The organism is Calothrix sp. UHCC 0171 (genome assembly GCF_034931845.1).
GTDB lineage: Bacteria > Cyanobacteriota > Cyanobacteriia > Cyanobacteriales > Nostocaceae > Brunnivagina.
Genome location: NZ_JAYGHN010000031.1, coordinates 1 through 57671, shown reverse-complemented (window position 1 = coordinate 57671; position 57671 = coordinate 1). Strand labels below are relative to the sequence as shown.

Here is a 57671-nt window from a genome sequence, read left to right as displayed (position 1 = left end):
TTAACGTTCCGCTTCACCCTCTGCTAGTAACTTGTCGGACTCAACCAGCCAATCCTATACGGTCGGTGTGTAAGCGGATTGTTATGCAGCGTATACTTCTACGACATTGAGCTTACCCTGAAACTACACCTAACTGCTGCATCATTGCAAAGGTATCGCCCTGCCCCCAATGCTCTACAATTTTCCCGTCTACAACCCGATCAATGTGAACGACTGAAAACTTGACCTGTTTGCCTGTGGGTGGAATGCCCATTAACTCTCCTTGATGCGTTCCCGTGAAGATACCACGAGTGACGACTTTATCAGCTTCAGCAATGACTTCTTCCAGAAGATGGCGACCATCTGGAAATGCAGAAAACATCATCGTTCCATACTGCATGAACTCATCATAGCCATTGAGAATGTCCGTTCCCATGCCACGCCCCACAATATTAGTAGACATCAATTCTCGTCCTCGCTCAACATCTTTTGAGTCAAAGACTTCATAGAATTTGAGAACAATTGCTTTGTTTTGCTCTAGCGACATAGTGTTCCTGTGCAACGGAAGTGTATTTCCAGTAACTTTACTGTGCAGAGCAATAACACGCATTGACTTGGGTTAAGTTGCCCTCTTTTCCTGCACCCTCCGTTTCAATCGGCTTAGAGATTCTGGTTCAATTCCTAAATGCGATGCGATGTAGTGCTGTGGAATCCGTTGCAAAAGTTTGGGGTCGCTTTTCAGGAAATTGAGATAACGCTGCTCAGGGGAATCCCGATAAAGAGAAAGTAGGCGATCGCGCAACTGGAAAGCCAAATCTTCCACCACAAGCCTTAGCAATTTCTGACCATCTGGCATGGTTTCCAGAATTTCGATGACCTGCAAATTTAAGATGAGTACCTCTGAGTCTTCGATCGCCTGACAGGAAAAATAAGCAGGGGTTTGCCGTCGAAAACTTTCATAATCTCCTAGAGTAGAATGCTCAGGATGAAAAAATAAGGTCAGTTCTTTGCCGTCTTTAAGAAAAAAGCTCCTCAAGCAACCGCTTACTGTCAACCCAACGAAATGACAGATATCACCTTCTCGAAATAGAAAGTCTCCTTTCAGCACCCGCTTCAACTCAAGCAGAGGTTCAATCAGTGCCGCGTCAACTCGGCTTTGTGGAAAAAGCTGCTGGATGAATGAGTGTAGCAGTTGATACATTTAAAGTTTGACCTGAGTTTTCGTCGCTAGTCTGCTTCTTATTTTCCCACGACTATCTCAGAGTTTACTTGGTACTGATTGTCTCATCGATAACTTTCAAACTGCTGCACTCACTCATAATTTAAGCCGCATAACTACTTATTGTACGGAAAAATTCCGTATAACCTTTTTTTATCCCGATATATCAACCACTACAAGTAGCTTCTTTCGTAATTATACGGACAACTTCTTTTTTAAACCCCTGTTTCGGATGTTATACCGAATTTTGATCTATAATTACCCTTCACGGGAGGAACCAATGAAAAATCCTGATCGAACAGTCGTAAAAATGAAAGCGATCGCCCAGTATGAATATGGTTCTCCCGATGTGTTGAAAATGGACGAGGTAGATCGACCAGTTGTATCTGATAACACCGTACTAGTTAAAGTTCATGGTGCTGCCGTCCATGCTGGAGATTGGCATTTGATGCGGGGTCAACCGTTTTTTATTCACTTTATTTATGGAGGGTTACGCAAGCCTCAAACTAAAATCCTGGGTTGCGACGTTGCGGGGGAAGTGGTAGCTGTGGGGAAGAATGTGACCCAGTTTCAGGCGGGAGATTTGGTGTTTGGTGATGTCTCGGAATCGGGTTTTGGTGCCTTTGCCGAATATGTCTGCGCTCCCGAAACAGCGATCGCGCTCAAGCCAAATAATTTGAGTTTTGAAGAGGCTGCAACAGTTCCCGTTTCTGCGGTGACAGCACTCCAAGGACTGCGAGATGTGGGACAAATTCAGCCAGGACAAAAGGTATTGATAAATGGGGCTTCCGGTGGGGTGGGGTCGTTTGCAGTTCAGATTGCCAAGGCTTTTGGGGCTGAGGTGACAGGTGTATGCAGTGCGAACAAAGTCAAAATGGTGAAGTCGCTTGGAGCGGATCGCGTTTGCACTCGTGCGGAGATGAAATCCCAATTAAAACAGCACTATTACAATTTGATACTCGATAATGCTGCCTACAATTCACCGTTCGATTATTTCCCGTTCTTGAAAACTCCAGGTACTCTGGTTGTAGTCGGTGGTTCGATGACGCGATTATTTCAAGCCATGTTTCTCGATTTGGTTACTTCTAAAATCGGTGATCGCAAAATCAAGTTTCTGGCTTGCAAACCCAACCAACAAGATTTAATTGTCTTAAAAGACGCGATCGAGGCTGGAAAAATCCGTCCCTATGTTGATCGGGTTTATCCTTTGAGCGAAGTTCCAGTAGCAATCCACCATTTGGAACAGCGTCAAGTACGGGGGAAAGTCGCAATTAGTATTTATGGGTAACTTTGCAATTAATGCGTCTCATTTCCCCTCAAAAGTACAGTAAAACTTCACTGTCTCCGATAGGCAAATTTTGCCGTTCGGTAGGCAATATCTAACTACAAGTTATTGATCGATTTGTAAATCTCGGGTGGTTTTTGATATTACAGATAAATTCTGTCGATCAAACCTTGCTGTTTCGGGAATGTAGGTAGCGATTCCTTTTCCCCGACTAGCAACAAATTCAATCACTCCAATTGTTTCTGCTGTTTTAATACCCAGAATAATATCTGACGGTTTCGTCAATAATTTCATCCCTTCTTTCGGTGACTTTGCACCAACAAACTCAACCTCAATATCCTTCCGCTCTCCTCCAATTTGCTGCAATTTTTCCTGTATCTGTGGTGTGGGATTTGGAGAAATATCAACAAACCGTATTTTATCGAAACCATTTTCTACAGCACGAGCGATCGTACGTTCAACCATATGCTGCAAAACTTGCTCTGTTCTGGCTTGATATTTTGCTTCCACAACCCCGGTAATAATTGCCACAGTCGCAACATTCGATGATTCAGACTCGGGAAATTTAACGCTATCTGGGTCGATGGTAATATCCACATAACTGGGAGGAGCCTTGTTAACAGTCCCCGTAATTGTTAATCCCTGGATTATTCTCCCTTTAACAGCAAGTTGTTGATTGAGGAAATCGACGGATTTTTTGCTTAAAACTCCCAAAACTTGATTTCCAATTTTTGCAAGAACAACTGGTGTTTTTTGGGAGTTGAGTTGTTGCAGGTCTAAAGTAATACTCGCTTGCTCGCCTTGCCAATTGCAATTAGCGAAAGCGTATCGGTTAATTTGGTCAATTTGTATTTTGTTTTCGGGATTTTTTAAACTGGTGACAATCACACAGGTGCTGGGGGAAGAAGTAATACTCGCAATAGCTTCGTATCCAGGGAGTAAGTGGGGCGATCGCGCATCAACAATTCCCAATTTTTTCCCTTCCACTATCACCCAACGAGCGGTTTTCTCTGGTTCGCGAGGGTTAGCAGCATCCTCAAACCTAATCGCAACTTTTTCCCCAGCGAAATTTCTACCAGCACACTCATTAAACTGGGTTCCAATTACCCGCATCTCGGTAAATTGAAGGTTTTTGAGTTGGGCGATCGCTTCTTCACAGAAAACAGCAAACGCAACCCCCGCTCTTTTCAAACCAGAATAATTTTTACTCTCCCCAGTATGGCTAACATCATGAATTGCAGCTGCAAGTTGCGCTTTCTCCTCGATGGGTATTTCCTCGCGGATTGATTCAACAAATTCCCTGGTTTGCTGTTTCAAAGCATCAATCATCCCATCGCTAATTCCAAAATGAAACTCGACTTTCCCCTGCTGCATCGACATTCCCGGTTTAATATTATGTTCCTTAACAGAGTCGCTGCTAACTGTACCAATTGGAATATTTTTAACTTTTGTACCATCCTTAAATTGGGCAACTGCGAATAGGGTGTGGGGTATTTGTGGTATTGGCTGTCTTGCTTCTATGCGGATATCTAAGTATTGCGTTCGCCAAAAATTAGAATTTCTCGCCGCCGCAAATTTTATTAAATTAGTAATTTTTAATTGTTTTCCACTTGCTGAGGAAGTAATCGTTAAATATGGTCCTGGTTCAACCTTTTGTTGTTCCTCTAGTTGAATGCGTTCCCGAACCTGAGAATTATATTTATCTTTGATTTCTTGAGCGAATTGCCTTTGCTCCGAACTAAATCCAATGTCAGGATAAAGTTTTCTAAATTGTTCGATCGGTCTAGCCGAAATTTGATGTTGCTCAAATATTTCGTTCGTTTGCCGAATCATTAAATCGATGGGACTGTAGCCATTACTTTTCATCCCTCGATTGGTAAAAGCTTCGGGATTTTTCTTATCATATAACCATTCAAGTTCTTTATAATTGGTAATTGCTTGGCAATATTTAAGAATTTCATCATCGGGACGTAGGGCACTTTTTGCACCATCTGCTGCTACTTGTAGTTCATTACCAAGAAAGGCTACGCAATCTTTTAATATGGCTTTGACTTTATGTAATTTTTGCTCGACTTGTGCTGGATAACTTGAATTTAGGTTGATAGAGATAACTTGTTTAATTTCTTCCAACATCTGCTCTGGAATTTGTAATTTTCCTTGTTGCTGTTTCTGTAATATCCGATAGAAATGCTGGGATATCTGTTTCAAATAATCAAGTTTACCCAATTTCGGCATTGCACAAATTTCACATTGCAAGGCTACATTTTTCTGGATTTCGTTGGCTATAATGCCAATTTTATTCTCCATCGCCGAGATAGCTATCTGCTCGAAACTACCTTGATAAGCCACCTTTTCCTTCTTGATAATGTCGGGATAGCGATTTTCTGGTAAATTCCGCTCTTTTACTTCCAAAGCCAGATGGGGAAATTTCCGACTGGGAGCAAAAGCCAATAAATCTCCATCAAAATCGCATTGCATGTTATCCATAGCAGTTTTGGGATGAATATAAACACAGCCATCCAATATTTCTGGAAGATATTTATTTCTCAAAGTAATTACCCCATTGCAATTAATCAATGGGGAGCGGGTAACAATGATTTCTTCCCCTTCTTTTAAAAAAGGAATACTAATTTCATCGTGCTGCAAATCCAAACTTGGTTGTGCTAAACCGGAAGTAAATTTAATCGATCGACCCGTGGCAATTTCTACCCATTGTTTTCTCGCAAAATCCTGGAGTTCGACAACAATTTTGGGATGTTCTAGTAACTGACAGTAATTATCTAAATCAGCTTTTACTAGCGAATACAGCAATAAATCTTTCTGAGATGCTGCTAAATTATCACTGTTTTGAGCCTCTTCAATCTCTCCACCAGAATCTAAATTATCGAAAACAACACATTTATCAATGTCTGCTTGTAAATTCGGCTCAATTTCTTGGTTTTTTGCTAGTACAGCTTTGCGTCGTTCGTAGGTTTCTATATATCGCTGGGCTAATTTTCTAATATCTTTTTGGTCGCTAGCTAATTGTTCGGCTTGCTGTTTAATTATGGGTAAGATTTCATTGTTTACGGATGAAGGATAATTTACTAAAATCTGGGTTCCCAAACTATGTTCTCGATACAAAGCCAATGCTTTTACACCTAATCCAATTGAGAGCAAATATTCCCCAGGTTTTATTGCATCATCTCCCTTCCTGCCTTTAAAAGATGACGTTGCCAAAACTAAATCGTAGCCAAATCTGGAGCGTAAAGTGCCATCTCGAACCTTGCCACCCATACGAAAACTTGATTCCCCAAGCCGTTCGAGTTGTGCGGGAGCAAGTGTACCCTTAGCAATCCGCATAACCCGACTTTCAGCTTGGGGTTTAATACCAAGTCGGAACTGAAATGCACGCTCATCTATATTATTGGAAAGTGCGAAATTGCGATCAATTAATCCCTTGCAATCACCAACTAATTTTCTCGCATCCGCATTGGCAATGATACCTCCATTCTCCCCCGTCACATCATCAATAACCAAAATTCTGACATTGTTTAATTCGTGAAAACTACGACAAGGTGTAAAAGGTAAGGGATAAGCTGCACCATCAGAGCGATTGGGGTAAAGCTTTTCGCGAATAGTCGAATCGCTAGCAAAAAACATCCTTTTCCCTGCACTAAATTGTAGAGTTTTCCCGTTGTATTCCTGTAAATCTTCGGGAATGGTTGCTTCTGGATAGGCAGTGCCAATACTAAACTCCACACCAGGAAAGAGATATTCAGCCAAGGTATTTTCGAGTTTTTCTTCTATTCCCGTTTCCTGTTTGGTTTTGGTATCGAAGTGATTGAGTCGTAATACCATGATAAAGAGGCAGGAGTAAGAATTTTGATTTAGTTGGTTGAATATATATGGGCTATTCTGACTTCTGGATTCTGAATACTTTCTTGATTAGTAAAAAAGAACTACAATAAAGTTTGTTATCAAATGCCAAGGTGGAATTATGTCATCTGAATCCATAACAAAACCTCAGCCAACAACAAGCCGATACCAAGTCGTTTCATCGATGACTGTGGATGAACTTCTCAGCGAAGGTTATGCTAATTATGATGATTTTTATGACCCTTCAGAAGAAGAATGGAAAATAGAACTTGCCAAAATTGAACAAATGATTCGGGATAATCCTGTTGACTACTCGGAAGGTATTCCTTTTTGATTTAGGCAATTAGCAGATTTTATCATTCATCGATTTTTACCATCTTCTTCTGGTAATTTGGTTAATTCATCAATAGGAATTAAGTAGCTAAGTAAATCTAATTTGACCATATTGCCTTCGATTCTTTGGATTTGGAATGGTTGCCAGCACTGATATTGAGGTGGGCATTTTTTCCAAATCACCATATCATCGATTTTGAGTGCAATTTTCTTAATTTCATCTCCATCTATGTTCAGATATTGCTTTATTTTTTCCTGCTCCGATGATGGCAATGTATTCTGATTTTCTAAGTTAATTAAACCATTTGTTGTTGGCAAGTCAGATATGGCAGTGATATCGGAGATTAATGGTTGGGGATAATTAGCTTCTTCTGTGATAGCATCGGTTTTTGCTAAATTTTCAGTTTGCGAGCCATTTAGTCTCTGATTGTAATCTGTACATATTGTGGGCATCGCATTATGATGATTTCCCAAAATATCCAATCTTTCCGAAGTGGAATTAGCTGCAATTAAAGTATTTGACTCACAGATATTTTGAGCATTATCCCCATCGGTATTATCTTGCTCAGAACTTTTATTTACATCTTCTTTACTCACCTGATTTCCAACAACAACCAATCTCCCTTGTTTAACATCATTCCATAATGCGATCGCTTCTCGAATTAGGGTTTGGGGAAAAGTGCCATTTGCATCCATTTCTTGTTGGATAATGCCACCAGTTTGCATATCCTCTTCCATGATGTCGGGAATTCGACAGACAGGTTCACCGTCCTTACCTGTTTTCCAAATCGTTGGCTTATCTGGTTTTGGTTGCGTGGGGGTGCGGTGGGCTGAAATTAATTCACGCACTTTCTCTTGAGTAATATGACTGCAATTTTTCAAGCTTTCGATAACTTGGCTATATTTTTTAGCGTGTTTCGCCAACTCAAAAATCGTATGTGGCTCGACTTCTTTCAAATCATTGGCTGCAAAGTTGGAAAACGCAGTCGCAACCTTCAAATAGATTTTACTCTCCCGTAAACTCCAGCCAATGGTACTCAGTAAATTCTTATATTCTTGGTGTGAAAGTTCTTGCTTTTGGGATGCGATCGCAAATGCTTGCTCTAAAATCGAAGCAGTTGCATCAACCAAATTATCGAGCTTTGTGTAAGTTGTTGGATAGATTGTAGTGGCAACCATATACAATTTACCTTTCGTATTTTATTTTCGTTTATCCGGTGGAGTCACCCAAACAAGACAAAATCCTGACTTTGCTTTGCGATTGTATTGGGATAAAACCACACCTAGTCTTTGAACATCTTTAATACATTCCCTGTTATCCAAATACCCGCGATTCCAATTCATTAAGTCTCTGGCAAATTTCCCTTCGCTAGATACAGCCCATTTCATTGCCTCTAATTCATTCCATGTCAAGGTCTTAGCTTGAACTTTGGTATATCCCCCAGACAATATCCCATTTAACCAAGGAGGAATTGATACACCTGATATGAAACCAATCGCAAAGATGAAAAAGAAGACAACAGTTGCAGGAAAAACCGAATTAATAATGTTCCGACCTTCACGTAATAAAGATTCGTGAATTAGTTCTTGAACTGCGCGATTAATTGCAACCTTTTGACGTGCGATCGCAACTTGTTCAACTTGCTCTAAATTGTGTGCTAAATCTTTGTTCCAGGTTTGAAACAGCAATTGTAAAGTCTGCGGTGCATCCGACAACATGACTTCCAATTGTCCAGTCGCGACTAAAACAAGGAATAATGGGTCATCCTGGGATAATCCAGTTTTTGAAACAAAATCCCAAATCCGTCGTTTAAAATCTTCGCTCTTTCCCCTCAATGCTTCAGCCAACAAATCATCGGGGGTTTGAGGTGTACTCATTCAATTAAACCCGTTGTTGCGAAAGCAGTGTAAGCAAACTTGAGAAAATTCTTAACTCTTTGCTTTGATACAATCTTTAATTCGGGGCGCAAAATTGCATCTGTAAAGGTGACAGATAAACGGTCGATTGTATTGCGTTCCCAACAAGGGAATTTAGGGAAATCAACCACATAGAAGTTATATTTTTGAACCGCATCCAAAAATTCTGGCATTGTCTCGACATATTCCCAGTCATCGCATAAACCGTAATTTTTCACAAATACATGGGTAATATCATCGCCAAAATCATCTAAGGATTTGAGGAAAAAATTTACAGAATCAACTCCCCCTGTCGAAACAAACCATTTTGTAAAATTGATGGAATACTCTTCTCCTAAACTAACTAAATCATTGCGTTGAATCCAGTTAGTCACATTTCCATATACTTGGGCTGGTAAATTAACTAATACAGACTTGGTAAAGGCAAATTCAAATATTTTATCTGCCTCATAAGCTTGCTTTTCATCATCACTAAAGAACGCCATTTCTACGTTTGGGTAAATTTTATCAATATCCCGATTGCTAATATCTGCATCGACAATAACCATGTCATGGGCATTTGCTTGACAATATTCTATAAAGGCTCGGCAAATAAAAGATTTACCACATCCCCCTTTTTCCCCATCGATAATATGAATTGTCGTTGGTCGTTTGTACTTATTGTTTTTGAACGCGAGAAAGCTATTTTCCGACGTTTTAGGTAAAGACTCATGTTTTTGATCTATTGTGCTTACAGTTACTAATTTTTCCTCAACTAATACATTTCCATCAATTTCTTGCTGCCAATCTTCAATTTCCGTTTTTGTTGGGAATTCTTCTAATTCGATAGTTGGTTTTTCTTGTTGTTCAATAGACATGTTTTGAGTCTCCTCTAAATTCTCCTGACTTAAAGATTTAGTTATGCTTTTCTTCTTTCTCATCAGATTTATCTCTCAAATCGATTTATTCTTCAAATAAAAAATCACAAAAAATTGCTCAAACCACCATCATCGTAAACAGAATTATTCGAGCGGTAAGTGAAGCTATCCCGTAGGGAATCGCTATGTGTTGTATATATCCCGTAAGATTCTTCTAATCCTGCTAATTCGCTAATTTCTTGAGCTTGTCTCTTGAGTGATTGGATACAATTTCTCGCAAGGGGTTGAATCTTTTTCTTATCTCTCGAATTAGCAATAATGGCATGAGGCAACCAAAAAGAACGAATTGCAACAAGTATTATGTCGCTTTTTGCTCGAATTGGATTTGATTGGATATATCTCATCAGCCGAATATCGGCTTCTTTACATGGCTGATAACGCCAGCGAAAATCAATTTGTTCGTCCATGATTTAGTTTTTCCCAAAAGTACAAAAACACGCTGTAGACATCAGCCAATCGACTTCCCAAGCCAAAACTATCAATCTGTTGGGGAATATCCGCTCCAACTCCCCATAAGCAAGGTATTCCAGGGTAATGGGAATTTAATTCCCTTCTCACATAATCCGCAGTTCCACCGCAAAATAAGATTTCTGTAATTCCATTGCGGGAGATTACCTGGTCTAACCAACTTGTGAGTACAGCAGTATATTCACTCCTAGCAAACTTTACAGCCTGTTGAATTTGCATTAATTCCTGTTGTTTATTTGTCTTATTAATGCTTCTAATCAACTTTAAAAATGGAGTGCAAGCGATATCACTCCCAGCCGCAACTATCGCAGGAGCAAGTTGGGAAGCAGTTTGTCCGGAAGTTCTAGCTACAACTTTGTCTAACAATCGAATCATTCCCAAATCTGAAGTCTTTCCATCTGCGCTAATGATTCCCTTCTCTGCAATTAACACCGATGCATTTCTGTAACCCACCATGACAAATGCGATTATTTTTGTGTTGATGGTTTTCCCTTGTTGCTTTTGGTAAGCCAAATAAATCCCCGCACCTTCAGGTAAGCAATTAAATTCGGATAATTCCACACCCATTCTCCCCGTGGATGTGGTGAAGTCTGCGAGTGCAGTTTTGAGTTGTTGATGAAAACTCTCCTTGTTCTCAAATTCCCCCGGTGGTAACAAGCAGACTAACGCAACTCGAAATTTTGTACCCAATTTCAGTTTTTGCGATATCACCCAAATTGCAGCCAATGTTTTCGCTACTGCTCGCTCGTATTTGAGTTCCTTCAATCCCTCGTTGCCATAATACTTAGTTTTTGCCAAATAGCCGACAGCAAAGGTTTGACCCTGATAATTTATCCATGCAGCATTTTCTGGGTCTGTTGCTCCCAGGATTCCATCAATGCTCGAATCGGGAGAAATCTTGACCACCTCTGGTTCCATCAATAATGGCTTGAGAATCATCATCTCGAGGGTGGAATAAATTCCTTTAGTCGCACTCCCCCCAAAGTCCAGGGCCAAAATTAATTCCGGAGAATATTTATGTCTTCGTTGAGCCATTTTACCCATAATATTTGAGTGATAAAGATAGAGGAAATTTCAGGGAATTGAAGCTAAATCCAGGAAAAAGCAAGTTGATTATGTATATAACTTATCGAAGTTGTAGAGATTTCAAGTTTAAATTTCCTTGTTAATCCTTTTAATTATTTTGATGATGCAAATCCTTCTAACGTGGATGGTGCTTGAAGTAGAAGGTTTAGCGATCGCTGACGATAAATTTATCGGTAGCAGATTTTTACAAAAATCAAGAATCTACGTTCAAATTACGAATCTCAGTGATTTATTTAGTGATATTTAGTTGGTGAAAGTTGGTGAAACGCATTACACCTTTCTCTTGTAATTAAATCGAACAATCCAGATATGAGCGATAGATGAGTGAATATTCGGGATAGTTCTTTATTCTCGAATAATTGTTCTTGAAAGATGATTTTTTTGATAAGTTGAATTGATAAGTACAACATTTTTCTAGCCCCTTTTTGTTCGAGTCATTTCACAGGTAAAACACTTACTAACTTATTAACAAATAAGCAGGGTTAATTTCAATAGCCAACATGAGCTTGCACATCTGCCTAACGACAGAGCAAATTAGATGTTACAAATCATGCTCTTGACTTATTGGGTGTTATTGAGACTGTGTAGTATAAATCCTTTCAAATAAAGTATTTGACCTAGTGGACAAAATTGTTTTTACGTATTAATTCTAATATTTCAAAAAGCTATGTGTTTATTGTGTCTTTTGTTTATGTAGCTGTTTAAGTCTTTACACATAAGATGCTGATTTATAAAATACTATTTTTTCTTTCAGTGTAAAGATAGATTTATTGGGTATTTTTAGGTATTTTTGGAAATTGACTTTTTTTGACCATACCAATATGTAATAGTAACTAGCAAATTAATTATATTTTTCAATGATAAATTGCTAAAAAATTTCCTTTTCACCCATTATTAACTAGATGTAGTAACAGAATTTAAGGAGGCAATCCCATAAATAAATTTAGAAGGCAGTGCGGTGGACGGAGAGAAGTTGCGTGCGAGGATTCCCGGCATAAAGCAACTGACGTGGGCTTTAAACCCTGTGGCAGAGGAAAGTTTGTGTGGATGGAAACCGTCCACAAAGCTTTTCAAGATAGAGGGCAAAAATGTATTTTATTCCTTCTGCCCTCTGCCTTCTACCTTCTGCCTCCTGCCTTCTACCCCAAAATCACGATATTAGTCAAAAAAATCATGCCTTTTGCAGTTTGTCGAATCCAAAAAATCAAATCCTGGGGAGCATTGAGTCGTAGTCAATCTCACACACTCCGACTAGTTGATACACCGAATGCCAACCCGGAAATCAAAAATTTAGAAATAATTGGCAATATTACCAACCTTAATTTAGAAACTTTAGTGCGGGAAAAAATTGGCTCGCAGAAAATTCGCTCCGATGCAGTATTAGCAGTAGAAATGTTGTTGAGTGCGAGTCCAGAATATTTCCGTCCCGATGCACCACACAAAGGTGGAATTTACGAACAACAGCGTTTGAATAATTTTGTCGATGCAGTAGTTAAATGGTTAAAAAAGTCTTGGGGCGATCGCATTGTTCAAGCAGAGCTACATCTAGATGAAATGACACCCCATATCCATGCATATCTCGTACCGTTGGATGAGCGGGGCAAGCTCAATTGTAAAGCTCTGTTTGGAACAAGAGTAAAAATGTATGAGTTGCAGGATAGTTTTGCTGCTGCGGTTGCCCATTTGGGAATTATCCGTGGCGTGAAGGGAAGTGTGGCAACCCACGAGACAGTTAGGAAATATTATTCTGCCGTTAACCAAAGCTCCCACTTTCTCGACTGGGAAAATATGATTCCCCAATCAGAACCCCAAGAAAGCGGTGAAAGTTATAGACAAAGGCTAATCGAGCTATTGAATCCCCAGTTAGAGATAATCAACTGTCAACTTTCAGAGCGATCGCGCATCCTTCAAGAAAAAGCCGAATGGAAAGAAACTGCTGCCAGAAGCGAAGAATTGCGGCAGAAGCTGGAACTAGAGCTAGAGAGATTTAAAACCATCGATGTAAAACAAAATTTACCATTGGAAGCGATCGCTTATGAACTTGGAATTAGCCCTAACGATCAATTTTGTGGCGATGCGATTGATTTGGTAATACAGACAAATAATTGTAATTTCAATGATGCGGTGATTTGGTTGCGCGATCGCTTTGGTGAAATCCAGACTCTGCAAGCAGTTCGCAATCATACAATTTCCAAAGCCATCAATATTGTTAGGCAAACTTTGCCACAAGCATTTATTCCACCCATTGATTCCCCTTCCCGTTGGCAAGAATTAGAAAATTATTTGAGTCAACAATATTTAATTCCATCTCAACTTTCTCAAACCTTGCGACAAAGAGGTTTGATATATGCAGACGATGGGGGATATGGAGTATTTATCGCTCGAAATTTAGATGGAGAAACAACAGGGGCTTATTTATTAGTCGGGGAAAATAACAAGCGGTTTCAGATGTACCCAGGAAGCAGACGTTCGAGTGGTTGGTTTCATTTGAGCGTTGGAAGCGTTAATAAGTCACGACAAATTGCGATTTTAGTTTCTTCCCCCATCGATGCACTAAAAGCAATTTCCAAAAACGCACCCCACCAACAGCGAACAATTTATCTCGTTTGGGATGACAACCGCGCACCATTACCTTTGGAACTGCTCAAAAAAATTCCCAAAGTCGTCGTTGCAATTCCATCCGAACAAAGTTTTATCAAAGTCAAACAACTTCTACCCCAGGCAAGCAAACAATTTGTAATACCCTCACTCAATGCAGACCAATTGTCTGGAAGATGATAGCTTCAATGTGGCTTTTTCATATATTAGACATACTTACTTGCTTGATAATTGCTGTTTTGTAACTAGAAATTTGGGAATTTAACAAAATTCAGTATGCAAGGTTAATAAATTGACCACCCACTGATTCTTATTTTCAGATTCAAAGCCTCTTAAAATTGGTGAAAAGTAGTGACTATAGGAAAATCAAGAATATTAAGTTGGTTTTTACCTAGTCTTTCACGCTTAAATATAGACGTTTTTAGACAGCAACTAACAGCATATTTGCTGGAATAGAACCAATAAAATTCAAAGACTAGGCAAATTTATTCAGTATATACTTTTAAGCAATAGAACAATTAATGTAAATAATGTTTCTCGTAGTTACTTCAATTAATTTTACTTTATAGGAATAAATTAATCTTGCCTCATAGTGATTGTTAAGTAAATTGATTTTTAAGTTAGGATGAACTAGCTTAAAGCAATTTTAATATTTGTATAAAGTTTGTCTGCGGATTCGTTATCATTGCAGCGATTTTTGGGTGTCATCTATCACCTCATTTTTTCTAGTGTGTGTTCCCTATTGTTGACCTAAGTTTTCAGTTGGTGCTTTATGAAGCAATCAAAAAACATAAAAACCGACCCAAAACCCATTAGATATCCCAAAGTTACCTATTCCCATTGGCATTTTTCCGGCAATATTTGGAGGACTTACCAATTACCAGATGGACAAAAATTGATGAGCTATCGCCAAATGGCATTGTTAGTTGGTCGGTCGAAGAAAGCTGTGCAAAAATTTATTGAATCGCGTCGGCTAGAAACACATATTGTTCGAGTTGGAAATGGCAGATTAATGCGAGTTTATCCCCTCTCAGTCGCAGCAATCTACCTATCTACTCTTTTGAGACAAGGTCATTTGCAGAAGCATCACTTCAAAATGTCTTGTGATGATTGGTATTGCTTAATCCGAGAGTTATCCGATAGTGAATCCGAATCAAATCCTATTCTTAACTGTTATTTTTTTACTGGTAATTATCTGGTCGAATCTGGCGAATCACTTCAGGTTAGATTTGATGCAAATATCAAATTGCAGGTTTTAGTTTTGCACTCTGGAGAATATCGTATTGATTATCGCGAAGGACTCAGGTGTATAAACCGAAGTGCAGATTGGTTTATTCATGACTCACCCAAGAAGGCAAAATCTTTGGCGAATTTAAGACTTTCCAGAGATATAGTTGAGTGTCGAGTCAGAGTTAAACGAGAGTTTCAAAGTATGTATGCTCTGTCCCTGCAAGATTGGTTGTCAATATGGGGATATTTTGCTAAAAGGGGTAATCGAAAAGCGATCGCGCTTCTCAATGCTTGTGCGAGGGAAGGGATTGAAGCACTGATTGCTAGGGCTATTTCTGAAAATAAGTAGCAAATGTGAATAAATATCACCATCTTTTAGCCAAGGAAGCGATCAAGACTTTTGTATCCCAATCGATTTTTCGCGATCGCAAAGTGCTGCCGTCTGCGGCAGATCGCCTAACAAACTCAAGGTCTTTGATTCTGAAGGAACCAAATATCTTGTGTAGGTAAGCTTCGTGGAAATCAAAGCGCACCAAATTTATCCGAAGTGAGTATTATTACCGTCGCCAGTGTTGTGATGTGCTAGCTTCGCTATCTATCCTCTGTAAACCCTCAACTTTAAGCCGCTTGACAATAACTGCATCAAGTTCTATCATTCAACCATATGGTTGAATCAAATGTTGCCCTCGATCAAATTTTTGGTGCCCTCGCCGATGTGACACGACGAGACATTCTTAAACGGGTATGGAAAGCAGAGCATACTATCACCGAACTCGCGGAACCCTATGCCATGTCCTTGGCTGCGATCGCGAAGCACATTAGTATTTTGGAGAAAGCTGGACTCATTACCAAGCGTCGAATGGGCAAGAAGAAAATTATCCAGATTCAGCCAAAAACCATCAAAGTAGTCACCGCATATCTCAGCGAGTATGAAAAATTATTGAGTTCTCGCTTCAGTGCGTTGGAGAAACTACTAGAAGAGCAGTAACAACTGAGGAAAATAAGGATATGGCACATCTGAAGGTAACTGTCCCAGAAAATTCACAAAATATCTTGGGTATTGTCACAATCAATGCTCCCTTAAAAAGGGTGTTCGAGGCGTATGTAAAAGAGGAACTCTTCACAAAATGGTGGGGTCGTGGGAATCCGATGAAAGTGTATTACTTCGATTGTAAAGACGGTGGGGGTTGGCACGTTGCCGAGCAATCAGAAGATGGGAACGAGTATGAGTTTGCTGGCTGTTTTCATGAAGTCGCTAAGGATGAACGGATTGTGCAAACGTTTGAATTCTTGGGGATGCCGGAACGTGGGCATGTCATGTTGGAAAAAGCTGAGTTTGTAGCTATTGACGAACATACGACTGAGATTCGCACACATAGTACAGCAATGAGTCAAGATGATCGTGATGGTATGGTGGCAAGCGGCATGGAAGATGGTTGGCGACAGGGCGTTGAAGCTCTCGGCAAGCTTTTAGAACCGGATAATTAATTACAATTTTTTTCCCCAAAGGATCGATCTTGATTGGAGGTTGGCAATTCAAGAGAGTCAACTTAGCAGATATTTGAGCGTTAGCGAAGCTTACCGTCAGCGATCGCGTCGATAATTTCTTGTGGGGGTTTTTGTGCGATCGCTGCTAGTAAATTTATTGCTTTTGTTAATAGGCGATCGCTATCTTCAAAACTGTTTTGGCTAGGTAACACAAGCTGGATGGGATTACCTGCATCATCTTTGTCACCTTGGAATACCAATAAACGGGGATTAGGATGGTTTAATATTTGCCAACCATTTTTCTGGAGATAGCTAACGATATCATCGATTTGGAGAGAGTGGGTTTGTAATTCCTCTGTTGAAATTTGCTGCACCATCACCACTCTCCCGTTTTTACCTTCTCTATTAAACCTAACAATGATTCTGGAGTTAGCCGTTGTTGTCTAGGAATCCTAATTATAACACTTTGGCGATTGGTGGTTGGTTTACCGCTCATATATTCCCAATAACAACTTCCACGCAGACGCATTTCATCCTCGTCGTATGTTAGCCACTGGGATGAATCTGGAGGTAAGGCGAATAGAATGAGAATGCAAGGTACAGCCATGCGAAAATTGCGACGAATAACTAAATAGTTGTAAGTTTTAGCTTCTAAGTCGTAGGTGATAGTATTTTCGTCTCGTTGCCATTGGGTTGAAGCTTTTAATTGGAAACTCAGGGAAAAGCCTGATTCTACCCGTCGATTGTTGCGGATAGCTATTTCGTCAAAGTTACCATCTACCCCATAATCGTATTCGCGGATAGAAAGATTTAAGCCTGCATTAAGAAGCTACTGCTCGGATATAGGCTCGACTTAATGATTCAAGAATATGAGGTTCGGTTAACACAAAATTACAAAAACTCGGTGTAATTTTACATAATACCTGAAAAGGTTTTGGGTTAGCTTCACTTGTAAAGTCCACTAACCGAAAAAGCTTACAGTCAAAGTTATTCTGACAGCTTATTTAACATCTCGCAGAGTTCTTCCTTTTTCTGTTTGCTATGTTGAACGCTGGCTAAAGTTGTCAATACTCCACCTGATGCTGTGAGACTGGCTTCAGATACTTTGTTGAAATAAAAAAGCCCAACACCAAAGAGAGTCATTAAGGCAGATGCAGCAGTAATGCTTAATGCGAGGTTGTAGCTTTTACGTGTCATGTGCAATAATTCGCGGATGATTTCTTCTTTGATATCGCTGTTGTCGTCGTTATTTTGGGGTTTGAAAAAATTAAACAGCATAGTGACTCTCCGAAATTTTTGTATTGTTAGTTCGTGATATTGGTATCCTACTTACACGAAAAAATACGTACCAGGGCAAATGGGTTTTCCTTGTGTTGAGTGTTTGCCCTGTTGCTATGTAGTAATTTAGGGCAGATGGGGAAGTAAAGAAAATCTATCTGCCCTAGTTCGGGAAACAACTAATTCGCTATTGTTTATATACAAGTATCAATACTCAGCTACGGCAATGCGTGAATCTGATAAAGTGCGATCGAGTGAGGAAGGTAAAGCCAGACTCAAACAAGCTTATAAGGAAGCTAAGTTAACTCAAGAGGAGTTAGCACGGCAGGCAATAGTTGGGATTGATACCATTAAACGATTACTTGGTACTAAGGATTGTCCAAACGGGGTTGAACGACAAGCAGTTAAGAATATTGCCAAAGTTCTGAAAATTGAACCTACAGATATAGTTGACGCGAAAGACTGGTATCCTCAACAGCAGCTACCAGCAGAGTTTGAACGGCTAATTTACGAAAAAACACAGCTATTTTGTGGAAGAAAATTTGTATTTGATGCGATTGAGGATTTCTTACAAAATCACCCAAATGGCTATTTCACTATTATTGGTGATGCGGGGATGGGGAAAAGTGCCATTTCTGCAAAGTATGTATTAGATAACCCAGAAACAATTTGCTTTTTTAATATTCGTGCTGAGGGAACTAATCGTCCCGAATTATTTTTGAAGAAGATTCGCCAACAGTTAATTGCTCGTTTCCAGTTGCCAGATGTCGCTGATGCAGATTTATCAACTTTATTGACTAAAGCAAAGGAAAAATTATCCACTGGAGAACGATTAATTATTGTTGTGGATGCGCTAGATGAAGTTGAACAGGAAGGAACAGCAAATATATTATATTTACCAACGATTCTCCCCGACGGTGTTTATTTTATCCTCACCAGAAGACCCTATAATCAAAACGAGAAAAGGTTGAATCTTTCCCCAAGTATTGCCACTCAAGAGTTGGATTTGAGAGAGAAAATCCAAGAAAGTGTGCAGGATGTGAAGGAGTATATTTGGGAATTATTGAGCGATGGTAAATATCAGAAGGGTTTAGCTGAATGGATTCAAAAGCAAAATCATATTTCTCATCATGATTTTGTCGAGACAATCGCTGTTAAAAGTGAAAATAACTTTATGTATTTACGGTGTATTTTACCCGCGATTGCTGATGGTTATTATAATGATAAACCTTTGGATGAATTGCCTGTGGGTTTGCAAGGATATTATGAAAACCACTGGCATATTATGGGGATGACAGCTAAACCTTTACCGAAAAATAAAATCAAAATTGTTTATGTCATGTGTGCTTTGCGTAGTGCTGCTTCCCGTGAAGTGATTGCTAAATATTCTAAGCAGAATGCATTGACTGTGCAGGAAGTTCTGGATGGATGGGCACAATTTCTACAGAAACAGGAAAGTTATCAACGACCCCGTTATCGCTTTTATCACGAGAGTTTTCGAGATTTTTTGCATCGTCGCGATATTGTCCAAGCTGCGGGGGTGAATTTACCTGATATTAGCGCTGAAGTTGCCAATAATATGACAGAGGGGCTGATTTTATGAGTAACCTTCGTGCTTGGTTGGCAGAAAAATCATCGGAAGAAATTGAACATTTTCTAGGTGAAAGCCCGCGTTTATTGTTAGATGGTGGGTATATTCATAAATATTTTAATTTATTGAGTGATTATGATTTTATTGAAGCAAAAATTCATCATTGTAACTTTGGCATACAGACACTGATTGAAGATTATAACCTAATCGAGAATACCGAATATGCAAATCATCCAGAATACAATTTGGAAATAATAGAATCGCTCAAAATTATTTCCAATGCTTTATTTCGCTCTTTCCCCATAATCAGTGATGATAAAAGTCAAGTAGCTGGGCAATTATCAGGACGCTTGTGGTACTTTCAAAAGCAAAATTTAATCAACAAATTATTAGAGCAGATATCGCAAACTAATAAGACTTGCTCACGTTGCCTCACAGGTTCTCTCACACCTCCTGGAAATCCTTTAATTCGCACCCTTACCGGTCATAGTAGTTGGGTTCGTGCAATTGCACTCAGCAGCGATGGTAAATATGCAGTTTCTGGTTCCGATGATAAAACGGTAAAAATTTGGGAATTAGCAACAGGGAAAGAAATTCGCACCCTTACTGGTCATAGTAGTTGGGTTAATGGGATCGCACTCAGCAGCGATGGTAAATATGTCGTTTCTGGTTCTGTTGACAAAACAGTAAAAATCTGGGAGTTATTAACAGGAAAGGAAATTCGCATCCTTACTGGTCATAGTAGTTCGGTTCGTGCAATTGCACTCAGCAGCGATGGCAAATATGTGGTTTCTGCTTCCTGGGACAATACAGTAAAAATCTGGGAGTTATTAACAGGAAAGGAAATTCGCACCCTTACTGGTCATAGTAATTGGGTTAGTGCGATCGCACTCAGCAGCGATGGCAAATATGTGGTTTCTGGTTCTGGTGACAATACAGTTAAAATCTGGGAATTCTCCACAGGCAAGGAAATTCGCACCCTTATTGGTCATAGTAGTTGGGTTAGTGCAATTGCACTTAGCAGCGATGGTAAATATGTGGTTTCTGCTTCCTGGGATACTACAGTCAAAATCTGGGAATTAGCAACAGGGAAAGAAATTCGCACCCTGACTGGTCATAGTAATTGGGTTAATGTAATCGCACTCAGCAGCAATGGTAAATATTTGGTTTCTGGTTCTGGGGACAAAACAGTCAAAATTTGGGAATTCTCCACAGGAAAGGAAATTCGCACCCTTACGGGTCATAGTAGTTCGGTTAGTGCGATCGCACTCAGCAGTGATGGTAAATATTTGGTTTCTGGTTCTGGGGACAAAACAGTCAAAATTTGGGAGTTGTCCACAAGGAAGGAAATTCATACCCTTACCGGTCATAGTAGTGAAGTTTATGCAGTAGCCCTCAGCAGCGATGGGAAATATGTAGTTTCTGGTTCTGATGACAAAACAATAAAAATCTGGGAATTAGGAACAGGGAAGGAAATTCGCACCCTTTCTGGTCATAGGAGTTCAGTTAATGCGATCGCACTCAGCAGCGATGGAAAATATGTGGTTTCTGCTTCCAATGATAAAACAATCAAAATCTGGGAATTGTACACAGGAAAGGAAATTCGCACCCTTTCTGGTCATAGTAGTTCGGTTAGTGCGATCGCCCTCAGCAGCGATGGTAAATATTTAGTTTCTGGCTCTTGGGACAAAACAGTCAAAATCTGGGAATTAGGAACAGGGAAGGAAGTTCGCTCTCTGACCAATCATAGTAGTTCGGTTAGTGCGATCGCCCTCAGCAAGGATGGGAAATATGTAGTTTCTGGTTCTGATGACAAAACAATCAAAATCTGGGAATTGTCCACAGGAAAGGAAATTCGTACCCTTTCTGGTCATAGTAATTGGGTTAATGCGATCGCCCTCAGCAGCGATGGTAAATACATTATTTCCGGTTCTGAGGACGAAACAGTAAAAATCTGGGAATTAGGAACAGGTAATGTTATTCGCATCCTAACTGGTCATAGTAATTCGGTTTATATGATCGCCACCAGCAGCGATGGGAAATATGTGGTTTCTGCTTCCAATGATAAAACAATCAAAATCTGGGAATTAGGAACAGGGAAGGAAATTCGTACTCTTATTGGTCATAGTGGTTCGGTTCGTGCGATCGCACTCAGCAGCGATGGGAAATATTTAGTTTCTGGTTCTGAGGACAATACAGTCAAAATCTGGGAATTAGGAACAGGGAAGGAAATCGCTACATTTACAGGGGAAAGTAGTATAGGTTGCTGCGGGATTTCTCCCGACAGTGTAACAATAGTTGCAGGCGATGCATCGGGAAAGGTGCATTTCCTCAAATTAGAAAATATTGAGGTACAGTCATGAACACCCCACCTCAATTAGATTTCCAATTTCAAAAAATAATATTAGAAAAAAGCCAAAATTTTACTAATTGCGAATTTATTTTCACTGCAATTAACGATTTTATCCACAAATATAACCGGGGTTATTTCACCATCGTTGGTTCTCCCGGTAGCGGTAAAAGTGCTATTCTCGCTCAATTTTTTGCTAGTTATAATTCTAATCCAGATATTAAAATTGTTTATTACAATGCTCAAATAGAAAATAAAAATGCTGCTGAAGAATTTCTCAAATATGTTTGTACTCAATTGGAAATTTCTAGTTGGGTAAAGGAAATTGACAGACCTAACCCCCAACCCCTTCCCTACAAGGGAAGGGGAGAAATTCAAAGCCTCTCTTCCTGTGGGGGAGAGGTTTGGAGAGGGGTTAAAAATTACGATGAAGAGCATATACTTCCCTATAATGCAACGGAAGGAAGTTGGTTTTTATCATTATTACTCCAACAAATTAGCGACGAACTCGCACCCAACCAAAAACTAATAATTGCCATTGATGCACTAGATACAATTAACCCCAATAATCAACCACTAGGAACAAACCTGTTATATCTCCCCCGCTACTTACCCCAAGGTGTTTATTTCCTCCTTACCCGTCGCCCCTTCAAAACCGAAAAATCCGGTTTATTAATCGAAGCACCATCCCAAATTCTCGATTTATCTCAACATGACTTAAAAAACTGGGATGATGAGCAAGCTTTTAGCGAACATTGGCAGAAAATGCAATGTGAGGGTTTCACAGATATTACCATGAAAATATTGCAGGTTCTCGCAACTGCTGAAGATGACGGGATATCAGCAAGTACTATACTGGAAAAGATTCACCACACAAACCCACCAACTCTTGATGCAGATATATTCGATGTCGAAGAAGTTTTGGAAAATTGGTTTGAGTTTTTACAACAGCATCAAGTAGACAAGGAAATCCGATACAGTTTGTATCATCCTAACTTTCGTGATTGGTTAGCGGCAAAGTTGAGTTAGGATAAATCTTTCCCTGTTGATTGAGAAGGTATTTATCCCCAAAAGGAAGTAATAACAGGTGCAAATTCCGATGTATCGGTACTCGAAGCAGGCTGACAAATATATTTAGCACGATTTTCAATAGCCAATATCCTATCTGTATCCCGTATATACAAAGGAACCATCATTTCCCGTTGCTCCAGCAATTCCTGCAATCCAATTTCCATTTCTCTAGCTTGATAAAATAAAGCACGCGCTGCTTTCTCAACAATCTGTGCTAATTCCGCACCAGTACAATTAACTGTTTGATTGAGAATTATCCTCCATTCCTTTGTTGTCAGCACATCGTCATTTTTATAACGCTCATCAAATCGAGCCAAATGCAGCATCAAAATTTGCTTGCGTTCGTGAGCTTGGGGAAATCCTACATAAAATATCTCATCAAACCTCCCTACCCTGGTTAATTCTGGAGGTAAGGAATCGAGTCGATTCAAGGTTGCAACGACAAATACCATACTTGTTTTATCCTGCAACCAAGTTAATAATGTCCCTAAAACCTGCCGGGAACTAATATCCTCCCCCGGCTCATTGGATGCAGCAAAAAGCTTGTCTAATTCGTCAAAGTATAAAACTACCGGAGCGCAAGCTTCCACCCGTTCGAGTAATTGCTTGAGATAAATTGTACCACCTGCAACAACTGCTGCGGTATCAATACTTACTAGGGGGAAAGTGAGGATTTTTGCGATCGCACTCGCAGCCAAAGTTTTTCCCGTTCCCGGTGGTCCGACTAACAAACAACCTTTGGGAAGGGGAATATTTGCATCTCGCGCTTGGGGTAAAAAGTCATATTTGACGTTTTCGATATACTTTCTGAGCAAATCCAAACCACCAAAATCGGGAGTATTTGATTTAGCAATAAAGTTGAGATTGAAAGCACGAAAACGGTTGATTTTATATTGAAGTAAACTTGTAGCTAGGAAATCGATTGTTGGACTATTACAAGAATTCAATGCTAGCTTTAAACCCAAGCGAATTTCTTCTTGAGTTAAGCCGCTTCCGGCATTAACTAATATAGAATTATCGGAATTATAAAACTCCGAATATGCATGTAAAACGTCATCAACGATATCAGAAATATCACCATAACTTGGTAATGGCATGGTGATAGAAGGAATTAAACGATTTAAACTATCGGGTAGCTGGGTCGTATCATTTGAAATAATAATCAGATGTTTACCAGTATTATTGCTCCTTAATTCAAAATAGAGATTAGTAAGATGGGACGCGATTTTATGAGCATCTACGTTATTTACAGATAGTAAATTTTCAAATAAGAAAACTCCAGCTTCTTGGGAATCGAGTAGATATTCTAAACTCGTAAATAGGTTTTGGAATTGAGTATTTATATTCACATAATCAATTTGACGATTCGACCCAAATCGAATTAGCTTCAAGCATCCCCAAGCCGCAGTCCATAAATATACTGGAATCTCTTTGCGAGCAGTACATTGGACATAGATTTTTCCTAGTAGATTCATTCGTTCTTGGATTTGTGTGTTTATACAGATAATTGGCACACCAGAATCCATTAGCAAGTTTAAATCAGATAGCGTTTTCATAGATTTATTACCTTTCTTGATGATTAGTTGATTTGAGAGCATTTACGGCTACTTTCTTTGTGCTTGTTTGTAATTTAGGTAGGATTTGCTCGAAGTAAATTAAATCGCGATCGCTCATATTACTCTTTACATTTCCTCCTACTTTTTCAAGCAAATTACCTCGTCCATCTTTAGCTTCAATCTGCACATCACCATTAGTATTTGCTTGCCATTTATAGGAAAAAGCACCATCAATTGTGACTTCCTTTTGTTGGGTAACTGCATACTGTATTAATGCATTACTAATCCTCTCAACACGAGCAAAATATTCTGCTTCTTGTCTTCCAACTGGAGCAAAAGAGTTGGGAATTGTATGATTTTGTTGTAGCGATGTTTGTAATGTTGTCAAATCCTCAATATGATGCATTTCTAAATTACTTATCTCAACTTTTAACCCCAAAGGATTCGCTTGGAACTGCATTATTTGCTTGTTCGTTGCAGACTCCTTAATTTCATAGAGCGAACCACTACGAGATATTTGGTAATTATCGGTTTGGTATTGGGTTTCCCCTGGTTGTGTTTGCAGGTGGAATAAGTTCTTAATCGATGCTGCGAATTGATGTTGAGTGGAATTATTTTGATATTCGTGGATTCCGATTTTTACCGCAGAAGTAAAGCTGGTTATCACTACAGAAGCTTTGTTTTTTAAGTCTTGCCACCACGATGTATTTTGTGGCTGGTTTAACCTTTGCTGAATTAATTCTTGGTATAGATTGCGTTCTTGTTGTAATGCTTTTATTTCGGATTGTAATTGATTTAATTCTGCATTTAATAAAGTCTTTAAGGGGTTATCCTCTAAGCTTTTTAATGATTCAGTAACTCTTATTGCACCTGAGATTTCAGTTTGATTGTCAATTTGCTTATTTTGATTATTGTCGATTGACGAAAAGTCTGGGTAAATAAGTTTGTCTTGACTGTTGATATGTTCTCGCTGGCTAAACTCTTCAATTTTTTCTTGATTTGTATCCTTAACAGATGTTTGATTCAATAGTTCATTAACAACAACCTTCCCATCCTTATCTGACTGTAAAATTACTTTTCCATTCAACTCTACTCGCTTACTCGTTGCTCCCTCAATAACTTCTCCAACTCGAGTAGAGCGTAATTGCTGTAATTGGTTAATCAATTGCGGATTTAGTAATTGACCTGATAAACCCGATATTTCATCACGAAATTGATTATTGTCTCGTCCGTACACCAATTTATTCTCATCAAATATTTTCAACCCTTCTTTTGCATTATCTTGTTTAGCATCCAATAATGCTTGCAGCAACATTTCAATTACTTGCTCGTAACGCTGTTGTATCGAATTTGCATCACTAGCATCCACTACAAATATATCTGGCATCACAATAACTCTCCAAACGCTGTAGCTAGAATTTGCAGACGGTTAATTATTAGTTCGGAGCCAACATAAAATAAAGCTAATTCTCCATCTAATAACCAAGCAATAAATTCGCTTTCTTGTTCGGGTTCGCGTGTCGATTCATAAGAGAAACAGCCATTTACTCTACCTGCGAGTAATCCATGTTGGTCAAATACTTCAACAATATGCGAAGAATAACCTATCTTGAAAGGTTCTTGACTAATAGCTCGATCAATTCTTTCTACCCATTCTGGATATTGCGACAATAATAATGATGTTTTGGAACTTAAATTAAGTTTAATAGTTTGCATAATTACTCTCTAAAATACACTTTTCAAATCTTCTGGCGATAATATATTTTCTCTATCATCTGGCATTGGGAATAATTGTTCTGCTAATTCTCTCCTTTCTAAAAACTGTTGGGAACGCTCCCTATCGCTAATTTGAATTCCATTATTTTGAATCAATTTTTCTCGAATAAAATCCCATTTACTTTCCGACCAATTCATCTCTTCGATATCGGATTTCGGGACTTTCATCGCTTGCAGTAAAGGAACATAAGCTTCCGCCCCACGGGTGTAAGCTGGATTGATGACCACCGCTCTACCCGTTCCCATTTTGGCAAACTGTGCGGGTTCTAATAAATGTCGCTTCTGATGGTGTTCGTTACTACTGCGAGAACTACCTCCTTTCCCTGTACTTTGCGATTTGGAGTGAAATTTAATTTCCATCTCACCCAAGTAGTCGCTGAAAAGCTTTGCCGACTCTGTATCTTGAGGATTAAAGATAAATTTAGTCGCAGTACCACCCAGGATTGCTCGTGCAACCTCCTTTCCGTACACTTTCTCCAACTGGGCGATATTTTGATACCCCAAAATCCCAACAAACCCATCCTCGCGTCCCTCATTTAGCCAATTGACGAGTGCTGGTAAATAGAACGTCGGTAATTCGTCCAGCGCAACAATCAGAGGGTCTTTGCGTGCTACAGTCCGGGTGATATTGCGTGTCACAATCGCATGTAGAATTGCCGCGAGTAGAGGACTGACAATATCTCTGTTGTTCCTGTCCAATCCAAAAATAATCAATTGTTTCCCATCCAAATCCAGTGGTAGGGTAGTTTTCCCGCAGAATGCACCAACAAAATCCCGTTTGAGAAAACGTTGAAACATGCGTTGTGCAGTTCCAATAATTGATGCGGCTGTTTTCTCCGAATCCTTGACGCTGATTAGCTGAGATAATGGTCGCGATGTCCAAACTTTGAGCTTTTCTTTGGATGCTAATTCGAGTCGCGCTGGTAAATTTGGTAACGATAAAATCGCCTGTGCCATCATCAAATCGCAGTATTTATCCTCCCCAGTTAGAGTTGCGATCGCCTTTGTTACGAGCAAAATTCCCTCAACTAGCGAATCCCCTGCTTCCTCGAAAAACTTATCACTGCTACTATTTCCACCTCGATCGAAATTGCGTGAGATAACTTGGGTAATTTGTCCAGCAGCGATCGCATCCTCTTCGTCTCGAAGCAAGTCAAGAGGATTACAGGTTTCACTTTCAGGGAATCCTGGTGCAAATATTTTGACCGTATATCCCCGTTTTACCGCATAAGCGACAGCGCGTTTGGTTTGTGCTGGGAATTTAAAATCATAGAGCAACATGGGAAATCCCTGGTCAAAACTGCTACGAATTAACGGGTCAATTACTGAGAATGTTTTACCCGAACCAGCTGCACCAATTACTGCAATTCCCCTTTGTGCATCGGGGACGTATAGAGTTGGATTTGCAGAAAATAAGGAAGGAAAATTATTGGGTTGGTTTTTGATAAAACCCGATCGATACCATTGATTTTCGATATTGCTTTGTACATCATGAGGGGTTCCAATATAAAGTGCAACAGAGTTACGAGTTGGTTTGGCTATCTGGGTTTTAGCTTTACGTGTGGCTTTTGATTTTTCCTTTCTACCACCCCAATAGCTAGTAGCAACTTTATTTTTATGATTGCTTATAGAGAAGAATTTTGAGAGAGCGATTACACATAAACAAGCGAGTAACGTCAAACCAGATTGGGATTTCATCAAATTAGGTAGTCTCTCGATTTGTAAGCTGGAATTCGCTGGCTGATTTTGAGAGTAATTCGACATAAATTAATCCTTGCTTTCCAAGCTTTTGCCGACTTCTGTTAGAGATTTATCCAAACGTATATACTTACCTTTTTGATAACAATATTTAGTTAGAGAAACAATATTTTCTTGCTCTGTTGATTGGGTAATTATCAAGCAGGGAAATTCATCATTATCAATATTAGTTGCTTGAATTAGATTTTCATTCCGTGGTAAATAGGGATTAGCAATAAATTCTAGGAGTATATTTCCCGATTCGTTATAAACAGAGTACAAGCATCCAGCATTTCCGCAAAGTTTAGGAGAGCGATAATCGAAAATATATAGATTACCACCACCACGAGAGGGAATTTTTAAGATTTTAATCAATGAAGCATCAAGATGATGAATAGATTTTTGAGATAAAACTGTTTTTAATAAAGGCTGTGGTGCAAAATTATCTGCATCTTGCCAACCTTTTGACTTGCTATTTGGAGATAGATATACAATCAAAAATGAAGTAGTAAATGCACTTGCTACAACAAATAAGGTTAAAATATTAACTCGATGATTACCAAGTTGAATGCTTGAAGTTTTACCAATATTTCTCAGCATGGTAAATATAAATTTAAAATTACAAACAATTCATGGATTGTAAATTTTGCGTGTATTTAGTTTTGGTTTTTTCTCCATACTCTTTAACCGTTTTGGCATCATTAGGATTAATAGCTTGGGAATCGATCGTAATATTTGTTCCTGCAAACTGTATTTGAGCCGCACGTTCAATTAATCTTTCTCCAGTAAATGCTTTCCCGGTAATCGGGTCAATTTGTTGCGATGCCGTAGATAATAAATTATTAGTTTGGGAATCGATTAAAGTTTGTTGCTCGGAGGGAGAGAAATATTGTGTCATTTCCTCACCAGTAATTTGTTCTCCAGAATCTAACTTTGATAAAAATTCCTGACCACCAGCTTTACTTACAATAATTTTTCGGACATCGGGATTCGACGACATAAATTGCATTGCACCAATAGCACGTCCGCAATTACCATTCGAGTCACATACATAATTGCCAACAAAATTATAATTATTTTGCGTGTTTGATAAAGCCGAACTCAGAGCATCAATATTTGTACCAGACACATGCATATTTCTACAATTCTCTTTTGATGCTGGGATTAAATTAGCGACAGCATCATTACCATTATTGCTAGTAATCGGAGAATTATTGAATCGAAAACCACTGCTTTTTAGCCCTGTAGGACTAGAAATAGAATTTTTATCGCTATCAATCCTGCCTAAAAATATCGGCTCTTTCTCCCTGTATGTCATAAACGGAACCGGACCGATAAAATAGGGGGTGCATCCTAAATCGACGAGATTATTCCGCATACAAACTCGGAAAAATAACGATTGGGAAATCATTCCATCAACTTCTGAAACATCCCAAACCGCGACTTTGAAAGCATCTCCAAACAGATTTCTTCCCGTCGGTTCTTTCCCAGCATTAACCGAACCTAAAATCCCCCTTCCACCCTTTACTAACTGGTACTTTCCGCTAATCCATGCTTTTCCGTGTACCGCAGGGGAACCCGATAATTCGGTATGAGCGCAGTCTTTTTCACAGGGTACTGCAAAACCTTCCTTGTTGCTTCCAGAAATCGTTTTATCTCGTTTTTGTTCGTCAGTCGCGAAAGCAACATCAACTATCCCAACTTCTGTACCAACTGGGTTGATGGGATTGGGAAATTGAGAAAATGGGACTTTATTGAGTCCGGGGATTTCCGAAATATATACACCTTGCCATTTATCAAAACTTGCCACAGGAGTAGCTATTAAATTAGGGATTGAGTCGAGATTATAGGACTTTAAATTCAGCGCATCAAAGCTTAATTTACCCAAATGTGGTGATTGTTTGAGTAAATTACCAATGGTTTGATTTATAGCGAAAGAGGTTGATAAGTTTTGCGTCAATAAATCAAAAATTGGTTTGACTTGAGAAATAGGATAGTCTTTTAACTCTGGGATAGCTTTGACCAAACTATCTAATGTTTGAAGTTTAATCACGCCAAAATTATTTAAGCTAATTTTTTCTAAATCTAAATTAGTAATTTTAGAAATATCAGTCAGTGAGAAATTCTGCAATTTGAATGAATCTTGAAAATCACCCAACATTGTAAATGAATCTGGCTTTTGTCCGGCATTCCAACTACGAGAAGGATTATATCCAAGTTTATCGACAACATTTTGAGGTGCTTGGAAAGAACCAGGTTCGCTAATTGCTGGCATATTCGAGAAAGTAATTCGATTCCAGTCGGGTAAACGAGTATTTTGCCAATTAACCGTGGGTATTTGCGATTGCGTTGTTGGAGGGTTCGACATACTGTGTTGTTGTGGGAATAGAATAATTCCACCCGCAACTAATAATGACAGTCTCAATCCTGTAAATTTTATGAATATTTTTCCGGTGGATTTCATGATTTCCTCCTCAATAATTATTTAGAGTGATTGATAAAATTTTGCTGTGTATTGCCATCACTACCTAATTCGACTAGCCGATTAATTAGTTGCATTGAAATTCCACTATCACGAGCCGCTATATTAATTAATTTTCCAGAACGCACATTGCTTAAAAACTGTTCTATCCGCTTCCATAATCGGGAATTATCAGAAATTAAACCTTGTTGTCTGGAAATATTTATTCCTCTAATTATTTGTTGTAATTGATTATTATTAATGTTTGAATAAATTGTTGATTCGCGTATTAGATTGGAGTTGGGTAAAATTTCTAATGTGTGATAGTTCGGCTTATTTTTCCCTGCTATAACTTGGAATAAATAAACTTGTCTCTGAGATTTCCCTTTTGTCACAACCGTCAGCAAGCTTGTATTTGTACCCGGTAATTGAGGCAGTTTTAAGCGATTAATTTTTCGTAAATGTATGACTGTCGCTCCTGATTGTTGGCACTGCGAAGATAAACCACTCAAACAACCATCAACGTCTAGGGATGCGATCGCTGGATTATCTAACCAAACTTTTTCAACAATTTCGCCAGTTTTAATAAAAGAAATATTCACCCCATATCCAGGTGATAATTCAACTCGTGGTATCTTGTCAGAGCTATTTCCAGTTGCAATATCCTGGGAAATTTGCTTTACACCTTGTCTAATTTCAGCAGCATTTACCACTGATAAATCGATAAGTGGTAAAGATATTAAACAAATGATAGTTATATGATTAAATAACCTGCCACCCATTACAACCTCACCTAAAACTGAAATGTCTGATTTACAAATACCTGAACCTCAGTACCAGCTTTGACATACCAAACATCTTCCTTTCGTTGAATTTCTTGCAATGCTTGTTGATTGCGCTGGAGAATTTGTTGGGTTAAAGGTTCAAATCCCCCTTCCAAAACTGCTCCCAAAATATTCGAGCGATTTCTTCTAATTGAAGAAAAGGAACTCGTATCACCAAAACCACTATTCGTTGAAGTTTGTTCTTCCTTGGGTTGATTGAGAACCTTACCAACTTTTGCCAAAGAACCAACCGCAAAGGTTTCAACATCCCGCGCAGCAATTTCTCCACCTTTATCACCCCAAGAGGATGCAATTAAAGGTTGACCTGATTTACCTCGAATTGCGATCGCACCTTCAGGTAGCACATATTCATTTCCATTAATCACCGCTCTCGTTGCTTCAAGTTCGATAAATCCGGATTTTTGGATATCCTTAACTTGGACTATTAGCTGCGAGTTTTTCGGGAGAATAATAGCGTTATCCTCAGTTTTTAAAGGTTGAGAAACTTGAATAATAAATTTATCTGTTTGTTGTTGGTCATTCGATTGTTTAGTATTATTGCTACGATTATTTGCCCAAACTATTGGGGTAATTAATTTACCACTAACTGATGTACCTATTGTTAATTGTGGTGTGTTTTGATTTTCGATAATTAATGCTTCTTCATCGTGGAGTGGTTCCAAATTAGAATCATCAACGGTTGGAACGATTTGATTTTGATTTGATGTTGCTGAGACTAAAGTTGCACGAGGAATATTGGGTATTTGTTGCTCGTTAAAGTCGGAATTAGAAGTATTTGCTAGTTGAAGATTCGTTTTAGAAATAGTTGCGAGTTCTGCGCTTCCATAGCTTCCCAAACTACTAATTTTTCTCCATTGTTCTATTGAATTTATATCGTCTTGTTTGGGTAAAGCTTTGGGAATAAACGCAGAATTCACTTTATTTGCGACAGGTCGAATTCGTGGTTGATAATTAGCGCGAGGATATTCATAATTCACTCGTTGAGGTTGATAGCTAATTCTTTGAGGAATTGAACGTGGAATATATGCAACTTGCTGTCTGGGTATTTCTCTTGGTGCGACGGTGGGAGGTACATTTTTCTTTTTAGTTATAGCATTAGGTCGAGCAATTGTAGGTTTACGATTTTGGGAATGCTCTACTGATTTAATTTTTTCGGCTTGAGTAGAAAGTGCTAATTCTGCTTTTAATTTCCCTGTTTCTGCTTCTTGAGAGTTATCAGCTATTTCAATTTTTGGTTTACTTGTTTCTCTATTCGCAATTGTCGGTGCAACCTTGGGTTTACCGGACATAATACTATTTAAAACTGTCGCACCAGCACCAAATACTACGATCATTACCAACCCAACTGCACCAAATTTTGCAAAGGGATTTCCATAAAAAGTTGGTTGGGTTTTACCTAGATGAGGGTCATCAAATAATTCATTAAGAGCGACTGGATTTTGGTTTGGATTATTTATCTCCTCTTCTAATAATTCCTCTGATTGGATAAAATTAGTTTTATTATCTATCAGGTTTTCATCACTCAAGCCTAACAATTTCGCAAAACTCGCCTCATCCCAATTATTATTTAATTCATTATTCTCAACTTCTTGTTCCGGCATTATAAATTCTCCTGGGGTAAATCACGAATAGCATAAATTTCCAAACCACTCGCACGAACTTGATAAATTACTGCTGCCAACCCACCGATATTTGCTGGACTTTCGGGAGCTTCCACGGCTCGAACGAATATCTCTTTATTAAAGGGAATCACCTCGCCTAAATTATTCCCCCTATCGAAAACAGTCAGGTTTGCAATCATCTTGACTTTCCATTTCCCCTCTTCAATTTTTATCGGTGACTGAATTGAAAGCGGAACCAAAACAACCTGAGTCGAGCCTTTAAAAACCCCCGGTGGTGTCATCGATGCCAACATTTTTAAAAACTCTTTGCGAAAATCCTCCGACAATGCGTAAGAAGCTTGCCACGCTCCCGATGTAACTCTATTTCCTCTCAATCCCCGCTCCCCAATATTGATTCCCTTATCGGGTTTAGGTTTTGTGTTTTCTTCGATGCTGCTAGGTGGCAAATTTCCCGACCAATTCATCATCAAAGTCATGGTATCGGAGACGAAACGAGAAATAACTTGTGGGGTGCGATCGCGATTTCCCAACGGTGCAACTTTTATAGCAGAACCTGTCTCTAACTGCACCAAAGTTGGAATTGGCTTTTTATTGAGTTGGGAGTAGGAACCATAGATTAATATCAAAATAAAAAATGTAATTAGGTGTAGTCCAAAAGTACCAACAGCAAACAGCGCTAGAGCTTCACCAGTGGAAACATTTTTAGAAGCACGATTTAAAAATCTGAGCCGTTTATTTTTAGGAGATTCCGAATTAAGATTGTTCATAAATATTAAATAGAATTCAGGAGTCAGAAATCAGAATATGAAAAGTAATACATTATCAGAACTACAAGGATAAATGAAACTAATTCTTCTGAATTCTGTATTCTGACTTCTGGATTATTCTTAATTAATAGCTTCTCCTATTCACCATTTTCTGAACGAACGTAGCAACACCGAAAGTCGCAATACTCGAAAAACTATTAAACACAGCCATCCCCCCACCCGCAGCTAAAACAACAGATAAAACTGGTGCAAGAATACCGATTGCAAATGCAAAAATCATCGGGTCGTTATTATCGGCATTCAACACCATCGTCGCTATCAAACCGGAAATAATATTGAAACAAAGCTTTATCATCCCTACAGAAAAGAAACCAGTTAACCAGGCAAAAATTGCTTTTGAACCGACGGGAAGTAACGAACCACCCACAGCCAACGGACCGAGTAAAGCTGTCAATAACATGCAAACCTCAATAACCCATTGAAATGCGATCGCAAACCCAAACAGCCATCCTCTAACAGCCAATTGAAAGATATTGGTATTGAAAAAATCACTAATACTTTTCAACCATTCGGGACGATTATCTGAGTCTAAATTCGCTTCGATTTCCTTGGCTTGTGCTGCTGCATTCTCCAGACATTGAGTTTGTTGTGTAGGGTCAGCGATCGCGTTACATTGATTTACTAAAGATTGAATTGCATCTCCTTGTCCAGTTTTGAGCATTACCTGCTGATAGGCTTCTTGGAGTTGGATAGACGCAGAAGTCGAAGCAAGGAGAGTTTGATTGGTTTGGTTGATAATTCCCCGCAAACTTTGAGTAGCTAATGCTAAAGGTTGACCGTTATTAGCAAGTAAAACGATGACAACAATAGTCCAAATTATCTCGGTAAATCCTTTGGAACTCTCTCCATCAATCATTTCCTTCGTCCATTGGACAATAAAGATTAGCAAAGTTCCAACAGCGAAAAAGACTCCTAAATTTGCGATCGCACCATATAATCCTCCATCTAATACGTCATTCCATAATCTATCGACTGATTCAGCTACTGCTTAACTTGCAGCAACTCCATCCTCTGTAATTGTAGAAGCTGCTTGCCCAGGATTGGGAGGCTGTACTTGAGAAAAAATTAATCCGTATTTCAAAAAATGATAGAACATACGGGTAGATATTCAATTAAAATAATCTTGCTTGGGATGCAACTCTCAAGTTATTAAATCCCTGCCCTACTACTTCTTTCTGTTTAGATTGATTTTGTCCGTCTACAGAACGAGAAATATTGGTTAAATTCAAATTTGCTAAATCCTGAGATTGCTTGGATTTCAATCCATCGGTTCGCATTGCTCCCAAGATTCCCGCTATTTGAGTATTTTGCTGGGCAATACGCTTCATCACATTTTGGGTAACAACTTCTTCCTGTGCTGCTTCTCCAGAATTTCCAACTTGTTTAATCGAATTTTGAGTTTTTTCAACTTGCTTTTTCGTAATTATTTGACCTTCTTTACTTAAGGTACTGTTAGAATCGGCACGGGTAATTTGCCGATCAATTTCATTAGTGGCTTTATCAACAGGATTAACAGCAGTATTTGTAGATGCAACAATTCCCTCAATTTTTTCTCTTGTTTCTGTTGCATCTGGTAGACCTAAATTCCCAACAGATTCATTCACTGCTGCTTGCAAATCTCCCTGCAATGATGCTGACAAATCCTCTATTTTTTGAGAAATAGTCGAGGAAACATATTTATTTATAGGACCTAACTGTTCTTGCCATTGCTCAAATACTTTTGCAAGGGGATTGGGTATTTCTAATGCCGAAGCGGTGGGAATGCTAACCACTGATATTACACCAATACCAACTCCAACAATTATCAATTTCTTTGTTTTCTTCATATATCAATCACCTTCTACTAATTGCTTAGAAAATTCAGTAATCGCTATGAATTTATCTGAATATTTCGATAAAGCTGCTGTTCTCCTTTCTTGCTCTTGAGGATTATTGGCTACTACTGCTAACAAATTGAAGGCTGGATAATAACGACAAAAGGTAAAAATTCCGTTATCATCCAGCAACCATTGTGAATAAAAACCCTCCTTTTTTGGGAAGAAACTTTCGGTGGCATTGCGGGAAATAATCTCTTGGGGATATTTCAAAATCAGAGTAAAACTATCCACCGCAGTCGGTTGAATCCGTCCTATCAAGCGGGTAGTTAGATTTTGAAAAATCTTGGAACTCGATGGAGATTTGGCAATCGTATCTGGGTCTTGGGCTGATAAAATCACCCTGATACCTGCTTTTGCTCCGTTTGCACATAACCTACCTACCAAAGCAGCGATCGCATCAAATTCAAACAAAATTGGACTTTCATCGATAAAAAAGATACTCGCTGGAGCAGCCAATGCCCGACGTAATGCTGCACTATAAGCACTCAAACTCAAAATTGCCGCATCTTCATCGTTCGACAAATTACGTAGTGCAAAGATGAGTAACCTTGCGTCGCTGCGAAAAGTAGATGGTTGTGCAAGAGCTTGACCAACCCGACTCGACAGCCAAAATCTTAACCGCAGATGTATGGTTTCCAAAGCTGCTTTTGTATCCCCAGTCAGAGAATCTAACCGCAATCTTTCGTGGGAGCAAAAACCCAGAAAGTCATGTAATGTCGGCATTGTCTGCCATTCAACTGAACCAAAGCCATTCATGTATGCAGCAGCATAGCGCTCGCGAATCAATTCATCCCCAAAAAACGCTTTCAAAGCCAAAGCAATAAGTGACCTTACCGCATCTTGTGATTCACTCCGACGATTCCCGGAAACCATTGCTAATATTGCATTTGCGAGAAAATCTTTGTAATCTTCAAATCTTTCTTGCTGCAAAGAAGATGATAGCGATCGCAAATTTGGCAACTCAAACAAATTACTGGATTCTTTGCCGATGTCAAAATACGCACCGTCATCTCCCATGAATTGGGTGTAATCGGTAAAAGTGCTGGTTCCATCGGGTTTTGGGTAATCCATCGCGACGACGGGCATTCCGTGGGCTAATGCTTGAGTGAGAATACCAGATGCCAAGACACTTTTACCAGCGCGAGTTGTGGCAAATAACCCTAAATTCTTGTGTTGGCTATATAAATCCAGAAGAACAGGTGTTCCTCCTTCTTCAGCAATTAACTCGAAACCTTGGTTATCCCCGGCTTTGGTTCGCACCAAGGGCATTAATCCCGGCACTTCACCGCTCAAGTAAACTAAGCGTCGATTGAAAGGAGCAGTCATTAGGCGTTCCCAAACGATGGGTAAAGTTTGTAACCAAATGCGCCAGGGATATTCGGTTTCTCTGATAACCCAAGCTGGACGGAGAAAGCAGGATTGTAGGTAACGACAAGCTTCGTCTAATTGTTCGCGGGTTTTGCGATATACCAAAAATACCGTCGCTACGTGGATGGGAACAGCACCTTCATAGAGTTCTTCTTGGGCAGCAACAGATTTTTTGATATTGAGCAGGGATTTCACGTCCACCGAGTTTTTATCTTGAGCAAGTGCGGCTGATGTATTTGCTTGCTTAGTCAAGCGCTGCATATTAGTTTTGACTAAGGTTTCATTAGCCCGCATCAACTGACAGAAAATCTCGGTGTCGTAAATTCTCTCCCTTGATAAAACCTCCCACAAATAACGCAGCTGTCGCTCCTTATCCACCCAACCACCGGGTTTATCGGCAAAAGTCAAAGCAGCGATGTATTTTTCTTGGAGATGCACCCAACGTCTATCTGCGACGGGGATAGATGACTCGGACTCCATGAGCAAAGATGCGGGGGAAACATCTGAATAAATTTCCTCACGTAGTCCATTGTCATCGAGGGTGAGAAGTTGGGGAATCGGACGGGGTGGTGTGTTGTTAAAACGCTGCCAAAGATACTCCCAAAGCGTTTCGGCAGTTAGGGGGTGGATATCTAGCCCCATTTTGTTTGATAAAAGTTGTTCCCATAGTTGAAATCCGTCAGTGAAGGATGAATGGATTAATCGCTCGATCGCGATAAATTGAAGTTCGTTGATTTCTCCAGTAAACGATTTCCACGAACGTTCTAATTTCGATAGAACTTTCTCGATCGCGTCACTCGTTCCCGTACTCGAAGTTTCAACGGTATATGTGCAATAAAGCCGTAATGTTTTCGGTTTGCGAACTCCTTGGTTTGTTAATTGTTGTGTTCTATATCGTTCCCCCATTAGTAGATATTGCAGTTCTTTGTTAGGAGCAATATCGCTCAAATCTTTGAGTTGCTGTTGTCGTGCTGCGTCATTGGTAAACGAACTCAGGTGTATGGTCAAACGTTCGCCATCGGGTAAATCCTTCAAACCGGATTCGATCGCATCAAATACGGGGTCGATTTGTTCGTTGCGTAATGTGGAATGAATGCCCCCACATTCAAATCCAAATTGAATTAGGAAATTGTCCACACCTTTGCGTAAAAGATAAGCGCCAACCGAACGACCTTGAAGATTAATTTGCAACATTGTAAAAGGTGCAAATGCATCTTCAAGAGGTGTTAAGGAAAGTTTACTTCCTCCATTTTCTACCAACCGTTTACCAATTTTTTGATTTGACACTCACACAAAAACCTACATTTTTTTGATTGAAGAAAGGCAGATGGCAGGAGGCAGGAGGTTATAGATACATAAGCATCTCCAGAAATTCAATATTTACCCTTACTAAACAAGGTGTTAATTTCCTTTATTGGAGGTGTCTATTGATTTTTCCCTTCTGCCTTCTGCCTACGTCCTCCTGCCTTCTTAATTTGTTTGGAATTAACTATTGGCTGATACAAACAACGAACTCTTGTCCAGCGAGGAGTCGCAACAAATTTAGATAAAATCCTCCATGCTCCGTTAGCAGTAATAATCCACCAAGTTGCGATTCCCCAAGCTGAAATACTACAAGTCCAAACCCAATTAAGTCGAAATAACCCGTGAGCTAAGTAGTAAGAAATTCCACAAATTATTGCCCAAGGAATTAATTGGTCAGCAGGGAATGGTCCAATATTCGGTTGCTTCCCAAGAGCCACATTAACTTTGCGATATTTTGATTTATCCTCCATAAATTGAGTGATAATAGCAAATTACGAGTTACCAATTACGAATTGCGAATTGCGTAGCTTGCTTCCCGCGATAGCGGGTATTGCGAATTGTATTACCCTCCACCTCCAATAATCAAATTTGCTAAGATATCACCCATTGTTACCGCAATTAAAATAATCATTGGTGTACGAGCCAAATTTTGCCAGTCTTCATCTTGTCTTGCGGCTTGAATAACCCTAACTAGCGATATTCCCAAGTACAAAATAAACAATCCTCGTAGTACATTAAACGACAAAGTAATCGCCTCTTCTGCTCCCGTAAACTGCCCTGTCATCCAAGTTTCTGCACTTTGAAAAAATTGTGCATGTACCGGACTTTCTAGGGCTTCTAATAGTAGAAATGCACTCCAAAGAATTAAAACAGACAAGGTGATTTTGTAGCTGTGAGAAAATTTTGTGATGATTTTAAAGAAACCTTCCAACTCGTGTCGAAAGAAAATCGCGCTCATTCCCAATGTGGAAATAGTCAACGTCGTAATTCCAAGCCAACTTGGATTGATGACTACATCTATAACTGTTACAGAAATTGCAGTCAACATTAAGCTATTAGTTCGAGCATGATTTCTTGGGTGCGAGTCTGTATTTGGAATTGGTTTCAAGAACATAGAAATCACAACAAAATTTTCTATACCTACTAATACTGTCCTATTACTAAAGTTTGCATCAACCAATTGTGGGATTATTTTTCAAGCCTTTTCGTCGGTAAAATATCATTTTGTAATTGTTTTATATCTTACTTGTATAAACCAAATAAATACTTAACTCAACAGCAATAATGTAACTTATAGCACCAATAGTCTTCAATCTTACATATCAATTTTGATTAATTAAGTCTTTAATTTTACTTTTTGTATTTCCGCATATACTGAGATGATATGTCGAAATTTTAGCTAATTTGTTAATTAGAAAGTCAAAATTAAAGACACAACAATGCGATCGCTGCTATCAAACCATGTCAAAAGCGCTTGTACAGAATCAATACAACAATTAATGCAAAAGCTTCCGTACATTTATTTGTATTCACTAACTGGAAAATGTCTCAGTATACGGTTATAACTGACATTAATAAGGACATCAAATATCAATAATTTGAATAGCTGGATTTTCCTCTAAAAGTCTGCTTCAAAAAGATATAAACTAGAATTTTTCCTCAGTGTTGAATTGTGAAAATAATATAAATAATATACAAACAAGTATTGATTATTAACTTTCTTTCCAAAGTAAAATTGTTAAATTAGTTGCCAAAATGTATTCTCATACATAGATGGGTTTTCGTAATCTTTTATGCTTTAAAGCTCGACCACGCTAAGTCAAAATTTTAGATTGACTCACATCTTGCACCAAGAAAATTTGATGGATTTTAAACACTCAGTATAAAACCTTAAATCCTTGATTTAGCGATAAAAGGTAGTAAAAAGAATGTAGCTATATCGCACATCTTTTAACTTTATCTGGGTATATACGTAGAGGTGCAAGATATGAGTTGAGCTTTATTTTTCATGAGATTCGAGTTTTTATAATACAAATCTTTGTGCATCTTCACTATCTTCAAAATCAAAATTTCAATGTATGTCTGTAGATTCGATCACGACACAAGCCCATATTTAGTAAATACTTGAAAACTAGAGGAGTGGTAGGTGTGCAAAGTCCTCCCAAACAAATCGCATCATTACCGCAATATCCATTGGTAAATAAAAAAATTGCAGCAGAAAGAACTGGTTTATCTACGGAAACCCTCAAAAGATATCGATTAGGAGGATTACTACAGAAGGATATTCATTGGGTCGCCATTAATTCTAGGGTTATTCGGTATAACATTGTCCTAGTTCTTGATTGGATACAGAATAAAGATACTAACCCCCAGGGGCATATCAATGCAATTGAACGCTATTTAGAATCCCTTCCCTCTGGATGGCAAAAGCCTCGGATTAGAAGGTTATCGAATCAAACCAAACCATGAAGATTTAACGATGGTATGGTATCTGCTAAACATTACAAACCAAGAATAATCGTTGGCGATCGCACCCATCGCTCCAGTTCTCTCAATCGGTCCAGAGATGATTTCCACACCGCAAAAACGTAGGTGTTGCTCGACATCACTCAAGGGTTCCTGCACAATTAAGCACAAGTCCGCAGAGCCAGGAGTCGGTTTATTTGCTTTTGGCTCGAATTCTTCGCCAATTTGGTGGAGATTGATTTTTTGCTGTCCGAATGCAAGCGCTTTTCGTCTTTCTCCAAAAATAACTACCTGCATTCCCAGTACCCGATTGTAAAAATTGCAGGTGGATTCGATGTCTCTGACAGTCAACACCAGATGGTCTAATCGATCAATATTTATCATTGTGGCAAATTAATTCGTTGATTTTCAAGTCAATAACGTAGTTAAACAAAACTAATTGCAGAAGTATTTAACCTGAAACTCTTATCCAGCTTAAAAGTAAATGTGTAAATATTTCTGCTTGATTACTTGAGCAATGCAAGAAAAAATATCTCGGAAGCCTCTGGCGATCAGCAACAGTGAACACTAGGTATATCATAATTAATCCAGAATTAAATATTATTACGGATTTAGCTTACAAGAGGGGTTTAATTTGACTAGTTTCCTTACCCTCCTTCTATTTCGGAAGAATAATTCTCAATGTATGAAGATTTATCGATCGCAACTTCAAATTAAACTCAATTCGGCGTAGGCTAAAAGTAAAACTCTTGGGTGCCATGTCAGTTTTACCAATCTCGGAAGCCATCATTCGCCATAAATCGAACGCTTCATCCTACAGTCGTGGTGAAGATTATTACCGCCGGGGAGCAGTATATGACGTGAAAAAGCGCGGTAATTCACTCCAAGCATCAGTAGAAGGTAGTGAGATTAAGCCCTATCGAGTCAGTGTGAATTTTGATGCTGGGGGCATCACTTTAGCCTGTTGCAGTTGTCTCTACGATTACGATGGCTGGTGCAAGCATATTGTCGCTACATTATTAACCTGTACCCGTGCATCCAATGCAATAACAGAACGTCCCACCTCCGAACAGCTATTAGATAAACTTGACCATTTACAAACTCAACGTTTAGTTCAAGAATTATTGAGAAAAAACCCAGAATTAATCGATGATATCGATAGCTTTGTTAGTTTGCTCAACTCCCCACCCAGCAACAAAAAATCTCCTCCTAGCAAACGTCGCAGTCAAATCGATGTGACACCGATTCGCTCCCAAGTACGGCGGATTTTGCGCGATGGGTTGAGAGAATTAGAATATGGCAGCGAAGATGACCCATTTACCGAAGAATTGACCGCAATTATCGAACAAGCCCAGGAATTTGCCCGGCAAAGTGATGGAACTAGTGCCATTGCCATCCTCGAAGCCATCACATCTACATACGCAGAAGAATGGGACGAATTAGCAGAATACGGTGGTGATTGTTATTCGATCGCCGAACCTCTCGATATTGCCTGGACAGAAGCGATTTTATGTGCGGATATACCCGAAGCCGAAGCGAAGGATTTGCAAATTATGTTGGAATCTTGGCAAGATGAGATTGCCGCAGATTTCGGTATGAGTCTAGAAGCATTAAAGCAGGGTTGGAACTACGAACCACTACAACAAATCGTGGCAGGTAATACTTCCATAAAGCTTTGGCAAGAAGATACACGTCCAGATTTTGCCGACGATTTAATATCAATACGCTTGGATTACCTAGAACGTCAAAATCGCTACAGTGAGTATTTAAATCTATCCTTTGCCGAAGGGATGATGCAGCAATATTTAACCAAACTAGCAGCTTTAGGAAGAATTGACGAAGCCATGTCTGTGGCAAAAACCCAGATGGATACCGCCGAAACAGCCTTTGCTCTGGCTATGGTATTGAGGGACGATGGATACTTGTCGGAAGCGCTACTAATTTCGCGATTAGGACTACATTTATCAGGAAATCGCATCTACGAGTTTGCCTCTTGGACGAGCAATTTTGCGGAGGGAATGGGAGATACATCGACTGCGTTAAATGCCAGTATGGTTGCGTTTGAAGCGAAACCATCGTTTCGAGATTATCAGAAAGTAGAGAACTTAGCGGCAGATGCCTGGTCGCAAATCAAACCAGATTTACTAGAGATTATACGGGAATTAAAACACTGGTACGTAACAGAGGCGAAAGTTGATATTTTTCTCCATGAAGGGTTAATTGATGAGGCTATAGCAACAGTGAGCAGCAATAGTTATTATGCCTCGGAATTACTGGAGCGAGTGATGGATGCAGCCATACCCCACCGTCCCGATTGGGTAATTACTAAAGCACGGCAACTGGCAGAAGATATTATGAATCGGGGAAAAGCCGATCGCTATGATAATGCGGTTCGGTGGTTGAAAAAAGTTAAAGCTGCTTACGTGCAATTGGGTAAACAATCCGAATGGTCTGCCTATCGTGCAGAATTAGAAAACATCCACGGACGCAAACGTAAATTAATGGAATTATTCAAAGGGCTAAATAAAGTATAGAGCGATCGCGGCGAAAACGGGTGTGGCAAAGTCGATGATTTATTGATTATTTATTACTATTTTCAGGATAAAGAAGGTTTGTATCAAGCTGTTTTAGAGCGATCACACTTGTTTTGGCTGGTGTTCGATGTTGAAAATAGCTACTCTTTGAATTTGTATACAAGCTTACTCAACGTCAAGATTAGTTATGACTTTTGCAATATTTTTTGTCTTCTAGCTCATCTAAAATTGGGTATGTTTACCAGAATAAGAGGGCTAACGAATGTTGTTTATGATTAAGGCTTGCTCATCATCAATATTTATGCCGCGACGCTGTAAGTAAGGGCGTAAATTAATTTGTATAAACAAATCCTTCAATTGGGAGGCAATTTCTTCAGGAGGATTTCCAGATAAAGCAGTTGCGATTAAGCGTTCCGCAATTTTCAGTTCTCCACAATCGATCGCTGGTGGAATTTACCGCAGCAATGGGTATTCGGGAAGCAGAGAAATTCGGACAGTATCCCCAAGGGAAAAAATTACTGAGTAAGGCAATGTTGGAACAACATAAACAAAGCATTGCGCTTTGCTTATCGTATTTATTTTGGCTGGTGTAAGAAGATGAGCGATCGGTATTTCATGCAGGAAAACACTTCCCAAATGCTTGAAGTAATTTAGGGGAACCTTGGATACGAATCTTTCTTTGCAATAAAGCCCAAATCAAGTTTTGCTCCTTGGCAAGAAAACGTAACCAAGTTTGGCTATCCGCAGTCACAGAAAGATTTGCTTTACCAACGTGCCCATCTTGAACCTGTAATATTTTATTTTGAATCCTCACCGTTGCACGACGAGACTCATAACCAGTGAATGTGAAGTGGTATACAGCATTCAACCCCTCTGACTGATGACGTTGAAAGAGTAATGGCAATCCAAACAGAAAACCTGGAATCGATAGAGGACGAATACCACTGCTGACTCGTTTCATTGTTTTGTGGGGAAAGCGTTTGGCTACATAGGTTTCTGCATCCGAACCAGGTATGACATAAATTGTTTCGAGTTTATCTTGCAACGGTTTAACCACTTCTTGCACAAACGCTTTGCGATACCAAAGGTTACGCCTCCGGCGTATCGCTCAAAAATGGGGCAATTACATCTTCTCCAGCCGGACATGCAGCCATACAATAGGCGGCTTTATAGTTTGCTTTGAAGGACAAACTCTGCCACATCGAAGCTGATTCAGAATCACTGACTTTATGACGGTAATCGCGGGCATTTTTACTATCAGCAATTGTCTCTGCCCAATCAGTAAATCCACTCATAAATTCACGGTAATTATGGGTGTAACAGGCTGAAAAATTGAAGTTACCATCGTTACCAATCGCACCGACCGGACAAGCTGTGACGCATAATTTGCACTCCAAACAAGGATTGTAGTCGATGGGATGAGTATATTCAGTCACCTCTGCATCCAAGAGAATAGTTCCCAGCGAGATGAAATTACCAAACTTGGGATGTATTACCAAACGATGAATTCCCATATGTCCCAATCCAGCAGCAACTGCCACTGGTTTATGGGAAACAACCCACACTTTACCGGGAAATCGATCCATTTCCATTGGAAAACTAGCCCCGGGAACCATTGCTCTGACACCCGTTTGTTCCAAAGCTTTGGTAATTTTGCGGGCAACCTCATTGACATGGTCATAATTAGCATGAAATTCTACATTTGCTGCCGAACGGACTGGAGTGCGAATATTTTCCCGATTCATACGGCAGACAAAGCTAATCAAGGTTTTGGTTGCTGGAAATGCCTTCAAAATATCTGAATGCTGGTCAGCGATCGCATCTCTACCAATTTCCACAAAACCTACGTCATCAGCGCCCATTTCTAAGCAGAGCGATCGCAGTGAATCTGCATTCAATTTAACTCTATTTGTTGGCACATTACTAACAGACTGTTCACGCCACCATTTTACAGTTGGATGATTATCAAACTTAGCCATTATATCCCCTTTAATTAATATATGTATATACATGTTTTAGGCAAATTTTAAAATTAACCTACGGCTTTCACCTCAGACAGAAGCGCTAATAAGCTTTTCCACGAATCCTCTCCAAAGTTTTGCATCACTTCAGCTTGAGCTTGTTCCCACAAAGGTATAGCCTCTGTCAAAACCGCTTTCCCTTCCGAGGTCAGGGATACCAACTTAACTCGTCGATCCTCACCAGGTGCGATCGCTACTAAACCTCGCTTTTCCAATAAATTTAGATTGCGAGTCAGGGTGGTTTGGTCGGTAAATAACTCTTGAGCTAAACGAGTAATCGGTGTGGACTCAAGCAGGTAAATTGAGACTAACAGGGTAAATTGGTTTAACACCAACCCCACCGGACGCAAAGCATTGTCATACACCTGAGTAATAATCCGCGAAGCCCGACGAATATGCATACCCATGCAGGTTGCAGGTATTTGAGTGACTCCAAGGAGATTTGTTTGGGGGTTTTCCTCTTCCATAATATATGTATATACATGTATATTGAATTTGTCAATGGCGATTTGGTTTGGAATTGAGGCTTCTAGAACCAAGACTGGTAAATTTTGGCGCGATCGCATCCATATCTATTCTCTCAAACCCTACTTCGTTTATCTTTTAGATGCGATCGCCAAACAAGTCAATATTAGTCAATATTATTTCATTACATTATTCAAGCAATCGATGGGAGTAACACCCCATCAATACATAATGCAACAGCAAATCGAACGGGCAAAACAATTGTTACACCAAACCACCCTCTCGATCACAGAAGTTGCTTTTTCCTGTGGTTTTGCCAATCAAAGTCACTTCACACGCTTGTTTCGCAAACACACAGGAGTCACACCAAAAGCTTACCAAGATAGCTATTAGTTAGCCAAGGAAACTTTAACGTCCACTGCGTTGCAATGGTTATGTCGTGTCATTCTCGCACAATTGTGATTATCGCTCAATCAGTGAATGAGGTAAAGGATGAAACAGACTTGCGATCGCGCATCGTCCCCAAAATTGGTGAGTATTTTTCCGCAAAGCGATGGGGAATTTTTTTCTTTGATCAACTGTCTTTAGTCGAACGCAGTTTTCCGAAACCCCTACAAATCGCTTTATCTGTCGAATATAATCCGGTTGTACGCTATCTCGTCGAGCGTCATACCCCTGTGCATGAATCATTGGTTACATCCCCCAAGGTTTGGGCAATGATTTGTCCTCGATCTGATCATTGGCATGTGATGGCAGGACCAATCATCAGCAATGGTCAATTGATTGGTGTTGTGGGCTGCACACGCGAACAGTCAATGTCTGCTTTCGATACCCAGAATATTGCAGATATGAGTGCGGTCTGTTTACACTTGTCGGTTTGGGCTGCAACCGTGCGCTCTCAGCTTCAACAGCTTCAAAGCGATCGCTTAACACCTCGTGAATTACAAATTGCTGAGTTAGTTGCTTTGGGACTTACCAACGCGGAAATCGGGATTGAGCTTTGGATTACTGAAAATTCGGTCAAACAAGCTCTCAAGCGAATGTTTCGTAAGCTTGAGGTTTCATCTCGTGCAGAGATGGTGGCACAACTTTGGGTAACAAAACCCCAATTGAGTGTCCGAAATAAACAGAAAACGGCGTTCCATAATAGGGTATGAATACAGGTACAAAAAACATGAATTGTCCAAAATGCAACTGCGAACATAACCGTAAAAATGGAATAAAAAAATGTAGGCAAAATGACATCTGTTGTCATTGCGGTCGCCAGTTTATTCGGGATTATAAGCCAACTTATAGCAAGCAATTAAAAGAAGAATGCATTCAGATGTATCTCAATGGAATAGGCTTTAGAGCGATTTCGCGAGTCAAAAATGTCCACAATACAACAATTATCACCTGAGTAAAACAACTCGGTAAAAGTTTACCAGATGCAGTAGAGACATGACACTGCTATGTTTTTAACATTGGATGTGTTGCAATTATTGATTTAAATTACACATAATGAATACGATAAAAATACGTCAAATGCAGCTTTCCGATTTACAACTTGCACTGAGTTGGGCTGCTTTAGAAGGATGGAACCCGGGTATAAATGATGTAGAGAGCTTTTATGCTGCTGACAGTAGTGGATTTTTCGTTGGCGAATTGGATGGAGAACCCATAGGCTGTATCTCTATAGTTTGTTACGATAAAACTTTTGCGTTTATTGGACTGTATATTGTCAAACCAGAACATCGGGGACAAGGATACGGAACGCAGATTTGGCAAAATGCTTGGCAACAAATGACTCAAAGACTAGATTTAAATCGATGCAGTGTTGGCTTGGATGGAGTTGTTGAAAGAGAAGAAACTTATCGTCGTCTTGGTTTCATTCCAGCATATCGTCATATTCGTCATGTTTACGAGCTAAAAGATTCTGGTGTTGTACCAAGTTCCGTAATCCCACTAGCAAACGTACCATTTGCAGAAATTCTTCGCTATGATGCAGAATTATTTCCTGCTAGTCGTCCTCAGTTCCTCCAATCTTGGATTAATGTTAAAGGTGGGTATGCTTACGGGGTGATGGAATCTGCTAATCTAACAGGTTATGGAGTTATACGTCCTTGCCATCAGGGTTTTAAAATTGGTCCGTTATTTGCCGAGTCTACGGAAATTGCTGATTGTCTTTTCCAAGCATTAACATCTCATGCAGGGAAACAGCCTGTATTTATCGACATACCTGATGTTAGTCCTGCTATTTCTGTGTTGAGACAGCGCTATCAATTGCAACCAACATTTACCTGCATTCGTATGTATTGTTATCAAACACCGGTAATTGACAGCGATCGCATTTTCGGGGTAACAACTTTGGAGTTAGGCTAAAACCCATAGTTAAAATCAGCACTCGCTTTCATTTATCCTGCGAATGTATCGATTTTACCAGACGTTTAAACCGCGCTGATATTCATATAGAAATACTTACCCACCGTAGATTCTCAGCTTTGCGATCGCCCCGGCATCACCTCTGGTGCTGCCGGGGCGCAATCGCGTTAATCCTGTTCCAAGTTGATTATTGATAGATTCATGACTACTTGGTTTTCTGAGGGATATTTGTAGTGAGGTTGCTTAATTGGTGGACACAAGTAATCAAAGGAATTATCAGTGTGTTCCAATCGCAAATTACGAGGTGTATTCAAAGCGATAACTACATCTCCTATTTTCTCACAGCACTTGCAGTCACAAGCTGTTGCACCTACAACTAATATCTCTTTGAGATTCTTCGCAATATTGAGAAATCCCCTTGTATTTGTATTTCTAGGTAGTTGGGAAGCAACTTCGATTAATTGCTCAACTTCGGAACGATATTTTACCAAAAGAAAGTCGTCAATTTGGCACTTGCTTCGACAGGTTTTTGTATCTCCAAATTCCAGAACAAACTTTTTCAAGTCGGGAACTGGATTTTTTAAATCGATAGTTAGTGGGACAACAGCACGGGAACAGACTGTATAATCGTTGCAGTTAGGAAATTTTCTTCTGATTATCAGTTCAAAACGTTTGATGTAAATTACTAACAGAGATAAAGCCTTTTCTTTATCTTGGGGGCTAGAGAAATTGAGTTGACGGGTACTAAAAAGCTGAGGTATAACTTGCAATATTGCTTTGAGTTCACTTCCTTTAAACTTATTGCTCCATAATGCAATTGCATCACCTATAGTATTAATTGAATCCAAACGCAGAACAAAATAAAAAGAGATAATATTGATTAAATAACTACGTTTTATTTCCATTTGGACGTAGTTGGATATATAAAGCGGTTCCGAACTAAATTGAGATTCTAAATACTGGCGATAAGCTTGTGTTGCAAGTAATAATGACCTCATTACAGAGGTATCTAAAAAATGCTCTTGGACTGATGACCCTGACATATTTACTTATACCGTTATCTCTTCTTCTGGAAAATTGTTATCAAGTTTGACTCCAAAAGGTAAAGTGTCAAAGCCTATTTTTTCTAGAGTTATAATTGCGTTTTCTACTTCAACACTAGTAATTTTTTCTCGCTCAACTAGGGATAGAAATAGATTATATACATCCTGGTACTGTTCGCTACCATATTCAATCCAATTATTTTGATAAGCAAGTGCATCATGTAGTGCCATGACTATTTCTGTATAGGGGTCGTCCATATACATATCATGTAAAGAGCGCATTTTTCGTAATAAACTATCAGCAAAAACCGCAGCTACCGGTTCTCCTGCACACCTGGAGAGTTGTTTTAAATCTGATAATAAAGACTTAGTAGTTTCAACTGCACTTATTTCCAAGACAGCTTGTTCGTTATCCATCCAGACTCTCCCTTGATTGTTTTGCGATTATAAATGGGCATTATTTTGAGATAGATTTACTAGTTTAATTTTACATCTCGTTATCAGCTTATTGTGCTTGACAACGTAATAAGCTTGGAAGATGGCAAATCACTTTTTTTCCGAAATGCTTCCCGCAAGGTAGAAGTATCGAACCCTATCGGACGATTTTTACCTGTAAGCGAACTGGAAAAAGCCCTCAGTATATTCAAGATTAGTTCCTACCCTAAGCCCTTTGGGTACAGGGAACAATGTCGGTGAACGGAACTGGTAAGCTAGCCTGCGGCAACACTGCGCGTACACTAACGCAATAAAATTGCGTCAATGCTGTCAGTACAAAAATAGAGAGAGTGCTTATACTTACCCTATTTTTACCGATGAAATTTGCGTGAGATGAGAACGTGGCATGTGATTATGGCAAAAGCCTCTCCAATCAAAGAACATAGCTTCAAATTCAGCTTCTGAAGCAGTCAAAAACTAAATGGTGTAAAGATGGTGTAAGTCCAAACTCTGAGTCTGAAAGTCTTGCTGTACAAGTTCTGTTCTCGGACTGAAAATCCTCGTGTCACGAGTTCAAGTCTCGTTCCTGGCATAACAACCCAAACCCCTGCAAAGCACACCTTTCAGGGGTTTTTAATTTCCACTAAAACCCCATTTCAGCCATTTTAAGGGTGTAAATTTGGTGTAAGAATATGCCGACGTTGGACATTTTTGGACAAGTTTGGACATTTTATTGGGGTAAATTTGGGGTAAAGAAAAAGGCGGAGGGCAGAAGGCAAGCAGTGCGTTGCCGGGGTTTCCCCGGTTGTAGCAACTGCGGAGAGGCAGAAGGGAAAAGAATTTCTGTTTGCTTTGCAAGTTGAGTGCTTTATTCAAAATCAGGATGAAACACTGGACTTAGTAGTGGAATAGTTATTTAACCTCCCTTCTGCCCTCTGCCTTCTACCTCCTGCCTTCTCAGAAGGAGTATTAGTGTGGCTTCCAATGCCCCTCAACGCAAAGCCTCTAAGGGCACTGTCCAAATCAAAATCTCGAACGATCGCCTACAGCTAGTTTTTAGTTTTGGGGGTAAACGTCATTATCTTTCAACCGGTTATACCGATAGCAAAGCCAATCGCAAGCTGGCTGAGATGAAAGCTCGGCAAATCGAGTTGGATATTCTCTGCAACAATTTTGATGTGACGTTGGAACGATATAAACCCCAATCTCAGCAGGTTGAATTTACAACTGCAAGCGAGAATAAGATTCATGCGTCCTTGGCGGATTTGTGGGATAGTTACACTGAGTACAAACGTTCGAGTTTATCTCCCAGTACTTTGGCGAAGGATTACCATAAAATTTATCGCTGTATCAATGTGCATTTGCCAGTAAGGACTTTGGATAAAGCGATCGCAATCCGGGATTGGTTGATTGCAAATAAAAGTCCCCTGTCTGCGAAGAAGATTTTGACTCAGTTTTCGGCTTGTTGTGATTGGGCTGTCAAATCCCAGATGATTGGGGAAAATCCGTTTGAGGGAATGGCGAGTGATATTAAGGTGCCTTCATGCGATCGCGAGGAGACGGATATTAACCCTTTTTCTTTGGAGGAACGCGATCGCATAATTAGCGCATTCCGAGAAAACCGCTATTACAAGCATTACGCACCGTTGATTGAGTTTTTATTTATTACGGGTTGCCGACCATCGGAGGCTGTAGCTTTGCAATGGAAGCATGTTGCGATCGATTTTACGGTGCTTCGATTTGAGCAGGCTGTGGTGATTTCGTCGTCGGGGTTGACTTGTAAGCCGGGGTTGAAGACTCAGAAGAAGCGGGTTTTCCCAATTAATCAGCGTTTGGCTGGGTTATTGAGGTCGATAAAACCTGTTGGTGTGTCGGATGATGGGAAAGTGTTTCCTTCGCCGGATGGGAAGTGGATTGATGTGCATAATCTCAGCCGACGGGCTTGGAGGACTGTGTTGGCGAGTTTGGATGGTGTGAAGTATAGAAAACTTTACCAAACTCGGCATACTTTTATTACGATGGCTTTGAAGAATGGGGTGGATGTTAAGGATGTGGCGATTATGGTGGGGAATTCGCCGGAGATTATTTATCGCCATTATGCGGGGCAAAGTCGGGAGTTGGTTTTGCCGGAGTTTTAGGGGTCGGGGTGGGCGATCGCGATAGTCGCTACGCGATCGCAAAGCGAATGAAATTTGTGTGTATTTTAGTTGGCTTAATAGTTGGGAGGGTGATATCTGTAGGATGGTTTTACCCTGGATTTGATATAATCTGATGAGATTCTAGCCTACCGGAGATTAATCTATGACCACTGTCACATCAGAAGAGATTTCATTGGTTCGAGATGGTTTGGCTAGTCATCCTGAAGTTTTATCTGCTCTCAGTGTGATTGAAGAATGTGATGGCAATTTGGAGGATGCAGCAGAGGCTTTAGTAGTTGAGTCTGGAGTTAAATTAGATAGAAATGCTGGACTTGACTTAGGAGAAGCTTTTCTAAAACAGGTAGCACAAAAGTGCCGTAATGTGATTTGTGCAGAAGAATTTAAAGAGGAGTTAATAGACGGTTTCTCTCGTGACTTAATGAATGCACTTCTACCCGTTCTAATTACACAATTAACGCTCATGGGAAATTTACCAGAGGCATTAGCAGTTCCAGTTTTGATGTATGTTCTGAAGCGTGGCATTAGGAAATTTTGCAACACTCCTGATGCTGATTCTTAAAGACCGATAGCTGTGAAGGCAGACCAATAAAGTGGACTAGAAAACGGATATGGCGCATGGTTTTTAATTTCGTGTAAATAACGCCTAATATATGCGTTCGCTAATCCCTTACTCCTATGAGAAAATGCTTTATAAATATAAGGTTTAAGCTTTTCTAGCTCTTGCTCAGCTTGTTCAGTTCGTAAGCTAAGGAGCCAGGTTTGAGCGTGTTTAAGAAGCCTAGCTATATCACCTGGTTCTAATGAAGGGAGCGCTTTTAAGTCATTATAGAACTTAATCATTAAGAAGGCTGTAGGCAGATCATCTACAGACCAAAGAGAAACAATCAAGCGAGGAATGCCAGCCGCCATAAGACAGCGAGACAATCCTACTACACCATCTCCGGTCAAATTACCTAAGCCAGTTAAACATGCACTCAGAACAACTAATTCAGCATTAAGCTCTAAATGTAAGATATCGCCAGCAGTTAAAAATCCAGTATCATTTGGACTAGGAGCCAAAGCAATTGCTCCTGGTATACCTAGTTGTCTAATGTCATCTAGTAGTCCATGAGTTGCTAAGTGGATTAATCGTGCTTGAAGCATTCGTTGCTCAATCTCAACCTTAGTTGCCTCCGCTCCGATTAGAGCTTTTGTATCAAAAAGAGCCGCAATAGCATTAGCTTCAGCGCTAGCTCCTGGTAGAGAAGCTAATTGTTTTACAGACTTTCCGCTTATGGAAGGAATTAAAGGCATAGTTGGATTGCCAACCACTAAAAACCAATCATCATCTTTACTTTTATGCAAATCAAAAATCTTTAGATCAGTCGATTTTTGCCTCTGAACAATTAGATATAAAACCTGGATTGAAGGAGATATTGTGATAGTAAATTTTTCGATTAAATATTCATTATTAAAATCTTGAAGCGCAGCAAATGGGACTAGAAAAAGAGCATCTTGTGGAATAAAAGTAACTGTGCCTTGATTAGATTTAGGTAGATAGGAGATAATCTGAGCAATCAAAATTTCATAAAGTTTTTTCAGAGGTAAATAAACTTGTCTTTTGTGATCAGTATCTTGCTGAACTTCAGACAATATAGTTGCATCCTTTGATTTTTCAGCCCCAATAATGAGACGAGAATTAAAAATTAGATTTTTAAGTGTGATATCTTCTTGCTTCAGAAAGCTTATATCAACTTGCTTAAATTTGATCTCGCCTAATGGATTAACAACCCAGATATAAATTTTAGATTCTTGACCCAAATCATCATAAATAATTGAATACTCCACAAGAGTAGTTTCTCTTTGGATAGCAACTTCCTTAATACCTTTAAGGGATGGCGCACTTGCGAAATCCTCTAATGCATCCCCTAAAGTAGAAAAATCACTACGTTCAAGCAAAAGATCTACAAGAGCACGAGTACGACCTCGTTCAGCAATTTCTAAAGCTGCACCTACTTTATCTTGACTAACTAATACTTCTTGCAATAGTCGATAAGTTGTTTCTTGCTCCTCAAATATTGATATTCTTTGAGTATCATCTAATTTTTGCCGAAGAGCTTCCCAAACTTCGATTGAATCAATAAAGTTTTTCTCTGCTTCTAATAATTGACCATCTCTAAAGAAAGCAGCGCCTATATTACTCAGAGATAAGCCTTCTCCCCAACGATGTTCTATCCTCTGCTTTATATTCAAAGATTGTTGGTAATAGCTAATTGATGTTTGATATTGTCCTAAGTAGAAAAAGTTAATACCTAAGTTGTTTAAGCAGTTGGCTTCTCCGTATGAGTTATTAAAGTCTCGATAAATTTCTAATGCCTGTTCATGTTGTTCAATGGCTTTTTGATACTGCCGTAGCTGCCGAAAGGCATCTCCCAAATTCATTAGAGAATTAGCCTCTTTAAAGCGCTCTCCTATCTCTCGCTTGATACTTAAAGAATCTTGATAATAATTAGCTGCTAATTCATATTTCCCTTGCGAACAGAAAGAGAGACCTAAATTATTAAGAAGAAAAGCTTCTGTTGAACGATCACTAATATTTCGAGCAAGATCCAGCGCTTGCTCGTAGTAATTAACGGCTTTTTGGTATTGACCCAAAGAATCAAAAATAATACCCAAGTTATTTAAGGATTTGCTTTCCCCAACTTTATCATTTAATTCTCGTCTTATTTCTAGAGCACTTTGATGGTACCCAATAGCCAGTTGATATTGCCCCATACTTTGGAAGGTTCTGCCTAAGTTCTCTAAGGTATCTGCTTCTTCCCATTTGTTTCCTAGCTCACGTTTGATTTTTAAAGATTGTTGATAAGATTCAATGGCTTGCTGAGAGTATCCAAGATCACGAAAAGTAACTCCCAAATTGTTTAAACAACGAGCTTCTAGAGAACGATTACCAATCTTACGTAAAATCGAGAGTGATTGCTGTTGACATTTAACAGCCTCTTCATGTTGTCCTAAAGCGTTATAAGAAGAGCCTAAATTTCCCAAGCAAAAGGCTTCTCCTGCCTCATCTTCCACCTCTCTCGCAATTTCTAGCGCTTGTTGATGTAGTTCAATAGCTTTTTGATCTTGTTTTAAGTTAGAGAGAGTGTTGCCTATCTTCATCAGGGAAGTTCCCTTGCCTTTTCGATCAGCTATCTTTTCTCTAAGAGACAGCAAACTTTGATAATATTCAATTGCTTTCTGAAACTGTCCTAACTCATCATAAACATCACCCAAATTCTCCAGAGAAAGAGCTTCTCCCGACTCATCATCTATCTCTCGTGATAAATCCAGTGAGTACTGATAATATCTAATCGCCTGCTGATAATCTCGTAAAAATTCGTAAGAACTACCTATTCTTCTCAAAGACCTAGATTCTTCTGAGCGATCGCCGATATCTCTAAAAATCCTTAACGATTTTTGAAAAAACTCAATTGACAATTGGTAGTTTTTGTCGGAATAAAAAGCGCCGCCTACATTATTTAGAGCAATTGCTTCTTCCTCACGGTCTTTCAACTCTCGATATAGCTCTGATGCTTGCTTCCAACTTTGTACGGCAGACTTGAACTGCCCAGATTCATATTGTTCGTAACCTTGATCTGATAGTCGATCGGCTTCAGCTTCCTTATTGCCGTTGATAGACTTTGGGATAAATCTCCGGAACCAGCCAAACACTCTTATGTTCATCAGCCTTCTCTTTAGCAGAATTCATCATTGAAGATTCAGAAACTTGACCACCTAACTATTTATTAACCCGAAAGTTTCCGTCTATCACACCAAGCAATCTAGTTAAATAAGGCATTACAGATAATTTTGTCATAATATCAATAACTTTTCCGGATATCGTCAATATCCACCTAATTATACCGAATTTTTCTAGATAGCTACCCATATTTGGGTGGATATCAAGAATCTTTCTGGCTATTATCCTTTTTCGGTTAATAGACGGAATTATTCGGTCTATTAACCTCATTTTGCACGTAAGTACAAGCTTTGGCTCTATATTTATCGCTGTTAGCGTAGCTTGGCGTTAGCCATTATCCCGAAATTTTCTGGATATTATCCGAATTAGGACAATAGACAGAATTTTCAGGATGTTTTTATCATGGAACAACGCCCCAAAAAGTTGATGGAGCAGGTGCAGGATGCCATTCGACTTAAACATCATACAAGTTGCGATCGCACCTCAATATCCCCAAAAGTGACAGTCAAAGTAAACCAATAACTATATTTATTACCCTTGGACACCCACCCCCCAAATTTTTAACCATGAGGTGGACTAATTACCCAAGTAGCGATCGCCTCTTCCATATAAACGCGATGGTCGTAGACCGGGATGCAGCCCATCGCACCAATCTATTCCCAGGGGTAGCAACCAAAAACAAAATAATTACTATATTTATTCACCCTGGACACTTATCCCACAACTGCGATCGCGCAAAGCTATTGTGGGTGCGATCGCAAATTCGCAAATAACGTGATCGCGTAGCGGAGTTCTATCGCACCTCATATATTCCCAAGGGTGACAGTCAAAGTAAACCAATTACTATATTTATTTATCCTGGACACCTATCCCGTCAACTTTATTAACCATCTGGGGAAAATCAAGTTGACTCGTTACCTAAGTCGCGATGGTCGTAGACCAAGATTCAATAGACGCGATCGCCGCATTACCGTGGGAATTTACAATAAAATGAGAATATAGTGGCAATATCGAGGGTAAATGGGAACTAGACTAAATTTATTTTGGGCTTATGCATCTTTTCTCTAATTCTTTTATTTGTCCCTTTAAATTATAGGCAATAATTCTTCCTGTAATTCGTCCATCTAAATTGTCATACAAGTATGAAGAGTGAGCATCTTCAGCAGCTATAACCATTGCTAAGTCTGAATTGCCGGACAAATTGAGTGTTTTTTCCATTGTATTTGCATCTTGCCAAACATATTGATCGCAGAAAAATATATTATTTCCAATTTCATCTTTTATTGCTGATTGTAATGGGTATGCAATCAAATCAGAAGAATGTATGATATTAACCCATCTAAATTGATTCGTTGTGTTCGCATAACTTGTAAATGTGTGAATATGAGAAAAATTTAAATCTAGTAAATGCTTGATAAAAAGTAGTGGAGAACCCAATGTAGTGATACTAGCTACATCTATATTTTGTAAAAAATCACGAAATCTAAAAGCAGCATCATGTTCTGGTAAGTTTTGGGAAAATAGGATATCCCAAAGTATAACGCTTCCTAATGAATGAGCGATAAAATGAATATTTTCCTGTTTTGGATGGTCTTTAATATATTGCATTAATTGCTCCAAAACAACTTGACGAATTGCTTCACCCCTAGCTGGATTTTGATAAATTAGAAAATCTCCTAGAAAGTTGTTTACGAAGTCCAATCTTCGCTGAAGATATCTATAAAAGTCTTTTTTTAACCATTGATATTCTGGATGTTTCTTATCAGCCTTGAATATATCATCTTTAATGCAGCTATTAATTTGATTTTTTTTATTATTAAATAAGTTTCCCCAAAAACTAGAATAAAAAAGGGGATGCTCATAATAATCATCCTGATTAAATTCTTTTTCTATATGTGTTATTAGTGCCTTTGCGTAGTCACAATTTTTAGTATTAACACCATGCAAAAAAAATACAAGCATATTCATCTGAACGTAAACTAGACAGATTTTAACTCATAGATTTTTCAATAACCTCAGAAAAAACTTTGAAGGCATTTCTGATTTTGATCGATTTAATTTGACTTTAGTAATTTTCTTTGGGTTGAGTTTAACTACGACAAACTCAACCTATTGACCAGGGGAAAATATTTTTTTCAACAATAAATACCGTAAATCAACAAAAAACGCGATACAAACTTTCATTGTAGATTTTCCCGAACACAAAACTGATTTTACTATAGCGATGGTCGTAGACCGGGATGCAGCCCATCGCACCCGTTATATTCCCAACAGTGACAACCCAAATAAACCAATTACTATATTTATTCACCCCGGACACCCACCCCAGAACTTTTTAACCATTTGGTAAAAATCTCACCCCGTCCATCTTTTGGCTCAACAAATTCATACACCCGTTCCCGGTTCCCCCTACTTCCCAATCGC

General features: G+C 39.2%; 53 protein-coding genes and 2 pseudogenes. 21 read left to right on the top strand and 34 right to left on the bottom strand.

Features of this window, described 5'->3' with window-relative positions; translation table 11 throughout:
* Positions 1-112: 112 nt before the first annotated feature.
* Together VB733_RS20495 and VB733_RS20490 are read right to left on the bottom strand one after the other, a co-directional pair.
* Complete coding sequence (locus VB733_RS20495) at positions 113-526, bottom strand: ester cyclase (protein WP_323341910.1); 414 nt, start codon at positions 524-526, stop codon at positions 113-115.
* A gap of 72 nt (positions 527-598) precedes the next feature.
* Positions 599-1180: a Crp/Fnr family transcriptional regulator gene (locus tag VB733_RS20490; RefSeq protein WP_096614759.1), complete on the bottom strand. Its 582-nt coding sequence runs from the start codon at positions 1178-1180 to the stop codon at positions 599-601.
* Positions 1181-1478: 298 nt separating this feature from the next.
* On the opposite strand from VB733_RS20490, the gene VB733_RS20485 reads away from it, so the two are divergent.
* A complete protein-coding gene (locus VB733_RS20485; protein WP_323341909.1) occupies positions 1479-2486 on the top strand; it encodes an NAD(P)-dependent alcohol dehydrogenase in 1008 nt (335 codons plus the stop codon).
* 102 nt (positions 2487-2588) lie between these two features.
* Here the strand turns inward: VB733_RS20485 and VB733_RS20480 are convergent, their stop codons facing one another.
* Positions 2589-6323 carry a hypothetical protein gene (locus VB733_RS20480; protein WP_323341908.1) on the bottom strand — a complete coding sequence of 1245 codons (3735 nt, stop codon included), beginning with the start codon at positions 6321-6323 and terminating at the stop codon, positions 2589-2591.
* Positions 6324-6462: 139 nt separating this feature from the next.
* Between VB733_RS20480 and VB733_RS20475 the strand changes: the two genes are divergently transcribed.
* On the top strand, positions 6463-6675 hold the full coding sequence (locus tag VB733_RS20475) for a hypothetical protein (protein ID WP_323341907.1): 213 nt from the start codon (positions 6463-6465) through the stop codon (positions 6673-6675).
* 26 nt (positions 6676-6701) lie between these two features.
* On the opposite strand, the gene VB733_RS20470 is transcribed toward VB733_RS20475, so the two are convergent.
* The 5 genes from VB733_RS20470 to VB733_RS20450 all read right to left on the bottom strand — a co-directional run bounded on the left by VB733_RS20470 (position 6702) and on the right by VB733_RS20450 (position 11011).
* On the bottom strand, positions 6702-7853 hold the full coding sequence (locus VB733_RS20470; protein WP_323341906.1) for a hypothetical protein: 1152 nt from the start codon (positions 7851-7853) through the stop codon (positions 6702-6704).
* 21 nt (positions 7854-7874) lie between these two features.
* Positions 7875-8552: a DUF6753 family protein gene (locus tag VB733_RS20465; protein WP_323341905.1), complete on the bottom strand. Its 678-nt coding sequence runs from the start codon at positions 8550-8552 to the stop codon at positions 7875-7877.
* Positions 8549-9448: a cobalamin biosynthesis protein CobQ gene (locus VB733_RS20460; RefSeq protein WP_323341904.1), complete on the bottom strand. Its 900-nt coding sequence runs from the start codon at positions 9446-9448 to the stop codon at positions 8549-8551. The genes VB733_RS20465 and VB733_RS20460 overlap by 4 nt, the downstream gene beginning before the upstream one ends.
* A gap of 104 nt (positions 9449-9552) precedes the next feature.
* The gene (locus tag VB733_RS20455) at positions 9553-9915 is read right to left on the bottom strand and encodes a hypothetical protein (RefSeq protein ID WP_323341903.1); all 363 of its coding nucleotides are present in this window, start codon (positions 9913-9915) and stop codon (positions 9553-9555) included.
* A complete protein-coding gene (locus VB733_RS20450; RefSeq protein ID WP_323341902.1) occupies positions 9899-11011 on the bottom strand; it encodes a ParM/StbA family protein in 1113 nt (370 codons plus the stop codon). The genes VB733_RS20455 and VB733_RS20450 overlap by 17 nt, the downstream gene beginning before the upstream one ends.
* A gap of 151 nt (positions 11012-11162) precedes the next feature.
* Between VB733_RS20450 and VB733_RS20445 the strand changes: the two genes are divergently transcribed.
* From VB733_RS20445 to VB733_RS20435, 3 genes are all read left to right on the top strand, one after another.
* Positions 11163-11309 carry a hypothetical protein gene (locus VB733_RS20445; protein ID WP_323341901.1) on the top strand — a complete coding sequence of 49 codons (147 nt, stop codon included), beginning with the start codon at positions 11163-11165 and terminating at the stop codon, positions 11307-11309.
* A 926-nt stretch (positions 11310-12235) separates the two neighbouring features.
* Entirely contained in the window at positions 12236-13840 is a 1605-nt protein-coding gene (mobV, locus tag VB733_RS20440; protein WP_323341900.1) for a MobV family relaxase, read from the top strand.
* Positions 13841-14432: 592 nt separating this feature from the next.
* Positions 14433-15239, top strand: a complete 807-nt coding sequence (locus tag VB733_RS20435; RefSeq protein WP_323341899.1) for a hypothetical protein — start codon at positions 14433-14435, stop codon at positions 15237-15239.
* A gap of 16 nt (positions 15240-15255) precedes the next feature.
* Here the strand turns inward: VB733_RS20435 and VB733_RS20430 are convergent, their stop codons facing one another.
* Complete coding sequence (locus VB733_RS20430; protein ID WP_323341898.1) at positions 15256-15423, bottom strand: hypothetical protein; 168 nt, start codon at positions 15421-15423, stop codon at positions 15256-15258.
* A 131-nt stretch (positions 15424-15554) separates the two neighbouring features.
* Between VB733_RS20430 and VB733_RS20425 the strand changes: the two genes are divergently transcribed.
* Both VB733_RS20425 and VB733_RS20420 read left to right on the top strand, forming a co-directional pair.
* Complete coding sequence (locus tag VB733_RS20425; RefSeq protein ID WP_323341897.1) at positions 15555-15878, top strand: metalloregulator ArsR/SmtB family transcription factor; 324 nt, start codon at positions 15555-15557, stop codon at positions 15876-15878.
* Positions 15879-15898: 20 nt separating this feature from the next.
* Positions 15899-16378 (top strand): SRPBCC domain-containing protein, encoded by a 480-nt coding sequence (locus tag VB733_RS20420; protein WP_323341896.1) that lies wholly within the window; start codon positions 15899-15901, stop codon positions 16376-16378.
* An 80-nt stretch (positions 16379-16458) separates the two neighbouring features.
* On the opposite strand, the gene VB733_RS20415 is transcribed toward VB733_RS20420, so the two are convergent.
* The 3 genes from VB733_RS20415 to VB733_RS20405 form a co-directional block, all read right to left on the bottom strand.
* Positions 16459-16755: a hypothetical protein gene (locus tag VB733_RS20415; protein ID WP_323341895.1), complete on the bottom strand. Its 297-nt coding sequence runs from the start codon at positions 16753-16755 to the stop codon at positions 16459-16461.
* Positions 16755-17132, bottom strand: a complete 378-nt coding sequence (locus VB733_RS20410) for a DUF4365 domain-containing protein (protein ID WP_323341927.1) — start codon at positions 17130-17132, stop codon at positions 16755-16757. The genes VB733_RS20415 and VB733_RS20410 overlap by 1 nt, the downstream gene beginning before the upstream one ends.
* Positions 17133-17365: 233 nt before the next feature.
* Positions 17366-17656 carry a TRADD-N-associated membrane domain-containing protein gene (locus VB733_RS20405; protein ID WP_323341894.1) on the bottom strand — a complete coding sequence of 97 codons (291 nt, stop codon included), beginning with the start codon at positions 17654-17656 and terminating at the stop codon, positions 17366-17368.
* 226 nt (positions 17657-17882) lie between these two features.
* On the opposite strand from VB733_RS20405, the gene VB733_RS20400 reads away from it, so the two are divergent.
* The 3 genes from VB733_RS20400 to VB733_RS20390 are packed head-to-tail and all read left to right on the top strand — an operon-like array spanning position 17883 to position 22626.
* Complete coding sequence (locus tag VB733_RS20400; protein ID WP_323341893.1) at positions 17883-19259, top strand: XRE family transcriptional regulator; 1377 nt, start codon at positions 17883-17885, stop codon at positions 19257-19259.
* Positions 19256-21610 carry a WD40 repeat domain-containing protein gene (locus tag VB733_RS20395; RefSeq protein WP_323341892.1) on the top strand — a complete coding sequence of 785 codons (2355 nt, stop codon included), beginning with the start codon at positions 19256-19258 and terminating at the stop codon, positions 21608-21610. The genes VB733_RS20400 and VB733_RS20395 overlap by 4 nt, the downstream gene beginning before the upstream one ends.
* Positions 21607-22626: a P-loop NTPase fold protein gene (locus VB733_RS20390; RefSeq protein WP_323341891.1), complete on the top strand. Its 1020-nt coding sequence runs from the start codon at positions 21607-21609 to the stop codon at positions 22624-22626. Before VB733_RS20395 ends, VB733_RS20390 begins: the two co-directional genes overlap by 4 nt.
* 32 nt (positions 22627-22658) lie before the next feature.
* Here the strand turns inward: VB733_RS20390 and VB733_RS20385 are convergent, their stop codons facing one another.
* From VB733_RS20385 to VB733_RS20320, 14 genes and pseudogenes are all read right to left on the bottom strand, one after another.
* Positions 22659-24224, bottom strand: a complete 1566-nt coding sequence (locus tag VB733_RS20385) for an AAA family ATPase (RefSeq protein ID WP_323341890.1) — start codon at positions 24222-24224, stop codon at positions 22659-22661.
* Between the two features lie 7 nt (positions 24225-24231).
* The gene (locus tag VB733_RS20380; RefSeq protein WP_323341889.1) at positions 24232-25611 is read right to left on the bottom strand and encodes a hypothetical protein; all 1380 of its coding nucleotides are present in this window, start codon (positions 25609-25611) and stop codon (positions 24232-24234) included.
* Positions 25611-25940, bottom strand: coding sequence for a hypothetical protein (locus tag VB733_RS20375; RefSeq protein ID WP_323341888.1), 330 nt, complete (start codon positions 25938-25940; stop codon positions 25611-25613). Before VB733_RS20375 ends, VB733_RS20380 begins: the two co-directional genes overlap by 1 nt.
* Positions 25941-25949: 9 nt before the next feature.
* Positions 25950-27764, bottom strand: a complete 1815-nt coding sequence (locus VB733_RS20370; RefSeq protein WP_323341887.1) for a type IV secretory system conjugative DNA transfer family protein — start codon at positions 27762-27764, stop codon at positions 25950-25952.
* Positions 27765-27767: 3 nt separating this feature from the next.
* A complete protein-coding gene (locus VB733_RS20365) occupies positions 27768-28337 on the bottom strand; it encodes a histidine kinase (RefSeq protein ID WP_323341886.1) in 570 nt (189 codons plus the stop codon).
* A 19-nt stretch (positions 28338-28356) separates the two neighbouring features.
* Entirely contained in the window at positions 28357-30201 is a 1845-nt protein-coding gene (locus VB733_RS20360) for a hypothetical protein (RefSeq protein WP_323341885.1), read from the bottom strand.
* Between the two features lie 17 nt (positions 30202-30218).
* Positions 30219-30980 carry a hypothetical protein gene (locus VB733_RS20355; RefSeq protein WP_323341884.1) on the bottom strand — a complete coding sequence of 254 codons (762 nt, stop codon included), beginning with the start codon at positions 30978-30980 and terminating at the stop codon, positions 30219-30221.
* Positions 30981-30991: 11 nt separating this feature from the next.
* Positions 30992-32644, bottom strand: a complete 1653-nt coding sequence (locus VB733_RS20350) for a TrbI/VirB10 family protein (protein ID WP_323341883.1) — start codon at positions 32642-32644, stop codon at positions 30992-30994.
* Positions 32644-33432: a hypothetical protein gene (locus tag VB733_RS20345; RefSeq protein WP_323341882.1), complete on the bottom strand. Its 789-nt coding sequence runs from the start codon at positions 33430-33432 to the stop codon at positions 32644-32646. Before VB733_RS20345 ends, VB733_RS20350 begins: the two co-directional genes overlap by 1 nt.
* 124 nt (positions 33433-33556) lie before the next feature.
* Positions 33557-34588, bottom strand: a pseudogene (locus VB733_RS20340) (hypothetical protein).
* A 16-nt stretch (positions 34589-34604) separates the two neighbouring features.
* The gene (locus tag VB733_RS20335) at positions 34605-35318 is read right to left on the bottom strand and encodes a hypothetical protein (protein WP_323341881.1); all 714 of its coding nucleotides are present in this window, start codon (positions 35316-35318) and stop codon (positions 34605-34607) included.
* Between the two features lie 3 nt (positions 35319-35321).
* On the bottom strand, positions 35322-38024 hold the full coding sequence (locus tag VB733_RS20330; protein ID WP_323341880.1) for a hypothetical protein: 2703 nt from the start codon (positions 38022-38024) through the stop codon (positions 35322-35324).
* Between the two features lie 137 nt (positions 38025-38161).
* The gene (locus tag VB733_RS20325) at positions 38162-38512 is read right to left on the bottom strand and encodes a hypothetical protein (protein WP_323341879.1); all 351 of its coding nucleotides are present in this window, start codon (positions 38510-38512) and stop codon (positions 38162-38164) included.
* 92 nt (positions 38513-38604) lie between these two features.
* Entirely contained in the window at positions 38605-39156 is a 552-nt protein-coding gene (locus VB733_RS20320) for a hypothetical protein (RefSeq protein WP_323341878.1), read from the bottom strand.
* A 1034-nt stretch (positions 39157-40190) separates the two neighbouring features.
* Here VB733_RS20320 and VB733_RS20315 point away from each other — a divergent pair.
* Positions 40191-40511 (top strand): hypothetical protein, encoded by a 321-nt coding sequence (locus VB733_RS20315; RefSeq protein WP_323341877.1) that lies wholly within the window; start codon positions 40191-40193, stop codon positions 40509-40511.
* On the opposite strand, the gene VB733_RS20310 is transcribed toward VB733_RS20315, so the two are convergent.
* A complete protein-coding gene (locus tag VB733_RS20310; protein ID WP_323341876.1) occupies positions 40488-40892 on the bottom strand; it encodes a VOC family protein in 405 nt (134 codons plus the stop codon). The two genes, VB733_RS20315 and VB733_RS20310, sit on opposite strands and share 24 nt — an antisense overlap.
* A 374-nt stretch (positions 40893-41266) precedes the next feature.
* Between VB733_RS20310 and VB733_RS20305 the strand changes: the two genes are divergently transcribed.
* Positions 41267-43042 carry an SWIM zinc finger family protein gene (locus VB733_RS20305; RefSeq protein WP_323341875.1) on the top strand — a complete coding sequence of 592 codons (1776 nt, stop codon included), beginning with the start codon at positions 41267-41269 and terminating at the stop codon, positions 43040-43042.
* A gap of 398 nt (positions 43043-43440) precedes the next feature.
* The gene (locus tag VB733_RS20300; RefSeq protein ID WP_323341874.1) at positions 43441-43635 is read left to right on the top strand and encodes a hypothetical protein; all 195 of its coding nucleotides are present in this window, start codon (positions 43441-43443) and stop codon (positions 43633-43635) included.
* A 20-nt stretch (positions 43636-43655) separates the two neighbouring features.
* Here VB733_RS20300 and VB733_RS20295 read toward each other — a convergent pair whose 3' ends face one another.
* The 3 genes from VB733_RS20295 to VB733_RS20285 are packed head-to-tail and all read right to left on the bottom strand — an operon-like array spanning position 43656 to position 45530.
* Positions 43656-44108: an SCP2 sterol-binding domain-containing protein gene (locus tag VB733_RS20295; RefSeq protein ID WP_323341873.1), complete on the bottom strand. Its 453-nt coding sequence runs from the start codon at positions 44106-44108 to the stop codon at positions 43656-43658.
* Positions 44109-44130: 22 nt separating this feature from the next.
* Positions 44131-45021, bottom strand: a complete 891-nt coding sequence (locus VB733_RS20290) for an epoxyqueuosine reductase (protein ID WP_323341872.1) — start codon at positions 45019-45021, stop codon at positions 44131-44133.
* Positions 45022-45074: 53 nt separating this feature from the next.
* Positions 45075-45530 (bottom strand): MarR family winged helix-turn-helix transcriptional regulator, encoded by a 456-nt coding sequence (locus VB733_RS20285; protein WP_323341871.1) that lies wholly within the window; start codon positions 45528-45530, stop codon positions 45075-45077.
* 34 nt (positions 45531-45564) lie between these two features.
* Here VB733_RS20285 and VB733_RS20280 point away from each other — a divergent pair, with 34 nt between their 5' ends.
* The 4 genes and pseudogenes from VB733_RS20280 (at position 45565) to VB733_RS20265 (ending at position 47889) form a co-directional block, all read left to right on the top strand.
* The gene (locus VB733_RS20280; RefSeq protein ID WP_323341870.1) at positions 45565-45921 is read left to right on the top strand and encodes a helix-turn-helix transcriptional regulator; all 357 of its coding nucleotides are present in this window, start codon (positions 45565-45567) and stop codon (positions 45919-45921) included.
* A 41-nt stretch (positions 45922-45962) separates the two neighbouring features.
* Entirely contained in the window at positions 45963-46685 is a 723-nt protein-coding gene (locus tag VB733_RS20275; protein ID WP_323341869.1) for a LuxR C-terminal-related transcriptional regulator, read from the top strand.
* A gap of 17 nt (positions 46686-46702) precedes the next feature.
* Positions 46703-46924 (top strand): annotated as a pseudogene (locus tag VB733_RS20270) (IS1 family transposase); the annotation flags it as partial.
* Positions 46925-47028: 104 nt separating this feature from the next.
* A complete protein-coding gene (locus VB733_RS20265; protein WP_323341868.1) occupies positions 47029-47889 on the top strand; it encodes a GNAT family N-acetyltransferase in 861 nt (286 codons plus the stop codon).
* A gap of 167 nt (positions 47890-48056) precedes the next feature.
* Here the strand turns inward: VB733_RS20265 and VB733_RS20260 are convergent, their stop codons facing one another.
* Together VB733_RS20260 and VB733_RS20255 are read right to left on the bottom strand one after the other, a co-directional pair.
* Positions 48057-48932 (bottom strand): hypothetical protein, encoded by an 876-nt coding sequence (locus VB733_RS20260; protein WP_323341867.1) that lies wholly within the window; start codon positions 48930-48932, stop codon positions 48057-48059.
* Positions 48933-48938: 6 nt separating this feature from the next.
* On the bottom strand, positions 48939-49349 hold the full coding sequence (locus VB733_RS20255; protein WP_323341866.1) for a hypothetical protein: 411 nt from the start codon (positions 49347-49349) through the stop codon (positions 48939-48941).
* 992 nt (positions 49350-50341) lie between these two features.
* On the opposite strand from VB733_RS20255, the gene VB733_RS20250 reads away from it, so the two are divergent.
* Positions 50342-51505: an Arm DNA-binding domain-containing protein gene (locus tag VB733_RS20250; RefSeq protein ID WP_323341865.1), complete on the top strand. Its 1164-nt coding sequence runs from the start codon at positions 50342-50344 to the stop codon at positions 51503-51505.
* A gap of 163 nt (positions 51506-51668) precedes the next feature.
* The gene (locus VB733_RS20245; protein WP_323341864.1) at positions 51669-52085 is read left to right on the top strand and encodes a hypothetical protein; all 417 of its coding nucleotides are present in this window, start codon (positions 51669-51671) and stop codon (positions 52083-52085) included.
* On the opposite strand, the gene VB733_RS20240 is transcribed toward VB733_RS20245, so the two are convergent.
* The gene (locus tag VB733_RS20240) at positions 52082-55231 is read right to left on the bottom strand and encodes a CHAT domain-containing tetratricopeptide repeat protein (RefSeq protein WP_323341863.1); all 3150 of its coding nucleotides are present in this window, start codon (positions 55229-55231) and stop codon (positions 52082-52084) included. The genes VB733_RS20245 and VB733_RS20240 overlap by 4 nt on opposite strands.
* Positions 55232-55813: 582 nt before the next feature.
* On the opposite strand from VB733_RS20240, the gene VB733_RS20235 reads away from it, so the two are divergent.
* Together VB733_RS20235 and VB733_RS20230 are read left to right on the top strand one after the other, a co-directional pair.
* Positions 55814-56020, top strand: coding sequence for a hypothetical protein (locus tag VB733_RS20235; RefSeq protein WP_323341862.1), 207 nt, complete (start codon positions 55814-55816; stop codon positions 56018-56020).
* Between the two features lie 46 nt (positions 56021-56066).
* Positions 56067-56249, top strand: coding sequence for a hypothetical protein (locus tag VB733_RS20230; protein WP_323341861.1), 183 nt, complete (start codon positions 56067-56069; stop codon positions 56247-56249).
* A gap of 36 nt (positions 56250-56285) precedes the next feature.
* Here the strand turns inward: VB733_RS20230 and VB733_RS20225 are convergent, their stop codons facing one another.
* Positions 56286-57209 carry a hypothetical protein gene (locus VB733_RS20225; protein ID WP_323341860.1) on the bottom strand — a complete coding sequence of 308 codons (924 nt, stop codon included), beginning with the start codon at positions 57207-57209 and terminating at the stop codon, positions 56286-56288.
* Between the last annotated feature and the right edge of the window lie 462 nt (positions 57210-57671).

Excerpts from the sequence above, each read along its gene's own strand:
- VB733_RS20495 (WP_323341910.1), bottom strand. The coding sequence starts at position 526 with ATGTCGCTAGAGCAAAACAAAGCAATTGTTCTCAAATTCTATGAAGTC.
- VB733_RS20490 (WP_096614759.1), bottom strand. The coding sequence starts at position 1,180 with ATGTATCAACTGCTACACTCATTCATCCAGCAGCTTTTTCCACAAAGC.
- VB733_RS20485 (WP_323341909.1), top strand. The coding sequence starts at position 1,479 with ATGAAAAATCCTGATCGAACAGTCGTAAAAATGAAAGCGATCGCCCAG.
- VB733_RS20480 (WP_323341908.1), bottom strand. The coding sequence starts at position 6,323 with ATGGTATTACGACTCAATCACTTCGATACCAAAACCAAACAGGAAACG.
- VB733_RS20475 (WP_323341907.1), top strand. The coding sequence starts at position 6,463 with ATGTCATCTGAATCCATAACAAAACCTCAGCCAACAACAAGCCGATAC.
- VB733_RS20470 (WP_323341906.1), bottom strand. The coding sequence starts at position 7,853 with ATGGTTGCCACTACAATCTATCCAACAACTTACACAAAGCTCGATAAT.
- VB733_RS20465 (WP_323341905.1), bottom strand. The coding sequence starts at position 8,552 with ATGAGTACACCTCAAACCCCCGATGATTTGTTGGCTGAAGCATTGAGG.
- VB733_RS20460 (WP_323341904.1), bottom strand. The coding sequence starts at position 9,448 with ATGTCTATTGAACAACAAGAAAAACCAACTATCGAATTAGAAGAATTC.
- VB733_RS20455 (WP_323341903.1), bottom strand. The coding sequence starts at position 9,915 with ATGGACGAACAAATTGATTTTCGCTGGCGTTATCAGCCATGTAAAGAA.
- VB733_RS20450 (WP_323341902.1), bottom strand. The coding sequence starts at position 11,011 with ATGGCTCAACGAAGACATAAATATTCTCCGGAATTAATTTTGGCCCTG.
- VB733_RS20445 (WP_323341901.1), top strand. The coding sequence starts at position 11,163 with ATGATGCAAATCCTTCTAACGTGGATGGTGCTTGAAGTAGAAGGTTTA.
- mobV (WP_323341900.1), top strand. The coding sequence starts at position 12,236 with ATGCCTTTTGCAGTTTGTCGAATCCAAAAAATCAAATCCTGGGGAGCA.
- VB733_RS20435 (WP_323341899.1), top strand. The coding sequence starts at position 14,433 with ATGAAGCAATCAAAAAACATAAAAACCGACCCAAAACCCATTAGATAT.
- VB733_RS20425 (WP_323341897.1), top strand. The coding sequence starts at position 15,555 with ATGGTTGAATCAAATGTTGCCCTCGATCAAATTTTTGGTGCCCTCGCC.
- VB733_RS20420 (WP_323341896.1), top strand. The coding sequence starts at position 15,899 with ATGGCACATCTGAAGGTAACTGTCCCAGAAAATTCACAAAATATCTTG.
- VB733_RS20415 (WP_323341895.1), bottom strand. The coding sequence starts at position 16,755 with ATGGTGCAGCAAATTTCAACAGAGGAATTACAAACCCACTCTCTCCAA.
- VB733_RS20405 (WP_323341894.1), bottom strand. The coding sequence starts at position 17,656 with ATGCTGTTTAATTTTTTCAAACCCCAAAATAACGACGACAACAGCGAT.
- VB733_RS20400 (WP_323341893.1), top strand. The coding sequence starts at position 17,883 with ATGCGTGAATCTGATAAAGTGCGATCGAGTGAGGAAGGTAAAGCCAGA.
- VB733_RS20395 (WP_323341892.1), top strand. The coding sequence starts at position 19,256 with ATGAGTAACCTTCGTGCTTGGTTGGCAGAAAAATCATCGGAAGAAATT.
- VB733_RS20390 (WP_323341891.1), top strand. The coding sequence starts at position 21,607 with ATGAACACCCCACCTCAATTAGATTTCCAATTTCAAAAAATAATATTA.
- VB733_RS20385 (WP_323341890.1), bottom strand. The coding sequence starts at position 24,224 with ATGAAAACGCTATCTGATTTAAACTTGCTAATGGATTCTGGTGTGCCA.
- VB733_RS20380 (WP_323341889.1), bottom strand. The coding sequence starts at position 25,611 with ATGCCAGATATATTTGTAGTGGATGCTAGTGATGCAAATTCGATACAA.
- VB733_RS20375 (WP_323341888.1), bottom strand. The coding sequence starts at position 25,940 with ATGCAAACTATTAAACTTAATTTAAGTTCCAAAACATCATTATTATTG.
- VB733_RS20370 (WP_323341887.1), bottom strand. The coding sequence starts at position 27,764 with ATGTCGAATTACTCTCAAAATCAGCCAGCGAATTCCAGCTTACAAATC.
- VB733_RS20365 (WP_323341886.1), bottom strand. The coding sequence starts at position 28,337 with ATGCTGAGAAATATTGGTAAAACTTCAAGCATTCAACTTGGTAATCAT.
- VB733_RS20360 (WP_323341885.1), bottom strand. The coding sequence starts at position 30,201 with ATGAAATCCACCGGAAAAATATTCATAAAATTTACAGGATTGAGACTG.
- VB733_RS20355 (WP_323341884.1), bottom strand. The coding sequence starts at position 30,980 with ATGGGTGGCAGGTTATTTAATCATATAACTATCATTTGTTTAATATCT.
- VB733_RS20350 (WP_323341883.1), bottom strand. The coding sequence starts at position 32,644 with ATGCCGGAACAAGAAGTTGAGAATAATGAATTAAATAATAATTGGGAT.
- VB733_RS20345 (WP_323341882.1), bottom strand. The coding sequence starts at position 33,432 with ATGAACAATCTTAATTCGGAATCTCCTAAAAATAAACGGCTCAGATTT.
- VB733_RS20335 (WP_323341881.1), bottom strand. The coding sequence starts at position 35,318 with ATGAAGAAAACAAAGAAATTGATAATTGTTGGAGTTGGTATTGGTGTA.
- VB733_RS20325 (WP_323341879.1), bottom strand. The coding sequence starts at position 38,512 with ATGGAGGATAAATCAAAATATCGCAAAGTTAATGTGGCTCTTGGGAAG.
- VB733_RS20320 (WP_323341878.1), bottom strand. The coding sequence starts at position 39,156 with ATGTTCTTGAAACCAATTCCAAATACAGACTCGCACCCAAGAAATCAT.
- VB733_RS20310 (WP_323341876.1), bottom strand. The coding sequence starts at position 40,892 with ATGATAAATATTGATCGATTAGACCATCTGGTGTTGACTGTCAGAGAC.
- VB733_RS20305 (WP_323341875.1), top strand. The coding sequence starts at position 41,267 with ATGTCAGTTTTACCAATCTCGGAAGCCATCATTCGCCATAAATCGAAC.
- VB733_RS20290 (WP_323341872.1), bottom strand. The coding sequence starts at position 45,021 with ATGGCTAAGTTTGATAATCATCCAACTGTAAAATGGTGGCGTGAACAG.
- VB733_RS20285 (WP_323341871.1), bottom strand. The coding sequence starts at position 45,530 with ATGGAAGAGGAAAACCCCCAAACAAATCTCCTTGGAGTCACTCAAATA.
- VB733_RS20280 (WP_323341870.1), top strand. The coding sequence starts at position 45,565 with ATGGCGATTTGGTTTGGAATTGAGGCTTCTAGAACCAAGACTGGTAAA.
- VB733_RS20275 (WP_323341869.1), top strand. The coding sequence starts at position 45,963 with ATGTCGTGTCATTCTCGCACAATTGTGATTATCGCTCAATCAGTGAAT.
- VB733_RS20265 (WP_323341868.1), top strand. The coding sequence starts at position 47,029 with ATGAATACGATAAAAATACGTCAAATGCAGCTTTCCGATTTACAACTT.
- VB733_RS20260 (WP_323341867.1), bottom strand. The coding sequence starts at position 48,932 with ATGTCAGGGTCATCAGTCCAAGAGCATTTTTTAGATACCTCTGTAATG.
- VB733_RS20255 (WP_323341866.1), bottom strand. The coding sequence starts at position 49,349 with ATGGATAACGAACAAGCTGTCTTGGAAATAAGTGCAGTTGAAACTACT.
- VB733_RS20245 (WP_323341864.1), top strand. The coding sequence starts at position 51,669 with ATGACCACTGTCACATCAGAAGAGATTTCATTGGTTCGAGATGGTTTG.
- VB733_RS20240 (WP_323341863.1), bottom strand. The coding sequence starts at position 55,231 with ATGAACATAAGAGTGTTTGGCTGGTTCCGGAGATTTATCCCAAAGTCT.
- VB733_RS20235 (WP_323341862.1), top strand. The coding sequence starts at position 55,814 with ATGAGGTGGACTAATTACCCAAGTAGCGATCGCCTCTTCCATATAAAC.
- VB733_RS20225 (WP_323341860.1), bottom strand. The coding sequence starts at position 57,209 with ATGCTTGTATTTTTTTTGCATGGTGTTAATACTAAAAATTGTGACTAC.